Source organism: Microtetraspora malaysiensis (genome assembly GCF_001528665.1).
GTDB lineage: Bacteria > Actinomycetota > Actinomycetes > Streptosporangiales > Streptosporangiaceae > Microtetraspora_A > Microtetraspora_A malaysiensis.
The window spans coordinates 571,912-628,806 of sequence record NZ_BBYJ01000004.1 but is presented as its reverse complement, the minus strand read 5'-3'; the positions used below and the strand labels follow the sequence as shown (position 1 = coordinate 628,806).

The 56,895-nt window shown below is 69.3% G+C and carries 48 protein-coding genes (2 of these 48 cut by a window edge); 18 read left to right on the top strand and 30 right to left on the bottom strand.

Annotated features, from left to right (window positions below):
* The 4 genes from AWQ71_RS02710 to AWQ71_RS02695 form a co-directional block, all read right to left on the bottom strand.
* On the bottom strand, positions 1-1,450 hold the 5' portion of the coding sequence (locus AWQ71_RS02710) for an acetolactate synthase (protein ID WP_067125851.1). Its footprint begins 200 nt before the window's first position; only the first 1,450 of its 1,650 coding nucleotides appear in the window; it begins with the start codon at positions 1,448-1,450; its stop codon lies beyond the left edge, outside the window.
* Positions 1,451-1,596: 146 nt separating this feature from the next.
* Complete coding sequence (bioD, locus tag AWQ71_RS02705) at positions 1,597-2,319, bottom strand: dethiobiotin synthase (protein ID WP_067125847.1); 723 nt, start codon at positions 2,317-2,319, stop codon at positions 1,597-1,599.
* Positions 2,320-2,328: 9 nt separating this feature from the next.
* Positions 2,329-3,054: a GntR family transcriptional regulator gene (locus tag AWQ71_RS02700; RefSeq protein ID WP_066950686.1), complete on the bottom strand. Its 726-nt coding sequence runs from the start codon at positions 3,052-3,054 to the stop codon at positions 2,329-2,331.
* A gap of 46 nt (positions 3,055-3,100) precedes the next feature.
* Complete coding sequence (locus AWQ71_RS02695) at positions 3,101-4,252, bottom strand: 8-amino-7-oxononanoate synthase (RefSeq protein WP_067125844.1); 1,152 nt, start codon at positions 4,250-4,252, stop codon at positions 3,101-3,103.
* Positions 4,253-4,319: 67 nt separating this feature from the next.
* Between AWQ71_RS02695 and AWQ71_RS02690 the strand changes: the two genes are divergently transcribed.
* Positions 4,320-5,783, top strand: a complete 1,464-nt coding sequence (locus AWQ71_RS02690; RefSeq protein WP_067125840.1) for a sensor histidine kinase — start codon at positions 4,320-4,322, stop codon at positions 5,781-5,783.
* A gap of 120 nt (positions 5,784-5,903) precedes the next feature.
* Here the strand turns inward: AWQ71_RS02690 and AWQ71_RS02685 are convergent, their stop codons facing one another.
* Both AWQ71_RS02685 and AWQ71_RS02680 read right to left on the bottom strand, forming a co-directional pair.
* Positions 5,904-6,158, bottom strand: coding sequence for a WhiB family transcriptional regulator (locus AWQ71_RS02685; RefSeq protein WP_067125837.1), 255 nt, complete (start codon positions 6,156-6,158; stop codon positions 5,904-5,906).
* Between the two features lie 278 nt (positions 6,159-6,436).
* Positions 6,437-7,429 carry a diacylglycerol/lipid kinase family protein gene (locus tag AWQ71_RS02680; RefSeq protein ID WP_067125834.1) on the bottom strand — a complete coding sequence of 331 codons (993 nt, stop codon included), beginning with the start codon at positions 7,427-7,429 and terminating at the stop codon, positions 6,437-6,439.
* Between the two features lie 59 nt (positions 7,430-7,488).
* On the opposite strand from AWQ71_RS02680, the gene AWQ71_RS02675 reads away from it, so the two are divergent.
* Complete coding sequence (locus AWQ71_RS02675; protein ID WP_245658074.1) at positions 7,489-7,884, top strand: hypothetical protein; 396 nt, start codon at positions 7,489-7,491, stop codon at positions 7,882-7,884.
* Positions 7,885-7,913: 29 nt separating this feature from the next.
* Here the strand turns inward: AWQ71_RS02675 and AWQ71_RS02670 are convergent, their stop codons facing one another.
* The 3 genes from AWQ71_RS02670 to sodN form a co-directional block, all read right to left on the bottom strand.
* Positions 7,914-8,693, bottom strand: a complete 780-nt coding sequence (locus tag AWQ71_RS02670) for an RNA polymerase sigma factor SigF (protein ID WP_174550665.1) — start codon at positions 8,691-8,693, stop codon at positions 7,914-7,916.
* A gap of 17 nt (positions 8,694-8,710) precedes the next feature.
* A complete protein-coding gene (locus tag AWQ71_RS02665) occupies positions 8,711-9,136 on the bottom strand; it encodes an ATP-binding protein (protein ID WP_067125828.1) in 426 nt (141 codons plus the stop codon).
* A 199-nt stretch (positions 9,137-9,335) separates the two neighbouring features.
* The gene (sodN, locus tag AWQ71_RS02660; RefSeq protein WP_067125825.1) at positions 9,336-9,737 is read right to left on the bottom strand and encodes a superoxide dismutase, Ni; all 402 of its coding nucleotides are present in this window, start codon (positions 9,735-9,737) and stop codon (positions 9,336-9,338) included.
* Between the two features lie 81 nt (positions 9,738-9,818).
* On the opposite strand from sodN, the gene AWQ71_RS02655 reads away from it, so the two are divergent.
* The gene (locus AWQ71_RS02655; RefSeq protein ID WP_084258370.1) at positions 9,819-10,142 is read left to right on the top strand and encodes a S24 family peptidase; all 324 of its coding nucleotides are present in this window, start codon (positions 9,819-9,821) and stop codon (positions 10,140-10,142) included.
* Here AWQ71_RS02655 and AWQ71_RS02650 read toward each other — a convergent pair.
* Positions 10,088-10,642 (bottom strand): CGNR zinc finger domain-containing protein, encoded by a 555-nt coding sequence (locus tag AWQ71_RS02650; RefSeq protein WP_067126204.1) that lies wholly within the window; start codon positions 10,640-10,642, stop codon positions 10,088-10,090. The genes AWQ71_RS02655 and AWQ71_RS02650 overlap by 55 nt on opposite strands.
* 270 nt (positions 10,643-10,912) lie before the next feature.
* Between AWQ71_RS02650 and AWQ71_RS02645 the strand changes: the two genes are divergently transcribed.
* Positions 10,913-12,097 (top strand): NAD(P)-dependent malic enzyme, encoded by a 1,185-nt coding sequence (locus tag AWQ71_RS02645; RefSeq protein ID WP_067125822.1) that lies wholly within the window; start codon positions 10,913-10,915, stop codon positions 12,095-12,097.
* 83 nt (positions 12,098-12,180) lie between these two features.
* Here AWQ71_RS02645 and AWQ71_RS02640 read toward each other — a convergent pair whose 3' ends face one another.
* From AWQ71_RS02640 to AWQ71_RS02600, 9 genes are all read right to left on the bottom strand, one after another.
* Positions 12,181-13,281: a trypsin-like serine peptidase gene (locus tag AWQ71_RS02640; protein ID WP_067125819.1), complete on the bottom strand. Its 1,101-nt coding sequence runs from the start codon at positions 13,279-13,281 to the stop codon at positions 12,181-12,183.
* Between the two features lie 123 nt (positions 13,282-13,404).
* Entirely contained in the window at positions 13,405-14,616 is a 1,212-nt protein-coding gene (locus AWQ71_RS02635; protein WP_067125816.1) for a hypothetical protein, read from the bottom strand.
* Between the two features lie 888 nt (positions 14,617-15,504).
* The gene (locus AWQ71_RS02630) at positions 15,505-16,785 is read right to left on the bottom strand and encodes a trypsin-like serine peptidase (RefSeq protein WP_067125813.1); all 1,281 of its coding nucleotides are present in this window, start codon (positions 16,783-16,785) and stop codon (positions 15,505-15,507) included.
* 529 nt (positions 16,786-17,314) lie between these two features.
* Positions 17,315-18,553: a trypsin-like serine peptidase gene (locus AWQ71_RS02625; protein WP_067125811.1), complete on the bottom strand. Its 1,239-nt coding sequence runs from the start codon at positions 18,551-18,553 to the stop codon at positions 17,315-17,317.
* A gap of 1,034 nt (positions 18,554-19,587) precedes the next feature.
* The gene (locus tag AWQ71_RS02620) at positions 19,588-20,814 is read right to left on the bottom strand and encodes a trypsin-like serine peptidase (RefSeq protein WP_067125809.1); all 1,227 of its coding nucleotides are present in this window, start codon (positions 20,812-20,814) and stop codon (positions 19,588-19,590) included.
* Positions 20,815-21,376: 562 nt separating this feature from the next.
* On the bottom strand, positions 21,377-22,657 hold the full coding sequence (locus AWQ71_RS39765; RefSeq protein ID WP_084258366.1) for a trypsin-like serine peptidase: 1,281 nt from the start codon (positions 22,655-22,657) through the stop codon (positions 21,377-21,379).
* 612 nt (positions 22,658-23,269) lie between these two features.
* Positions 23,270-24,514, bottom strand: coding sequence for a trypsin-like serine peptidase (locus AWQ71_RS02610; protein ID WP_067125806.1), 1,245 nt, complete (start codon positions 24,512-24,514; stop codon positions 23,270-23,272).
* A 561-nt stretch (positions 24,515-25,075) separates the two neighbouring features.
* The gene (locus AWQ71_RS02605) at positions 25,076-26,248 is read right to left on the bottom strand and encodes a trypsin-like serine peptidase (RefSeq protein WP_067125802.1); all 1,173 of its coding nucleotides are present in this window, start codon (positions 26,246-26,248) and stop codon (positions 25,076-25,078) included.
* A gap of 611 nt (positions 26,249-26,859) precedes the next feature.
* Positions 26,860-27,957, bottom strand: a complete 1,098-nt coding sequence (locus AWQ71_RS02600; protein ID WP_067125799.1) for a trypsin-like serine peptidase — start codon at positions 27,955-27,957, stop codon at positions 26,860-26,862.
* Between the two features lie 203 nt (positions 27,958-28,160).
* Between AWQ71_RS02600 and AWQ71_RS02595 the strand changes: the two genes are divergently transcribed.
* Positions 28,161-28,616: an SSI family serine proteinase inhibitor gene (locus tag AWQ71_RS02595; protein WP_084258364.1), complete on the top strand. Its 456-nt coding sequence runs from the start codon at positions 28,161-28,163 to the stop codon at positions 28,614-28,616.
* A gap of 119 nt (positions 28,617-28,735) precedes the next feature.
* Positions 28,736-29,698 carry a zinc-binding dehydrogenase gene (locus AWQ71_RS02590; protein ID WP_067125796.1) on the top strand — a complete coding sequence of 321 codons (963 nt, stop codon included), beginning with the start codon at positions 28,736-28,738 and terminating at the stop codon, positions 29,696-29,698.
* A 251-nt stretch (positions 29,699-29,949) separates the two neighbouring features.
* Here the strand turns inward: AWQ71_RS02590 and AWQ71_RS02585 are convergent, their stop codons facing one another.
* The 6 genes from AWQ71_RS02585 to AWQ71_RS02565 form a co-directional block, all read right to left on the bottom strand.
* A complete protein-coding gene (locus AWQ71_RS02585; RefSeq protein ID WP_067126196.1) occupies positions 29,950-30,687 on the bottom strand; it encodes a PadR family transcriptional regulator in 738 nt (245 codons plus the stop codon).
* Positions 30,684-31,457 (bottom strand): DUF4097 family beta strand repeat-containing protein, encoded by a 774-nt coding sequence (locus AWQ71_RS02580; RefSeq protein WP_245658073.1) that lies wholly within the window; start codon positions 31,455-31,457, stop codon positions 30,684-30,686. Before AWQ71_RS02580 ends, AWQ71_RS02585 begins: the two co-directional genes overlap by 4 nt.
* Positions 31,458-31,691: 234 nt before the next feature.
* The gene (locus AWQ71_RS42505; protein ID WP_169806502.1) at positions 31,692-31,868 is read right to left on the bottom strand and encodes a DUF6104 family protein; all 177 of its coding nucleotides are present in this window, start codon (positions 31,866-31,868) and stop codon (positions 31,692-31,694) included.
* A gap of 98 nt (positions 31,869-31,966) precedes the next feature.
* Complete coding sequence (locus AWQ71_RS02575; RefSeq protein WP_067126191.1) at positions 31,967-35,620, bottom strand: multifunctional oxoglutarate decarboxylase/oxoglutarate dehydrogenase thiamine pyrophosphate-binding subunit/dihydrolipoyllysine-residue succinyltransferase subunit; 3,654 nt, start codon at positions 35,618-35,620, stop codon at positions 31,967-31,969.
* Positions 35,621-35,811: 191 nt separating this feature from the next.
* Positions 35,812-36,453: a B3/B4 domain-containing protein gene (locus tag AWQ71_RS02570; protein ID WP_067125791.1), complete on the bottom strand. Its 642-nt coding sequence runs from the start codon at positions 36,451-36,453 to the stop codon at positions 35,812-35,814.
* A 144-nt stretch (positions 36,454-36,597) separates the two neighbouring features.
* A complete protein-coding gene (locus AWQ71_RS02565) occupies positions 36,598-39,129 on the bottom strand; it encodes a glycoside hydrolase family 9 protein (protein WP_084258360.1) in 2,532 nt (843 codons plus the stop codon).
* Between the two features lie 195 nt (positions 39,130-39,324).
* Between AWQ71_RS02565 and AWQ71_RS02560 the strand changes: the two genes are divergently transcribed.
* Genes AWQ71_RS02560 through AWQ71_RS02550 form a run of 3 tightly spaced genes read left to right on the top strand, consistent with a single transcriptional unit; the run spans position 39,325 to position 42,301 of the window.
* The gene (locus AWQ71_RS02560; protein WP_067125785.1) at positions 39,325-39,894 is read left to right on the top strand and encodes a helix-turn-helix domain-containing protein; all 570 of its coding nucleotides are present in this window, start codon (positions 39,325-39,327) and stop codon (positions 39,892-39,894) included.
* A 4-nt stretch (positions 39,895-39,898) separates the two neighbouring features.
* Complete coding sequence (locus AWQ71_RS02555) at positions 39,899-41,188, top strand: MFS transporter (RefSeq protein ID WP_169806501.1); 1,290 nt, start codon at positions 39,899-39,901, stop codon at positions 41,186-41,188.
* Between the two features lie 45 nt (positions 41,189-41,233).
* Complete coding sequence (locus AWQ71_RS02550; RefSeq protein ID WP_245658072.1) at positions 41,234-42,301, top strand: MBL fold metallo-hydrolase; 1,068 nt, start codon at positions 41,234-41,236, stop codon at positions 42,299-42,301.
* A 48-nt stretch (positions 42,302-42,349) separates the two neighbouring features.
* Here AWQ71_RS02550 and AWQ71_RS02545 read toward each other — a convergent pair whose 3' ends face one another.
* On the bottom strand, positions 42,350-43,408 hold the full coding sequence (locus AWQ71_RS02545; protein ID WP_067125777.1) for an NAD(P)H-dependent amine dehydrogenase family protein: 1,059 nt from the start codon (positions 43,406-43,408) through the stop codon (positions 42,350-42,352).
* Positions 43,409-43,596: 188 nt separating this feature from the next.
* Here AWQ71_RS02545 and AWQ71_RS02540 point away from each other — a divergent pair, with 188 nt between their 5' ends.
* A complete protein-coding gene (locus AWQ71_RS02540; protein ID WP_067125775.1) occupies positions 43,597-44,493 on the top strand; it encodes an SDR family oxidoreductase in 897 nt (298 codons plus the stop codon).
* Between the two features lie 73 nt (positions 44,494-44,566).
* Here AWQ71_RS02540 and AWQ71_RS02535 read toward each other — a convergent pair whose 3' ends face one another.
* On the bottom strand, positions 44,567-45,046 hold the full coding sequence (locus AWQ71_RS02535) for a MarR family winged helix-turn-helix transcriptional regulator (RefSeq protein WP_067125773.1): 480 nt from the start codon (positions 45,044-45,046) through the stop codon (positions 44,567-44,569).
* Positions 45,047-45,189: 143 nt separating this feature from the next.
* On the opposite strand from AWQ71_RS02535, the gene AWQ71_RS02530 reads away from it, so the two are divergent.
* The 8 genes from AWQ71_RS02530 to AWQ71_RS02495 all read left to right on the top strand — a co-directional run bounded on the left by AWQ71_RS02530 (position 45,190) and on the right by AWQ71_RS02495 (position 55,200).
* On the top strand, positions 45,190-46,659 hold the full coding sequence (locus AWQ71_RS02530; RefSeq protein ID WP_067125771.1) for an MFS transporter: 1,470 nt from the start codon (positions 45,190-45,192) through the stop codon (positions 46,657-46,659).
* 29 nt (positions 46,660-46,688) lie between these two features.
* Positions 46,689-47,867 (top strand): cytochrome P450 family protein, encoded by a 1,179-nt coding sequence (locus AWQ71_RS02525; protein WP_067125769.1) that lies wholly within the window; start codon positions 46,689-46,691, stop codon positions 47,865-47,867.
* A 117-nt stretch (positions 47,868-47,984) separates the two neighbouring features.
* Positions 47,985-49,157 carry an ROK family transcriptional regulator gene (locus AWQ71_RS02520; RefSeq protein ID WP_067126189.1) on the top strand — a complete coding sequence of 391 codons (1,173 nt, stop codon included), beginning with the start codon at positions 47,985-47,987 and terminating at the stop codon, positions 49,155-49,157.
* A gap of 82 nt (positions 49,158-49,239) precedes the next feature.
* Positions 49,240-50,772, top strand: coding sequence for a sugar ABC transporter ATP-binding protein (locus AWQ71_RS02515; protein WP_067125767.1), 1,533 nt, complete (start codon positions 49,240-49,242; stop codon positions 50,770-50,772).
* Positions 50,765-51,751, top strand: coding sequence for an ABC transporter permease (locus tag AWQ71_RS02510; RefSeq protein WP_067125766.1), 987 nt, complete (start codon positions 50,765-50,767; stop codon positions 51,749-51,751). Before AWQ71_RS02515 ends, AWQ71_RS02510 begins: the two co-directional genes overlap by 8 nt.
* Positions 51,752-51,897: 146 nt before the next feature.
* Complete coding sequence (locus AWQ71_RS02505; RefSeq protein ID WP_067125765.1) at positions 51,898-52,962, top strand: substrate-binding domain-containing protein; 1,065 nt, start codon at positions 51,898-51,900, stop codon at positions 52,960-52,962.
* Positions 52,959-54,119, top strand: a complete 1,161-nt coding sequence (locus AWQ71_RS02500; protein ID WP_245658071.1) for a Gfo/Idh/MocA family protein — start codon at positions 52,959-52,961, stop codon at positions 54,117-54,119. The genes AWQ71_RS02505 and AWQ71_RS02500 overlap by 4 nt, the downstream gene beginning before the upstream one ends.
* Positions 54,120-54,192: 73 nt before the next feature.
* Entirely contained in the window at positions 54,193-55,200 is a 1,008-nt protein-coding gene (locus AWQ71_RS02495) for a sugar phosphate isomerase/epimerase family protein (RefSeq protein ID WP_067125763.1), read from the top strand.
* Between the two features lie 142 nt (positions 55,201-55,342).
* Here the strand turns inward: AWQ71_RS02495 and AWQ71_RS02490 are convergent, their stop codons facing one another.
* The 3 genes in view from AWQ71_RS02490 to AWQ71_RS02480 are tightly spaced (at most 46 nt apart) and all read right to left on the bottom strand, a layout consistent with a single transcriptional unit that may run on beyond the window.
* On the bottom strand, positions 55,343-56,428 hold the full coding sequence (locus AWQ71_RS02490) for a Zn-dependent alcohol dehydrogenase (protein WP_067125761.1): 1,086 nt from the start codon (positions 56,426-56,428) through the stop codon (positions 55,343-55,345).
* Between the two features lie 16 nt (positions 56,429-56,444).
* A complete protein-coding gene (locus AWQ71_RS02485) occupies positions 56,445-56,639 on the bottom strand; it encodes a ferredoxin (protein WP_067125758.1) in 195 nt (64 codons plus the stop codon).
* Positions 56,640-56,685: 46 nt separating this feature from the next.
* Positions 56,686-56,895, bottom strand: partial view of a pyridoxamine 5'-phosphate oxidase family protein gene (locus tag AWQ71_RS02480; protein WP_067125756.1) — the 3' end only. 267 nt of this gene lie beyond the right edge of the window; the window shows 210 of its 477 coding nt (coding positions 268-477); its start codon lies beyond the right edge, outside the window; the stop codon is at positions 56,686-56,688.

Here is a 56,895-nt window from a genome sequence, read left to right as displayed (position 1 = left end):
AGCCGTACAGAAGCTGCATGGGGTGCTTCTCCAGACCCCACATGCCGTTGTTGCCGCAGATCATGACGACCGGCAGCCGGTGCCGGACGAGCGTGTCCACGTCCATCAGGGAGAAGCCGGCCGCGCCGTCGCCGAGAAGCAGCGCGACCTGGGAGGAGGGGCGGGCGAGCCGGGCGGCGATCGAGTAGCCGAGGCCCGTGCCCAGACATCCGTACGGGCCGGGGTCGAGCCAGTTGCCCGGGTTGCGCGGTTCGACGTACTTGCCGGCGTAGGACACGAAGTCGCCGCCGTCGCCGATGACCACCGCGTCGTCCGCGAGGATCTTGCCGAGCTCGCCGTAGATGCGCATGGGGTGGATCGGGTCGGCGTCGGAGGCGAGCAGCTCGGCGTCCCCGGCGATCGCCGCGGCGGACGCCTCGGCCAGCGTGGCCACCCACGGCGCGTACGACTTCGGATCGACACCGGCGGTCGAGCAGGCCGCGGCGAGGCTCCAGAAGGTGAGGGAGAGGTCTCCGGCGGCGGATCCGGCCAGGCCGACGTGCGTGGCGAGCTGGGAGGCCGCGTCGGCGACGTGGACGACCTTGGCCAGGGGAGCGCCGTCCTTGCCGCCGAACCAGCCGTATCCGAGGCGGAAGTCGAGCGGCGTGCCGACCACGATGACCAGGTCGGCCTGGCCGAAGGCGCGCCCCCGGGCCCGGGTGACGAGCAGCTCGTGCCCGGCGGGGAGGATGCCCCGGCCCTGCCCGTTCGGGATGACCGGCAGGCGGTACTCCTCGGCGAAGTCGCGCGCGGCCTCCTCGGCGCGGTCCATCCACACGTCGGAGCCGAGGACCAGGACCGGCCGCTCGGCGGCGGCGATCAGCTTGGCGATGTCGGCGAGCGCGTCGGTGTCCGGCTCCAGCGGCGACGGGGAGAGCGTCTCGGTGTCCCGCGCAGGCGACGGCGCGAACAGGTGGTCCATGTAGAAGTCGACGAAGACCGGGCCGCGGTGCGGGGCGAGCGCCGTCCGGAAGGCCATCTCGACGTCCTGGCCGATCGTCTCGGCGCCGGAGCCGGTGAACGCGAGCTTGGAGATGGATTCGAACAGCGGCGGGTGGTCCATCTCCTGGAGCGCTCCGGAGCCCCAGCGGGACTGCGGCGCCCGGCCGCCCATGACGACGACGGGGGAACCGTTGAAGTGGGCCGTCGCCACGCCGGAGACGCCGTTGGTGATGCCGGGGCCCGCGGTCAGCACGGCGAGGCCGGGGCCCCGGGTGAGCCGGGCGGTCGCCTCGGCCGCGAAGACGGCGCTCTGCTCGTGCCGTACGTCCAGGATGCGCATGCCCTCATGCACCGCGCCGTCGTACAGGGGGAAGACGTGCCCCCCGGACAGCGTGAACATCGTCTCGACGCCGTAGGCCTTGGAAACGGCGACCGCGACGTCGCCCGCGTGCTTCGCTGCTGACTCCATGCCGGGAAACCTACCAGCCAGTCACATAGGGGGATAGATGAGTCGCCCCTGCCCGCTGGGCCGCGGATCTACACCTGAAACCGCGCTCTCCGCGGGCCTGGAACCCCCTTCGGCCGCCGTCTCCAGAATGCGAGGGACGGCCTACGTCACGGGGTGAGCCGGAGCGTCGATCGGAAGCGGGCCGGGTTGAACGTGCCGCCGAGAGTGGGGCCGAGCCCCGCCCTCGCCACGCGGGCGAACGCGGTGCGGTCGAGCGCGCCCGCGCCCTCGGGCAGCGCGCCGGCCAGCGGTCGCGCGGCGAGCATCTCCAGGTCGCCGATGTTGTGGCGCTCCGCGAGCCCCGGCTCGGCGGGCCAGCTTCCCACGACCACACCGGCCGGCTCGACGCCGCGGGCCGCCATCACCTCCAGCGTCAGGGCGGTGTGGTTCAGCGTGCCGAGTCCCGCCCGCGCGACCACGAGCACCGGGGCGTGCAGCAGGTGCGCCAGGTCCGGCAGCGTCCAGCCCTCGTCGTCGAAGCGGACGAGCAGGCCGCCCGCCCCCTCCACGATCACCAGCCGGTGCGACTCGGCGATCTCCCGGATCCGCTGGGCCGACTCCGTCAGGGAGACCGGCGGCAGGCCCGCCTCGCGCGCCGCGGCGGCAGGGGAGAGCGCCGCGGGGAAGCGGGCGAACTCGAACGTCGTCGTGACCCCCGAGAGCCGGATGACCTCGTCGAGGTCGCCCGGCTCGTCCGGCGCCACGCCGGTCTGCGCCGGCTTCACCACCGCCACCGCGACCCCGCGCTCCCGCGCCAGAACAGCCACGGCCGCGGTGACCACCGTCTTGCCCACCCCGGTGTCGGTGCCGGTGACGATGAGGATGCTCATCAGCCAACCCTAGGGGCTGGGCCTGCGCAGACGCGTGACGAACTTGTAGCGGTCGCCGCGGTAGAGCGACTGGGCGTACTCCACCGGGTGGCCGTCCGCGTCGAAGGCGTGCCGGGTGAGCAGGAGCATGGGCAGCCCCACGTCCACGCCGAGCACCTGGGCGTCGTACGGCGTGGCCAGGACGGTCTCGATGACCTCCTCGGCGTCGGTCAGCCGCACGTTGTAGGCGTTGTGCAGCGTCTCGTACAGCGACGAGTGGGCCTCCAGCTCCCGCCGCAGCCGCGGGAACCTGCGGGCGGACAGGTGCGTGGTGTCGATCGACATCGGCTCGCCGTTGGCGAGGCGCAGCCGGTGGATGCGCAGCACCCGGCCGCCCGGGTTGATCGCCAACCGCCGGCTGAGCTGCTCGTCGGCGGTGATGTAGCTGATGTCCAGGATCTTGGTGTCCGGTTCGAGGCCCACGGTGCGCAGGTCCCCGGTGTAGGAGGTGAGCTGGAGCACCTGGGCGACCTTGGGCTGGGCGACGAACGTGCCCTTGCCCTGGATGCGCAGCAGGCGTCCCTCCACCACCAGCTCCGACAGCGCCTGGCGCACGGTCGTCCGCGACGTCACGAACCGCACGGCGAGCGTGCGCTCGGGAGGCAGCGCGCTGCCCGGAGGCAGACTCTTGGTGAGTTCCAGGAGGCTCCGCTTGACGTCGTAGTACTTCGGGACTCTCGGCGCGTCCTCGGTCAGCTCGGTCACGATGCCTCCCTCACGACGTCATCGATGGTTCGCCGGCTCACTTGCCCACCTTCCGTTCGACCACGGCGGTGAGCGCCCGCCTGATCACCGCGAGGTCATCGGACCCCAGATTGGCCCGAGCGGTCAACCTCAAAGCCGACCTCCCGTGGGGCACCGATGGTGGGCGGAAGCATCCCACGCGCACGCCGAGTTCCGCACACAGGGTCGCCGCGGAGACCGCGTCGCCGGGCCGGCCGAGCACGATCGGGACCACGGCTGCGGCCGGGTCGGCGGTCTCCAGGCCGAGCTCACGCGCCACCGCGGCGAGCGTCCGCGCCATCGACGACGCGCGTTCCGGCAGCTCAGGCTGCTCCTCCAGGATCTCGACGGCCCGGAGCGCGGCGCCCACGCAGGCGGGGGCGAGCCCGGTGTCGAAGATGAACGACCGCCCCGTGTCGATCAGCGTCTCGACTACCTCGGGGGCGCCGAGCACCGCCCCGCCCTGAGATGCGAGCGACTTGGACAGCGTGACGGTTCTCACAATACGAGCATCCCTCGCGAGCCCCGCCGCGTATACCGCGCCCCGGCCGGATTCGCCCACCACGCCGAGCGAGTGCGCCTCGTCCACCAGGAGAAGAGCGCCGTGCCGGACGGCCGCCGCGTGCAGGGCGGAAAGCGGCGCGAGGTCGCCGTCCACGGAGAAGACGGCGTCGGTGACGACGACGGCATGCTCCTCGGCGCGCTCGCGCAGGGCCGCCTCCACGGCCGCCACGTCCCTGTGGGGGGTGACCACCACCCGGGCCCGGGACAGGCGGCAGGCGTCCACGATGGAGGCGTGGTTGCTCGCGTCGGACACCACCAGGCCGCCGCGGGCGAGCGCCGTCACGGCCGCCAGGTTCGCCAGATAGCCCGAGGAGAAGACGAGGGCGCGTGGAGCGCCGGCGAAGGCGGCGAGCCGGTCCTCCAGCTCCGCGTGCAGCCACGTCGAGCCCGTCACGAGCCGTGAGCCGGTCGAGCCGGTGCCCCACTCCTCCGTCGCGCGTACGGCCGCCTTGACCAGGCGGTCGTCCCGGGACAGGCCAAGATAGTCATTGGAAGCCAGGTCGATCAGACCGTCGTGGTCGGGGGTGCGCGGGCGCAGGGCGCGCCGCAGGCCCGCCGCCTCCCGGTCGGCGGAGGCCGCGCGCAGTCTGTCGAGTGGCCTACTCATGGGTGCATCTTTGCAGGTCGGGCGGGTGGATTCGCTTTCGGGCCGGTTCGGGACGCATGATGCAGAGGTGCCGACTCTCAGCGACAAGGTGTACCGCCGAACCACACTCGACGCCGCGGGCATCGAGTGGATGCGCTCTCTCGTCTCCGACTGGCAGTTGCTGGCCGACCTGTCGTTCGCGGACCTCATCCTGTGGATCCCGCGTAAAGAGGGAGCCGGCTGGGTGGCCGTCGCGCAGATGCGGCCGACCACCGGGCCCACCGTCTATCACGACGACATCGTCGGCATGGTCGTGGCCGAGGGGGAGCGCCCCCTGATCGACGTCGCCTGGAACGAGCACCGGATCTGCCGCGAGGGCGACCCGGACTGGTCCAGCGGGGTACCGGTCCGCGAGGAGACCATCCCCGTACGGCGCGGCCTCGACGGCGAGTTCATCGGCGTCATCCAGCGCTCGACCAACCTGTCCTCGGCCCGTACGCCGTCCCGGCTGGAACTGACCTATCTGCAGAGCGCCTCGGACATGGCCCAGATGGTGGCCGAGGGCAGGTTCCCGTTCCCGGAGGAGGAGCCGACCCTCGTCCGCTCGCCCCGGGTCGGCGACGGCCTGCTCCGGCTCGACCGGGCGGGCCGGGTGACGTACGCCTCGCCCAACGCGCTCTCGGCGTACCGGCGGCTCGGGCTGCAGGCGGACCTGGTCGGCGCGGAGCTGGGCCGCACCACGGCGGATCTCTGCTATTCGGACGAGCCGATCAACGAAGACCTGATGCACGTCGCGAGCGGCCGGGCCCCGAGGGAGACCGAGGTCGAGCGCGGCGGCATCGTCGTGCTGCTGCGGGCGATCCCGCTCGTGGTCGGCGGCGGCCGGATCGGGGCGCTGGTGCTGGTCCGCGACGTGACCGAGCTGCGCCGCCGCGAGCGCGAGCTGCTGACCAAGGACGCCACGATCCGCGAGATCCACCACCGGGTGAAGAACAACCTGCAGACGGTGGCGGCGCTGCTGCGGCTGCAGGCCCGCAGACTCGGCAACCCTGAGGGGCGCGAGGCGCTGGAGGAGGCGGTCAGGCGGGTCGGGTCGATCGCGATCGTGCACGAGATCCTGGCCCAGATGCCCGAGGAGATGGTCGAGTTCGACGACATCGCCGACCGGGTCGTCGCCATGACCGCCGAGGTCTCGGTGGCGCACGTGACGCCCAAGCGGATCGGCAGCTTCGGCGTGCTGCCGGCGGCGGTGGCGACGCCGATCGCGATGGTGCTCACCGAGCTGCTGCAGAACGCGGTGGAACACGGCTTCTCACACGCGAGCGGGAGCATCCAGGTGCTCGTGTCGCGGGACGCCGATCACCTGGAGGTGGTGGTGGCCGATGACGGAAAGGGCCTGCCCACCGATTTCGACCTGGAGGCGACGACGAGCCTTGGATTGCAGATCGTCCGCACACTCGTGGTCGGCGAGCTGTCCGGACGGTTGTCCATCGCGCCGCGCGACGGCGGCGGGACCGAAGTAATGATCAGCATTCCCGTACAAACGGGGTAAGGGCCGCGTCCTTCGGACGCGACCCTCGCCTTTCATGTGACCGAAACAACAGCGAAAAGAGAGCGCTGTTGTATTTGGCGCTATGCGAGATCTTCAGTGCGGGACCTCTGGGGGAGAAATTCAGACGTTCGCGCGGGCGCGGGCACGGGCCGTCCGGCGCTTGAGCGCGCGCCGCTCGTCCTCACTCATCCCACCCCAGACGCCGGCGTCCTGACCGGACTCCAGCGCCCACTTGAGGCACGACTCCATGACGGAGCACTGCCGGCATACCTGCTTCGCCTCTTCGATCTGCATGAGCGCGGGGCCGGTGTTGCCGATCGGGAAGAAAAGCTCGGGATCCACGTCACGGCAGGCAGCGCGGTGGCGCCAGTCCATGCGTTCCACTCCTTCGTAAGTGGAGCCTCCGCGGCTCCTGACCGTCAACTTTGTGAAGTCTTTCACTAACTGCTGCGAACTTGCTCCCGGAACACGGGTAGTTCGGGATGGGTTCGTTGATCGCCGGGGCCTCCAGGGAGCGGTGGCTTCCGGAAAGGTCCTACGTTCCGACGTCGCATTCAGCTTTTCAGGGACGCCAAGACCGCACAAGAGGTTTGGGAGAAGGTTTTGCCGGTTATGGCTGTCGGATTCGTCACACTATGACGGCATGTAACGGGCTAGACGAGGACTTGTAATGCGTCCGGGATAGACCGGAAAAGCACCCGTTCACGTTCTCCCAGGTAGTCCCCGTCCAACTGGAAGGCGACCGGACGGGAGGCGGAAAGGGTGAACTCCTCCTCGTCGTGAGCCTGGACCAGGTGCCGACCCGTCGGCAGGCCCGACCGCTCCCCGATGATCTGCCGTACCAGGCTGATGACCGTGCTCAACCGCATCTTCCGCAGCGCCAGCAGGTCCAGCCCCGTCTCGAACCCGGCCCACGGCGTCGGGTTGATCGGGAGGGACCCGGCGAAGGTCCACGGCGCGGTGTTGGACACGATCGCGATGAAGATCCGGCTCTGCGGCGCCTGCCGCGGACGCTCCAGCACCATGGCCGGACGGCGGCGATCGGTCAGGAAGTAGTGGTTGATCGCCGTCTTGACGTACAGGGCGGGCGTCGCCTTGCAGCCGGCACTCCGCAACCCCTCGACGGCCCGGACGACCTCGGCGTCGTACCCGAGCCCAGCGCAGAATGTGAAATAACGCGACCCGTGCGGGCCTGTCGGCGGCACTGCCCCCGCGTCGCCGTGTGAAACATCGTGGTCCCAGACGGCTTCGCCGAGGCCGATCGTGCGCCGGCGGCCGTCCCGCAGCGCTTCGAGGGCCGCTCCGGTCGCCTCGACCGGGTTGTTGGGCAGCCCGAGCGCCCGCGCGAACACGTTCGCGCTCCCTCCGGGGATCACGATCAGCGTGGGCCGCTCCGACGCCGGCGCGGAGGGCTGCCCGCGCAGCAGGCCGTTGGCCGCCTCATTGATGGTGCCGTCGCCGCCGAGCACGGCGACGGCGTCGAACCCCTTGGCGTGCGCCGTCCCCGCGATCATCGCCGCGTGCCCTCGGTAGCCGGTCTCCTCGACGGTCAGGTCCATGGCCGCGCCGAGCGCCCTCATCAGAACGTCACGCGTGCGATGGTTGGTCGAGGTCGCCTTGGGGTTGACGACAAGGAGAGCCCGCATGCCCTGAAGGGTAGAGCACGAACCATGCCCTACCGCCCAAGTTGTTAGTGTTGGCCGCTGTGAGCAGCCGACCCATGACCCTGACCGTCGCCTCCGCCGTCGTGGCCGTCGAGGGCCTCGTCTCCCTGATCCTCGGCGGCTACGTCGCCGTCGAGACGCTGATCGGGCAGCCGAGCGACATGACGACTTCCATCGCCGTCGCGGCCTTCGGGATCCTGGCCGGCCTCGGCCTGCTCTGGGTCGCCTGGGGGGTTCTCCAGGTGCTGCGCTGGAGCAGGGGGCCGGGCGTGCTCACCCAGATCTTCGCGTTGCCTGTGGCGATCACGTTGATCCAGTCCCAGCAGTACACCTACGGGGTGCCGCTGGTGCTGGCCGCTGTGATCGCCCTGGTGACGCTCCTCGCCCCGCCGTCCACGAAGGCGCTGATGGGCGAGGACGGACCGCACGCGTCCTGAGCCGGACGGGCCGGGGAGGAAGCCCCTCCCTAGTCCTCGGCGGTCAGGCCCTCGCGAAGCTGGGCGAGGGTCCGGGCGAGGAGACGGGACACGTGCATCTGCGAGATGCCGAGCTCCGTCGCGATCTGCGACTGCGTCATGTTCCCGAAGAAGCGCAGCAGCAGGATGCGCTTCTCCCGAGGAGGCAGCCGCTCCAGCAGCGGCTTGAGGGACTCGCGGTACTCGACGCCTTCCAGCGACTCGTCCACGATGCCGAGCGAGTCGGACACGGCGGGCGCGTCGTCGTCGCCGGAGTCGGGCGCGTCGAGGGAGACGGTGGAGTAGGCGTTGGCCGACTCCAGGCCCTCGAGGACCTCTTCCTCGGTCATCTGCAGGTGGGCCGCCAACTCGGCGACCGTGGGCGCGCGGCTCTCCCGCTGCGACAGCTCGCTGATCGCCTTGGTGAGCGACAGCTTGAGCTCCTGAAGCCGGCGCGGCACCCGGACCGCCCAGCCCTTGTCGCGGAAATGCCGCTTGATCTCTCCGACGATCGTGGGGGTCGCGTAGGTGGAGAACTCGACGCCGCGGCCCAGGTCGAAGCGGTCGATCGACTTGATCAGGCCGATCGTGGCGACCTGGGTGAGGTCGTCGAGCCACTCGCCCCTGTTGCGGAACCGGCGGGCGAGGTACTCCACCAGCGGGAGGTGGAGTTCGACGAGTTCGTCGCGGATGCGCTGACGCCTCGGATCGTCGGCCGGCAACTCGACGAGTTCCCCGAAGAGCGCGCGGGCACGCACGCGGTCGGGCACCGCCGAGTCGCCCGAGGCCATGGCACGCGTCCTCTCCGTCACGCCGGCCTCGCTGCGCCTCGGCGCTTACGCAGCACGATCGCCATGTGATCGGGGGAGTCGGAGATGGCGTCCACGTCGTCGGCGAGCGCGGTGAGCACCATCCAGGCGAAGTCGTCGCGCTTGGGAGTGGTCACTCCGACCGTGTTGACCTCGACCCGGACCGTCATCTCCTCTCCGGTGAGCTCGAACTCGGCGACCAGATCGGTGCCGGGCACAGCCTGCCGCAGGAGCATCGCGCAGGCCTCGTCCACCGCGATGCGGAGATCCTCGATCTGGTCGAGGGTGAAGTCCAGCCGGGCGGCCAGCCCGGCGGTAGCTGTACGCAGCACTGACAGATAGGCGCTCACGGCGGGCAGCCGGACACTCACAGCGTCGCGGATCCCGGCCAGATCCACCGCAGGCGTCTCGGTTTCCTCGGTCACGTTCCTCCTCGCCCCATATCGAGCCGGCGCACTGCCGCTCACTGCAACCTACCGCCACTCGACCACGTTTGCTCGGCTTGGACGCGCCGATTGTCGCGATCTTGGAGGTCGTCATGGGGGAATCTCACGGTTCGGACAGCCCGGAAAACACCGGACCCCGCGCGGTCATGGACCGAGCGGGGTCTGGACAGTTTCAGGCTCAGGCGGCCTTGGTCTCCCAGAAGATCTTCGCGATCTCGTCGATCTTGCCCAGGAGCTCGTCGGCCTTCGCCACGTCGACGGTGCCCTTCGCACCGGCGGCGCCCGCGAGCTTGGTGGCGTCCCAGAACAGCTGGTGAAGCTGGGGGTACTGCTCAAGGTGCGGCGGCTTGAAGTAGTCGGTCCACAGAACCCAGAGGTGGTGCTTGACCAACTCGGCGCGCTCTTCCTTGATCGTGAGCGCGCGGGCGCGGAACACCGGGTCCTCGTTGTCGGCGTACTTGGCCATGATGGCCTTGACCGACTCGGCCTCAATGCGGGCCTGGGCGGGGTCGTAAACACCGCACGGCAGGTCGCAGTGGGCGGACGCCTCGTGCTTGGGCCGCAGCAGTCGTGCGAGCATCGGAATCCTTCCTTAATGCTGTGACAGCACTGTCCAGGTACCGACCTTACTCGTCTTGGAAATCTACGTGTGGAGGGGGATGTGCTCACCACGGTCCGCGTCGTCGGTGACTCGATGCTGCCCGTTCTGCGTCCCGGGGACTGCCTGCTCGTACGGCGCGGCGCCGCCGTGCGGGAGGGCGACCTGGTGGTGGCGCGGCGGCCGCACGGCCTGATCGTCAAGCGCGCGTTCCGCCGCACCAGCGAGGGCTGGTGGCTCGAGAGCGACAACCAGAACGCGCCGGGACGGCGGGACAGCTGGGACTTCGGCGCGGTGCCGGAGTCCGACATCGTCGGACGGGTGGTGCTGCGCTACTGGCCGCGCGTCGCCTTCCGCCTCGCCGTGCCGCGCTTGCGCGCCCGGTAGTTCGCGACGTTGACGCGGTTGGCGCAGCGCTCCGAGCAGTAGCGGCGCGACCGGTTCGACGAGGTGTCCAGGTAGGCGTTGCGGCAGAGCGGCGCCTGGCAGATGCCGAGCCGGTCCATGCCGAGGCTGGTGACGACCGTCGCCAGGCCCATGACCGACCCCACGGCGAGGGTGTCGGCCACCCGTCCGCCCTCCGTCAGGTGCATGTGCCACGGTTGGTCGTCGTGGCCGGAGATCTGCGGGTGCACGGGATGACGGACGAGGAGGCCGTTCAGCCGCTCGACCGCGTCGGCCCCGTCGCCCCTCGCCGCGGACTCGAAGACGCCCGTCAGCTCCTCACGCAGCTCGCAGATGGCGTCGAGATCTCGGCGGTTGGCGCGCGCGGCGGCCTCTTTTCGGCCGGTTTCGGCGAGCAGTTCACGCAGGGAATCGAGGGATCTCAGCCGGTCGTGCTCGTTGACAAGGAGTACGGCGAGCTTGGCATATGAGGTGAAGTCCACGTGCGACCCACGGTTGTAAGTGATCAGACCGGACATCGAGTATTACATGCCGCGGCTACTGTTGCATACGCAATAAAACTGACACTTTGTTAACCCTCGCGCCTCGAGGGCCGCCATCTCATCATGTGGCACAATCAAACAACGGGTGACCCCCGTACCCCCCAAAGAGACGACCGTCAACGGCGACGGCCGCCGGGCGGCTACCGAAGCCCGGGCTGGACCGCTCTTGCGGCGTCTACCGAAGGAACTCCTCGTGACACTGGGGTCGCTGTGACTATTACTCCCGCTTCTCTGGAAGCTCTCGACGTCGATCCTGCGTTCGCCCTGCACCGCGGCGGCAAGCTCGAAGTCCGCTCCACCATCCCGGTCCGTGACGCTGACGATCTGTCCCTGGCGTACACGCCGGGCGTCGCCCGGGTCTGCACCGCCATCGCCGACAATCCCGAGCTGGTGAACGACTACACCTGGGTGTCGAACGTCGTCGCGGTGGTCTCCGACGGCACCGCGGTCCTCGGCCTCGGCGACATCGGCCCGGCCGCCGCGATGCCGGTGATGGAAGGCAAGGCGCTGCTGTTCAAGGAGTTCGCGGGCGTCGACGCCGTGCCGATCTGCCTCGACTGCACCGACGTGGACGCGCTGGTCGAGACCGTGGTCCGGCTCGCGCCCTCGTTCGGCGGCATCAACCTGGAGGACATCAGCGCCCCGCGCTGCTTCGAGGTCGAGGATCGGCTCCGCTCGCTGCTCGACATTCCGGTCTTCCACGATGACCAGCACGGCACGGCCATCGTCGCCCTCGCGGCGCTGCAGAACGCCGCCCGGCTGACCGGCCGCTCTCTGGGGGACCTGCGCGCGGTCATCGCGGGCGCCGGCGCCTCCGGCGTGGCGGTGACGCGCATCCTGCTGGGCGCGGGCATCGGCGATGTCGCGGTGGCGGACTCCAAGGGAGTGATCTACACCGGGCGGGACGGCCTCAACCCCGTCAAGGAGGCCCTGGCCAGGGACACGAACAAGGCCGGCTTCACCGGTTCCACCGAGGAGGCCCTCAGCGGCGCCGACGTTTTCATCGGCCTGTCGGGCTCCACGGTGACCGAGGAGGCCATCGTGTCGATGGCTTCGGACGCGATCGTCTTCGCGCTGTCGAACCCGACGCCGGAAGTCCACCCCGAGGTGGCCCGGCGGCACGCGCGCGTGGTCGCGACCGGCCGGTCCGACTTCCCGAACCAGATCAACAACGTGCTCGCCTTCCCGGGCGTGTTCCGCGGCGCCCTCGACGTCCGGGCCAGGACCATCACCGAGAACATGAAGGTGGCCGCCGCCACCGCACTGGCGGCCGTGGTCGGGGACGAGCTGTCCGAGGACTACGTGATCCCGTCACCGTTCGACCCCCGTGTCGCGCCCGCCGTGATCGCGGCCGTGGCCGAGCAGGCCCGGCTGGACGGCGTCGCCCGCCGCTGACATCGAAACGGGGGCCCGGCCATGTGGCCGGGCCCCCGTCTCATGTCCGTCGTTCCCAGGAGGGCGCGCGGAGGGTGGCCGCGTTACTTCGTCTCGGTGATCCCGATCGAGCCGTCCTTCTTGACCAGCGAGCCGGACCAGAGGGAGAAGCCGGCGCGGTACACGCTGTAGGTCTCACCGTCGAAGTAGGCCGAGGTGATCATGTCGCTGCGGTGGTTGCCGTCGGTGTCGCCACCGAGGCTGGTCACGCCGTTGATGTAGCCGAGGCGACGGTTGCTGTTGTACTTGAGGATCCAGGGGCCGCCGGAGGAGCCGCCGGTCATCGAGCACTTGAGGCCGATCTGCTCCTCGACCTTCACGCTGCTCTCGACGATGGGGTAGACGGGCTTGCCGTGGCACCACTTCATCTTCTGGCCGGTGAAGACGTAGTTGCCGTCGTCGTGCGGCGCGGCCGGGTAGCCGAAGGCGAAGACCGGCTGGCCGACCTTCTGGTTGTACGCGAAGCCCTGGCCGCCGGCGTTGGCGCCGAGCGGGCCGAGGTCGACGAACGCGTCCTTCTTGGCGTCGTACCCGATGCCGTTGTAGACCGTGACGAACGCGTAGTCGCGGTCGAGGTCCTCATAGACGTCGAAGTCGTAGTGCGTGAACGCCTGCTTGCCGACGTAGACACCCCACGGGGCCTTGCCGTCGTAGTAGCCGGGGACGAAGACCCACTTGCTCACGGTCTGCCGGTTGGTGTCGATGTCGTAGACGCAGTGGCCGGCGGTGGCGACCATGTTGCGGTACTGCGACTGGATCGCCGACGCGGAGCAGGCGTAGAGCTCGTCGTCGATGACGAAGAACGCGCGGCCCACGGTCTTGGGCAGGTTGACGTTCTTGGACTTGCCGGCGGCCTTCTTCTCGTCGCCGATCGCCGGCACGACGCCCGGCTTGCCGTCGGCGGCCGGTCCGCCGGTGGAGACGTGCTTCGGCACCCGCTTGTGCTCGGCGCCGTATGCCTTGGCGGCCTTGAGGTTGGTGCCGCCGTCGGTGGTCCAGAAGTCGATGATGTCCGCGGCGTTCGCGGGGGAGGCGAGCTTGGCCTTCGACACGGTGGATGCGGCCGTGGCGGGGGTGACCAGGGCAGCGGCCAGAAGGCCGGTGGCGGCGAGGCCGCCCAGGGGGAGAAGCAGCTGCTTCTGCATGAGGGTTCGCTCCTTGCGCTGATGAGGGCCGCTACTGCGCCCCTATCGTCAGTAAAGGGATGGTAAAAAACCTACAGCACCCATTTAGGGGCCCTCATGTCCCGATATATGCGGAGCGGTTTGTTACAGAATGTTGATCTCGTTCGCGCCGTCACGGAAGACGCCGCCGGGCACCGCGCCGGAGCGGACCTTCCGGGCCGCGACGTAGACGCTGAAGAGCTCGCTGTCGAAATAGGGCGACACGGCGGCGCCGCCGGACGTGGCGATGGCGACGCCGTTCAGATAACCCAGCCGTCCGGTCTTGCGGTAGCCGATCAGCCAGGACGAGCCATCGGTCGTCCGGGACGACTTCAGGCCGAGCAGAGCGTTCGCGTGGATGGACGGATCCTGGAGCCGGAACGTCGCGCCGCGCACCGGCGGCGCGGAGTGTCCGAGTATGACGGTCCTGCGGCCGATCTCCTGGTTGTAGGCGAGCCCCTGGCCACCGACGCCGTCCCCGAGCCGGCCGCCGTCGGCCAGCTTGATGACGCGTCCCGGGGTGCGCGAGGGCTGCGGCGCGAGGCCGTTGTGGACGGCGACGAAGGCGTAGTCGCGGTCGAGGTCCCGGTACGTCGCGAAGTCGTGGTGGGTGAACGCCTGCTTTCCGGCGTACACGCCGAAGGGGGCCGCGCCCGGCTGGTAGCCGGGGATGAAGATCCATTTCCGCATCGGCGCGCCGTCGGTCTCTGTGTCGAAGACGCAGTGCCCGGCGGTGGCGACGAGATTGCGGTGCGGGCCCTGGACCGAGGTGCCCGAGCACCAGTGGGGCTTGTCGTCGGATCCGACGAAGAAGACCCGGCCCGTGGTCCGGGGCAGGTTGACGTTCTTGGAGGCGGCGGTGCGGTTCCCGTCCTGTGCCGTCCGGTCCGGATCGGTCGTGTCCTGGGCCGGCTTGCCGCCGTCCGGTTTCGCGCCGGGGGGGTTCGCGCTGGGGGTCTTCCCGGCCGCGGTCTTTCCCTGCCCGGCCTTCTCCTGCCCGGCCTTCTCCTGCGCTGACCCGCTGTCGGCGGGCCGTACGCCGCCCGGTTTGCCGTCCGGAGCCGCGCCGTTCTCCGTCTGCCGCGCGCTCACCTTGAGGCGCAACGCGTACGGCGTCGCGGCCGCGAGGGCGCGGCCGTCGCCGCCGAGCCAGTACGCGACCACGGACGGGACCTGGGCCTCGGTGGCGAGGGGGCGGGTGGCGGCGATGTCGTACGCGTGCGCGGGCGCGGGCGCGCCGGAGGTGACGAGCGTGGCGGCGCAGAGCGCCCCGGCGGCGGCCGCCGTACGCGTGGCGGCCAGGACGACGCGCTTCACGGACGCTCCTCGCGCTCTCTGCGTGGACGCCCGCAGCGCCCTTTGCCTCGGTAAAGAGGAAGATTACCGCTCATTTGCCGTGGCATGGCACAAAATCTGACTGCGCGCCAGGCCCTGTGCTCAGGCGGTCGGAGCGTGCCGTACGAGATCGTGCCGGGCGCGCGACACGGGTCGCCCCGGTAATGGCCCGGGATGAAGACCCACTTGTCGAGGGTGGCCTTCCGGACCCGCGTAGTGGTCGGCGGCGGGGCCTTCCACCGACGACTTTCCGCTGACATAAGAGCGGATGGCGGTTGCGGTCGCGCGAGGCTGGAAGAGTTTCCACTTCAGTAAGGACCGGGGGCGGGCGGTAAGGCCCGTCGATGATGGTGGAAGATTTTCCGCCGGCAGTGCGTGGCGCCGTTGAACGAGGGCCGTTATTTCGCAGTTTCCTCGCTGAGGCGGTGGAGGTTTCGCCGCGAAGAATCGTCGGCGACGTAGCGGTTGTCGGCGCCGGCTCGCCGATGCTTCGACGAAATGACGTGAGCTCGTGGAAGAGGTGTGGAACGGGGCCGCCCTCCGATCCCACGACCGGCCTTTCGCCGAGATGTCCCTGCTGGCGCGGGCGTCCGACCCTCCGGTCGGGCCAGGCCCGGAGGAGCTTGAACAGCTCCTCGACACCCCTGCGGCTCGCTCACGGATATCGGCCCCGTCCGCGCGTGGGATGGCCGGGATAAAAGGCCGGGGGCGTCCTTTCCGCGTTTCCTGTGGCGCTTCTCGTGCTTTCCGGTGGAGGCGCCGCAGAAAAGGCGCAGGGCCCGGCTGGAGAGCCGGGCCCTGCGGGTGATGCGATTGTGAGAGCAGGGTTTGGACCCCTGTCTCGGATCGCCGTGTTTCCGCGAGCGGAAATTAGGCGATCGAGCCGGACCAGTTGTTCTTGGCCGCGTTGTAGACGCCGGCCAGCTCGCCGTCGAAGTACGGGGAGAAGCTGGTGTCGTAACGGTTGTTGCCGTCGGTGTCGGAGACGCCGATGGTCACACCGTTCAGGTAGCCCAGGCGGCGGCCGTTGTTGTAGTTCACCAGCCACGCGGAGCCGAGGGCGCCCTCACCGGTGAACGACGACTTGGTGCCGAGGAGCTCCTCGCCCTTGATGGCCGGAACCTGGACGGGGAAGGTCTTGCCGTAGGTCCACTTGAGCGTGTGGCCGGAGTAGGCGTGGTTGCCGTCCGGGTGCGAGCCGCTCGGGTAGCCGAACACGAAGACCGGCTTGCCGACCTTCTGGTTGTAGGCCAGACCCTGCCCACCGACGTTCGCACCCAGAGCACCCGCGTCCACGAACTTGAAGACGAAGTAGTGCTGGAACTCCTCGGTGCGGTTGCCGTTCTTGTTGAAGTCGTCGTAGTCCGGGCCGTACACGGTCGCAGTGTCACCGACGAAGGTGTCCCAACCGCGGTACTGGTCGTAGACGTCCTTGGTGACCTCCTGCCAGCCACCGATGTTCGCCCAGCCCGTGCCGCCGTTGTCCGACTTCTTCGGCACGTCGTTGCCGTGCGGCACGCCGTCGTGGGGCGTCTTGAGGCCGTTGTAGACCGTGACGAACGCGTAGTCGCGGTCGGCGTCCTCGTAGACGTCGAAGTCGTAGTGGGTGAAGGCCTGCTTGCCCACGTAGATGCCCCACGGGGTCTTGCCCTGGTAGTAACCCGGGACGAAGACCCAGTAGTCCATCGTGGCCTTGTTGGACACGGTGTCGTACACGCAGCTACCCGCGGTCGCGACCAGGTTCTTGTAGGCCGACTGCACGGAGGTGGCGGTGCACCAGTGGTTCTCGCCGTCGCCACCCTTGAAGAACACCTTGCCGGTGGTCTTGGGCAGGTTGACGTTCTTCGACTTCGAGACGGTCTTCTTCTCGTCGCCGATGGCCGGCACGATGCCGGGCTTGCTGTCGGCAGCCGGGCCGCCCTTGGAGACGTGCTTGGCGACGGCCTTGGTCTCGGTGTTGTACGGCGTGGCGCCCTTCAGGTTTGCCGAGTCCTCGGCGTACCAGTAGGCCACGATGTTCTTCGCCGCGATGCCGGTGGAGGCGAGCGGCTTGCTGGCGACGTCGCCGGCGGCCTGGGCGGGGGAGGTCAGGCCGGCTGCCAGCATGCCGGTGGCGGCGACGATACCGCCGAACGCGAGAGCGCGCTTCATGGGGGGAACTCCTTGGTCTGTCGTGGGGCGCCTCATGCGCCCCATGCGTCAGTAAAGGACTGCGGGAAAGATACAGCCGCGCTCTTCCGGCGTGGAAGCGACTTCAACCGGGTCATTCGCCGCCCACTCGGTGTAATCGTTCCGTTACCTTTCTGCGGAAGACGGTCTTTTGCCCGCCGGATGGCATATGGGCAGATCAAGAGCGAAGCGCTCGCTTTGGTGATGATGTGACGCCACGACCAGGGATCATGGACCGTGTGACCTAAATCACATCCTTTGGATGGCACCGAACCGACGTGTGGTCACGTCTAAGGGCCTCCGGAACGGCGAAGGCCCCGGGGCGGACGCCCCGGGGCCTTCAGTTGTCTGGAGCATACAGAGTGGGAAGGCGGCGCGCCCGCCGTTCCACTCACGCGTCTCCAGAGAAAGGCACAGGGCCCGGCTGAAAGCCGGACCCTGTGTGAGTCAAGCGGTTGGGGCAGGGTTTGGACCCCTGACCCGTGACCACCTGGTTCCCGCAGGCCGGGAACTAGGCGATCGAGCCGGACCAGTTGTTCTTGGCCGCGCTGTAGACGCCGTAGGTCTCGCCGTCGAAGTACGGGGAGAGGCTGGTGTCGATCCGCTTGTTGTTGTCACGGTCGGCCACCGCGATGGTGACACCGTTCAGGTAGCCGACGCGGCGGCCGTTGTTGTAGTTGAGCAGCCACGCGGAGCCGAGCGAGCCCTCGCCGGTGAAGGAGGACTTGACACCCTGCAGCTCCTCGCCCTTGATGGCCGGCGCGGTGGCTGCGAAGGTCTTGCCGTAGCTCCACTTGAGGGTCTTGCCGGAGAAGGCCTGGTTGCCGTCCGGGTGGGCGCCGCTCGGGTAGCCGAACACGAAGACCGGCTTGCCGATCTTCTGGTTGTAGGCCAGGCCCTGGCCACCGACGTTGTCGCCGAGGCGACCGGCGTCGGCGTACTTCCACACGAAGTAGACCGTGTTGCCGTTCTCGTCCTTGTCCTCGTAGTAGCCCTTGCCGTGGCGACGCTTCGAGGTGTCGGCCGCGACGTAGGCGTCGTACGTGGCCTTGTCGACCTGCTGGAAGCCCGCGTACTGCTTCCGCTCGTCGCGGGACATGCCCTTGAAGTCCTTGAAGCCACCGGCCGGGAACTTGAGGCCGTTGTAGACGGTCACGAACGCGTAGTCGCGGTCGCCGTCCTCGTAGACGTCGAAGTCGTAGTGGGTGTAGGCCTGCTTGCCCACGTAGATGCCCCACGGGGTCTTGCCCTGGTAGTAACCCGGGACGAAGACCCAGTAGTCCATCGTGGCCTTGTTGGACACGGTGTCGTACACGCAGTGACCCGCGGTCGCGACCAGGTTCTTGTACCCGGACTGGACCGAGGTCGCGGAGCACCAGTGCGGCTGGCCGTCAGCGCCGAGGAAGAACACCTTGCCGGTGGTCTTCGGGAGGTTCACGTTCTTCGACTTGGCGGCAGCCTTCTTCTCGTCGCCAATGGCCGGGACGACGCCGGGCTTGCTGTCCGCGGACGGACCGCCGGTCGAGACGTGCTTGGCCGAGACCTGGGTCTCGACGTTGTACGGCGTGGCCTGAACCAGGTTGGCGGCGTTCTCCGCTGCCCAGAACGCCACGATGTTCTGCGCGGCGATCTTGTTGGCGGCCAGCGGGGTGCTGGCGACGTCACCGGCGGCCTGAGCCGGGGCGGCCAGGCCGGCGGCCAGGAGGCCGGCGGTGGCGACGAGGCCACCGAATGCGAGGGTGCGCTTCATTTGGGGAACTCCTTGCGCTGTCGTGGGACGCCTCTTGCGCCCCATGCGTCAGTAAAGGGATGACCGGAAACATACCGGCGCGATCTTTCGTGGCGAAAGCCGTCGGGTTGCGGTGGATCGCTGCGAAAAGTGTGGAGATCTTTCCGTGACCTTATGTTCGAATCTGATCCAGAAGGTCGGGCGATCTTCATCTCCGCAGATCAACGCCGCATTCCGGGGCGAGATCGTCGCGGCGAAGTCGTTACATCGATAGACCCTGAAAAACCGCTGTGTGATGTAAAACACATTTCCGACATGGCACCAAAGTGGCCCCTCTCGCGTCTAACGCGCCCCCGAGGGTGCGACGCCTCCGGAGGCGGTTCGCCGGGTTCTCAGTCGAACGGGGCTCGTCGCGCACTGCCGGGGTGCTGTCGGGGCTCTGATTGTGATCAGCGGTCGCGGAAGGTGGCCTATTTGATGCTGTCCAAAACTGCGGGGAGGGAGGCGTCTCCGGTGGCGAATCGCCAGCGGGCGGGCTGCCCCGGCAACGATCGAGCCGGCTTTCGGAGGGTGGTGCCTCTCGTCCGCGCTGTCCGGAATGCCGCGGATTCCGGTCCTGAGACACCGCCCCCCGGCGGAGCCGCCGCTCCTGTCGAGGAGAACCACCAGGGCGTAGAGGAACGGACGGGACGCTCCTCGGCGGACAGAGACCGAGACCGAGACGGTGATCGCGAAGCGGTGCCATGGCAGTGGGGTTCAGGGGAGCTTGGCGAGACGGGCGAGTCGCAGTGCTTGGCCGCCGCTCGGTGGCGCGGTGCGCCGCTGATATCGCGGCCGCTCATGGGTGCGGCGGCAACTGCCGCGATGTAGTCGTGGCGACAGCGCGCGCGACCCTCCAAGGCGTGATCGCGGCGAACTGGACCCGGTCAGCATCGATGGCTTCCGGGCAAAACGAAAGGGCCCGGCTGGAGAGCCGGGCCCTTCGATGAAGCGAGGGTGGGAGCAGGGTTTGGACCCCTGCTCTCACGGGATCGCCGTGTTTCCGCAAGCGGAGACTAGGCGATCGAGCCGGACCAGAGGTTCTTGGCCGCGTTGTAGACGCCGGCCAGCTCGCCGTCGAAGTACGGGGAGAAGCTGGTGTCGTAACGGTTGTTGTTGTCGGTGTCGGAGACGCCGATGGTGACACCGTTCAGGTAGCCGATGCGGCGGCCGTTGTTGTAGTTCAGCAGCCACGCGGAGCCGAGGGCGCCCTCGCCGGTGAACGACGACTTGGTGCCGACGAGCTCCTCGCCCTTGATGGCCGGGGCCTGGACCGCGAAGGTCTTGCCGTAGGTCCACTTGAGGGTGTGGCCGGAGTAGGCCTGGTTGCCGTCCGGGTGCTGCCCGCTCGGGTAGCCGAACACGAAGACCGGCTTGCCGACCTTCTGGTTGTAGGCCAGGCCCTGCCCACCGACCGCGGCACCCAGGGCGCCGGCGTCCTCGAACTTCCAGACCTTGTACTTGCCGCTGCGGGAGATGTAGTGCGGGACGGTGCCCTTGCCGTCCTTGTCGTAGGCCTCGTAAGTGGCCTTGTCGACCTCGCGGAAGCCCGCGTACTTGTCGAGCTCCTCCCACTTCCGGTCCTGGATCATGCGGAAGACGTCCGACCAGCCGTTGGCCGGGAACTTGATGCCGTTGTAGACGGTGACGAACGCGTAGTTGCGGTCGGCGTCCTCGTAGACATCGAAGTCGTAGTGGGTGAAGGCCTGCTTGCCGACGTAGATGCCGTACGGGGTCTTGCCCTGGTAGTAGCCCGGGATGAAGACCCAGCGGTCCAGCGTGGCGGCGTTGGACTCGGTGTCGTAGACGCAGCTACCAGCGGTCGCGACCAGGTTCTTGTACTGCGACTGGACCGAGGTGGCGGTGCACCAGTGGGCCTGCTTGTCGGCGCCCATGAAGAACACCTTGCCCGTGGTCCGGGGCAGGTTGACGTTCTTCGACTTGCCGGCGGCCTTCTTCTCGTCGCCGATCGCCGGCACGATGCCCGGCTTGCTGTCCGGAGCCGGGCCGCCCTTGGAGATGTGCTTGGCGACGACCTTGGTCTCGGTGTTGTACGGCGTGGCGCCCTTCAGGGCCGCGGCGTTCTCAGCGAGCCAGAAGGCGGCGACGTTCTGTCCGGCGACGCCGTTGGTGGCCAGCGGGGCGCTGGCGACGTCACCGGCGGCCTGAGCCGGGGCGGCGAGGCCGGCGGCCAGGAGGCCGGCGGTGGCGACGAGGCCACCGAAGGCGAGAGTGCGCTTCATTTGGGGAACTCCTTGGGCTGTCGTGGGGCGCTTCTTGCGTCCCAGACGTCAGTAAAGGGATGGCCAAAACATACAGCGCGATCTCGTCGTGGAAACCCCCCAAGTCATCGCTTTGAGGCGACGCGGAACGGCGAGATCATCCCGTTACTTGGCTGACTCGACGAAAGCCGACTAGTCAGGTTTCGGACGCTCTCGTTTTCGCTGCTCTTTGCCCTGGCGTGAGACTGCGTCGCCCGGGTCTCCGTGAAGCGGCGCCGGAGCGTCCCGGAAATGCTGTGGTGTAGATCACAACTAGTCCGGGGCACCGTATCGACGCGAGTCGCGTCTAAGCCCGAACTTCGGTCGGCCTCTGTTGTCGTTCCGAATTTGAGTGATCACATAGTGCGAGGATTTGTGGCCGAGGGATGGCCCGCGTCATCGGTCCAGACAACGGAGCTGCTGGGCTGCCATTCCGGCGGGCTCATGCGGCCGGGGCCGAGGCGCGTCATCGTTCGTTTCCTGAAACGCCAGAAAGGCCCGGCTGGCGGCCGGGCCTTTCTGAACGAACTAACCGACAGGCTACTTAGCTGCGCGGCCGGGGCGACTCGCTCGCGTGCGGGATCGCCGGCGACTCGAACGGAATGGCGATCGAGCCGGACCAGAGGTTCTTGGCCGCGTTGTAGACGCCGTACAGCTCGCCGTCGAAGTACGGGGAGAAGCTGGTGTCGTAACGGTTGTTGCCGTCGGTGTCGGAGACGCCGATGGTCACACCGTTCAGGTAGCCCAGGCGGCGGCCGTTGTTGTAGTTCACCAGCCACGCGGAGCCGAGGGCGCCCTCACCGGTGAACGACGACTTGGTGCCGAGGAGCTCCTCGCCCTTGATGGCCGGAACCTGGACGGGGAAGGTCTTGCCGTAGGTCCACTTGAGCGTCTGGCCGGAGTAGGCCTGGTTGCCGTCCGGGTGCTGCCCGCTCGGGTAGCCGAACACGAAGACCGGCTTGCCGACCTTCTGGTTGTAGGCCAGGCCCTGCCCGCCGACGTTGGCACCCAGGGCGCCCGCGTCCACGAACTTCCACACGAAGTAGTGGGTCTTGCCGTCCTTGCCCGGCCGCTCCTTGAGGTAGCAGCGTCCGCGCTCCTTGGCGAGGTCGCGGTACATCTTCGGGAACTTCGAGTAGGTCTCGTAGGAGACCTCGTACCACTCGCCGGGCGCCTCGTCGGGTTCGGAGATGCCGTCGTGGCCCATCGTGAGACCGTTGTAGACCGTGACGAAGGCGTAGTCGCGGTCGCCGTCCTCGTAGACGTCGAAGTCGTAGTGGGTGAAGGCCTGCTTGCCCACGTAGATGCCCCACGGGGTCTTGCCCTGGTAGTAACCCGGGATGAAGACCCAGTTCTCCATGGTGGAGGCGTTCTTGCCGGTGTCGTAGACACAGTGTCCGGCGGTGGCGACCAGGTTCTTGTACGCGGACTGCACCGAGGTGGCCGTGCACCAGTGCGGCTGGCCGTCAGCACCATCGAAGAACACCTTGCCGGTGGTCTTGGGCAGGTTGACGTTCTTCGACTTGGCGGCGGCCTTCTTCTCGTCGCCGATCGCCGGCACGATGCCCGGCTTGCTGTCGGGAGCCGGGCCGCCCTTGGAGACGTGCTTGGCGACGACCTTGGTCTCGACGTTGTACGGGGTCGCGTTGATCAGGTTCGCGGCCTGGTTGTTGTACCAGTAGGCGATCGTGGACCACGCCGCGATGCCGTTGGTGGCCAGGGCGTCGGTCGCGACGTCGCCGGCGGCCTGGGCCGGGGCGGCGAGGCCCGCGGCCAGCAGGCCGGCGGTGGCGACGAGGCCACCGAAAGCCATAGTGCGCTTCATGGGGAAACTCCTTGGTCTGTCGTGGGGCACTTCTTGTGCCCCATACGTCAGGAAAGGGATGCCGAAAAGATAGCGCAGTCGGTCACCGTAAGAAAGACATAAAGAGGGCTTTCTGGGAGGTCTGCCAGCTTTTCTGTGGAAGTGACAACGCGAAAGAGTCTGTGTAGTCCGATCGCCACTGGGATGGTGGCGCGTTCCCGCAGGTGAGGGTATATGGAGGCGTTTCTTCCCGGCGTCGTCGTCTCTGTGTAAAGGTATTTGTCGGCCTGCGCCTGTAGGCTAAATCACAGGGTTATCCGTCCGTTGACAAAAAGTGAAAAGCACTGTCGTCGGGCGGCGTCGCTTTACTGCCCGGACGGGTTTACCCCGCAGCCCGGAAACTTTTGTAGAAATGACCGGCCATCGTGGCCGATGCCTCGGGCCCGCCGATTGGTGTTGACGGGTCTCGTTCGCCGAGTTCGGAAACGGGCGGTGTTTCAAAGACCCGTCACAAATTGGGGTTCAACAAAACGAAAAGGCCCGGCTGGAGAGCCGGGCCCTTCGATGAAGCGAGGGTGAGAGCAGGGTTTGGACCCCTGCTCTCGCGTATCGCCGTGTTTCCGCGAGCGGAGACTAGGCGATCGAGCCGGACCAGAGGTTCTTGGCCGCGTTGTAGACGCCGGCCAGCTCGCCGTCGAAGTACGGGGAGAAGCTGGTGTCGTAACGGTTGTTGTTGTCGGTGTCGGAGACGCCGATGGTGACACCGTTCAGGTAGCCGATGCGGCGGCCGTTGTTGTAGTTCAGCAGCCACGCGGAGCCGAGGGCGCCCTCGCCGGTGAACGACGACTTGGTGCCGACGAGCTCCTCGCCCTTGATGGCCGGGGCCTGGACCGCGAAGGTCTTGCCGTAGGTCCACTTGAGGGTGTGGCCGGAGTAGGCCTGGTTGCCGTCCGGGTGCTGCCCGCTCGGGTAGCCGAACACGAAGACCGGCTTGCCGACCTTCTGGTTGTAGGCCAGGCCCTGCCCGCCGACGTTCGCACCCAGGGCGCCCGCGTCCGCGAACTTCCACACGAAGTAGTGCTTCTTGCCCTGCTCGTCGCGAGCAACGCGACGGCCCCAGCCCCGCTTGTAGAAGTCGGCCTTCTTGTACGCCTCGAAGGTGGCCTCGTCGACCTCCTGGAGGCCGCCGTACGTCTTGAGCTCCTCGTACTTGCCGTCCTCGGCCAGGTCGCGGAGACCGGCGAAGCCGTCGTGGGGGAACTTGAGGCCGTTGTAGACGGTGACGAACGCGTAGTTGCGGTCGCCGTCCTCGTAGACGTCGAAGTCGTAGTGGGTGAAGGCCTGCTTGCCGACGTAGATGCCGTACGGGGTCTTGCCCTGGTAGTAACCCGGGATGAAGACCCAGTAGTCCAGCGTCTGAGCGTTGGACTCGGTGTCGTAGACGCAGCTACCAGCGGTCGCGACCAGGTTCTTGTACTGCGACTGAACCGAGGTCGCGGTGCACCAGTGGGCCTCCTTGTCGGCGCCGATGAAGAACACCTTGCCCGTGGTCCGGGGCAGGTTCACGTTCTTCGACTTGCCGGCGGCCTTCTTCTCGTCGCCGATCGCCGGCACGATGCCCGGCTTGCTGTCCGGAGCCGGGCCACCCTTGGAGATGTGCTTGGCGACGACCTTGGTCTCCGCGTTGTACGGCGTGGCGCCCTTCAGGGCGGCCATGTTCTCGGCGGCCCAGAAGGCCACGATGTTCTTCGCGGCGATGCCAGTGGCGGCCAGCGGGGCGCTGGCGACGTCGCCGGTCGCCTGAGCCGGGGCGGCGAGGCCGGCGGCCAGGAGGCCGGCGGTGGCGACGAGGCCACCGAAGGCGAGAGTGCGCTTCATTTGGGGAACTCCTTGGGCTGTCGTGGAACGCATCTTGCGCCCCATGCGTCAGTAAAGGGATGGAGGAACCATACATCCGGCCGAGTTCCCTTAAAACCGACATAAGTCGGCATTTCTCGGCGGGTTAGGTCACCTCACTGGTCGCGTCCCAGTCGGCCGTTCCGTGAACGAGGCGAGACCGTAGATGTCGCCGCAGCTAGATGATCCTTCGACTCTCTTTGCTGCGCCATGTCCGTCATTTCGACACTCCAGCGCTGCAAGTCTTCATGTGATGCAAATCACACAGGAGAGGCTCAGGTTGGGCCGTTCGTTCCGCCGTGTCTGACTTCGCCAGACAGGCTTGTCAATGCGTTGAGCTGCGGTGTTGTGAATTGGCACTGACATTCAGCTGTCATTCAGGCTCGCCCCGCCGCTCGATGGTGCCACGTCATTACAAATGTCGCAAAATGCCGCTAAACGGACAGCGACGCCGTGCGGTCGGGGGAGGTTTACCGGACAAATCTAGAAATTCCATGAAAAAGGGCCCGGCTTGGGAGCCGGGCCCTTCTCTCACGTCAGGTGTCAGGCGATGCTGCCGGACCAGACGTTCGCGGCGGCCTTGTAGATGCCGTAAAGCTCACCGTCGAAGTACGGCGAGACGCTGGTGTCGATCCGGTTGTTGCCGTCGGTGTCCGCGACACCGCTCGTGACGCCGTTCAGGTAGCCGATGCGGCGCGCGCTGCTGTAGTTGAACAGCCAGGCCGAGCCCGAGGAGCCCTCGCCGGTGAAGGAGGACTTCACGCCCACCAGCTCCTCGGCCTTCACCTCGGGCGCCTTGGCGGCGAACGTCTTGCCGTAGCTCCACTTGAGCGTCTTGCCGGAGTACGCGTAGTTGCCGTCCGGATGGGACCCGCTCGGGTAGCCGAAGACGTAGACGCTCTTGCCGAGCTTCTGGTTGTAGGCCAGGCCCTGGCCGCCGACGTTGTCGCCGAGGCGGCCGACGTCGGTGAACCTGACGACGTAGTACTTGCCGCCCTTCGACTTGCGGATGTACGGGCTGTACTTGTCGTAGGTGGCCTTGTTGACCTCCTGCCAGTTCCACTCCGCGGTGTCGAACCAGCTCGTGCCCGAGCCGGCCTTGAGGCCGTTGTAGACCGTCACGAACGCGTAGTCGCGGTCGCCGTCCTCGTACACGTCGAAGTCGTAGTGCGTGAACGCCTGCTTGCCGACATAGATGCCCCACGGCGCCTTGCCCTGGTAGTAGCCGGGGATGAAGACCCAGCGGTTCAGGGTGGCCTTGTTCGACACCGTGTCGTACACGCAGTGGCCGGCCGTGGCCACCAGGTTGCGGTACTTCGCCTGGAGGGACGTGGCCGAGCACCAGTGCGGCCGGCCGTCGGAGCCGGTGAAGAACACCTTGCCGGTGGTCTTGGGCAGGTTCACGTTCTTGGACGTGCCGGATCCGCCCTTGCCGATCGGCGAGACGAGGCCGGGCTTGCTGTCCGCGGAGGGGCCGCCCTTGGAGATGTGCTTCGCCACCACCTGGGTCTCGTACGGTGAGGCGTTGACCAGATTGGCGGCCTTCTGGTTCAGCCAGAAGGCGACAACGTTCTTGGCGGCCATCCCGCTGGCGGCCAGCGGGTCGGTAGCCGTGTCGCCAGCGGCCTGGGCGGGTGCCACGAGGGTGCTGCCGATGAGGCCGGCGGCGGCGAGCCCCCCGAGAGGGAGAACCAGGCGCTTGACTCGGGTGTTCATGGAGCTCCTTGCGCTGTCGATAGACGCGAGAACGTCACATCCGTCAGTAAAGGGATGGTCAAAACACTACATGCGAGATCTTGCGGTTCCCGGCCATGTTGTGGACGGTTTCTCCGGCGGAGGAGCCGTGACGTTTCCGTGATTTTCCGCAAGCGGTGTCACTTGCGAGATCATTTCGTGATGTATGTGCTGGTGATCGGCTGGTGACGATCCGAGGTTTCGCTCCTGGTCTCGAGATCGTTTCGCTCGGCTATGTGACATAAATCACACAAATCGCCCGGCACCGATCGTCTGAAGATCACGTCTAACTTGCCCCAGAAAGGAAGGAATTCCTAGCCCGAGGGGTGGCTCTTCGCAACTTCCGGGAACGGTCCCCGCGTCGTACGCCCGCCCCGCGCCACGGGTTGTCTGGCGCGGGCTCATGGTCGGGCGTGTTCACGCGGCGCCGCGCGGCCGCTGATTGCGATGGACGCGCAGCGGCAGAGGGGTGCGCACGGGAACGCCCCCGCGTACTGGCTGACGCCGGTGCTGCGGGGGCGAAACGGAGTGGCGGCGGAGAAAGTTCCCGTGGGGCCGCCGGCCGCCCCATCAGGGCGGCGCGGCGGGAGGCGTCAGGAGGTGGCCTGGCGCGCGGCTTGGAGGTAGACGCGCTGGGCGATCGCGTTGAAGTACGGCGTGGAGACGGCGTCGACCTTCCCGTCCCCGTTCAGGTTCCAGGTCAGGCTGGTCACACCGTTGATCCAGCCGGTGTGCTTGACGCTGTCGTAGCCGATCACCCAGGGGCCGCCGCTGGCCCCGGACGTGAAGCCGCAGCCGGCCAGCCGTACGCCGTGTTCGAGCTGCCAGGTGGGCGCGCTGACCGTCTTCTTCTCGGTCGCGTTCGAGCAGGTCTTGAGCTCCTGCCCGTTGTACGGCCGGCTGCCGTCCGGGTGGGCGCCCGCGGGGTAGCCGAACACCCGGACATTCAGGCCGGAGCCCTTGTTCCAGGCGAAGCGGAACGCCCCCACCCGGTCCTCAAGGGCGCCCACAGAGACCGAGCGATACTTCATCTTGCCCGCCTCGGTGTACGGCTGCCAGGTGAAGCCCGGATAGACGGTGACGAACGCGTAATCTCGGTCGAAGTCGCCCTGCCCCTGGAAGTCCTGGTGCATGTAGAGCGTGTGCCCGACGAAGATGCCCGCGCTCGTCGCTCCGTTGGCGTACGACGGGATGAAGATCCAGTTCTCGACCGGCTTGTCCCGCGCGAGGGAGTAGGTGCAATGCCCCGCTGTCGCGACCAGGTTCTTGTACGCCGAATGCACCGCCGACGCGGAGCACCAGTACTCCTTGTCGTCGACCTTGAAGAAGACCTTCCCCACCATGGGCGGGGCGTCGGGCGCGGGGGCGATGGCCGGGGCGCGGAGGGGGGTCGACGCCTTGCCCATCTCCGCCGCCGACGTGGTGGCCGAGGCCGTGGGGGACGGCTTGGTCTTCGGCTCGTAGCTGCTCGCCCGCTTCAGCCGATCCGGGCTCCAGTACGACGCGACCTTGAGCATGTCCGCCTGCGTGGCGGCCAGGGCGTAGGAGCTGACATCACCCTTCAGGGACTTCGGTGGCACCGACGCGGCCACCGCGGCGGCGGGTGTGGCGGGCACCGGGACGGAGAGCACGGCGACCGCGCTCGCCGCGGCGAGGCCGCCGACGAGGCCGGATGTGAGTCGCCGAAACACTTTCTGCCCTTCTTCTTGGGTGGTAAGGGGTGATTTTTCCAGATCAGCATAGAGCACGCGAAGCTTCGTGACCTGGTTGTTATGAAACTGATGGAACCGATGATAATCGCGGGACGTCAGATTTCGCCGGCGGCGCGGAGTGGGCGCTTGATCCGAGGGGGTCGGCCGGACAGGCTGTCGTCAGCCGAATCCGGGGGATTGACATGAGGCCACTTCTCGCACTTCTCGCCTTCACGGCTGTCGCGATCAGCCCTGCGGGCGCCGCCGTCGCCGCCACCGTCCCACCTCCGTGGGGGCCGGACGTCAACGCCGACGTACCGGTCACCAGGGTCCACCCTATGAAGGCGCGGACCAAAGCGTTGGTGGTGACCGTGGCCAAGGGGCAGGCCGGGACGCCGCCCCAGCGCTACGCGTTGCTGAACTGCTCCTTCGCGCGCGGCACGCACCCGGCGCCCGGAGGGGCGTGCCCGGCGCTGGAGAAGGTCGGTGGGGATCCCGCCAAGCTCCAGCCCGATCCGGCCGTCGCGTGTCCGATGATCTTCGACCCGGTCACGGTGACGGCTTACGGGATCTGGAACGACGCCTACGTCAGGTTCGAGCGCACGTACGGCAACTCCTGCCAGCTCCGCGCGACGACAGGTGTCGTCTTCGCCTTCTGAGCGAGCCGCCGTGCGTGAAAGGGGTCCGGCACCGCCCGCCGGGCCCCTTTGCCGTGTCCGGGGCCGACCCCGTCCGGGGCATACGCGATCTTGATAGGTGAACGGAGTAATGTTCGGGCATGTTCGCCGTAACCGCCACGCAGACCGATCCTGACAACCCTCTCAAGGGGCTGACGCTCGGTGAGCGCCCTGATCCCACGGTCCCCGACGGCTGGACCACGGTCACCGTCAAGGCCGCGGCCCTCAACCACCACGACCTGTGGACGCTCAAGGGCGTCGGCGTCCGCCAGGACCGTCTGCCCATCATCCTCGGCTGCGACGCCTCGGGACTGGACGAGAACGGCAACGAGGTCATCGTCCACTCGGTGATCGGGACTCCGGTGAACGGGGACGAGACGCTCGACCCCCGGCGCTCGCTGCTCTCAGAGGTTCACGACGGCACCTTCGCCGAGAAGGTGGCCGTCCCGAAGCGGAACCTCGTGCCCAAGCCGGCCGCGATCTCCTTCGAGGAGGCCGCCTGTCTGCCCACCGCTTGGCTGACGGCCTACCGGATGCTGTTCGACAAGGCCGCGCTGGAGCCGGGGTCGACGGTGCTGGTCCAGGGGGCGGGCGGAGGGGTGGCGACCGCGCTCATCGCGTTGGGACGCGCCGGCGGCTTCCGGATCTGGGCCACGAGCCGCTCGGAGGAGAAGCGGGCGCGGGCCCTCGAACTCGGCGCGGACCAGGTCTTCGAGAGCGGGGCCAGGTTGCCCGAGCGGGTCGACGCGGTCATGGAGAGTGTCGGCGCGGCGACGTGGGACCACTCGCTCAGCTCGCTGCGGCCCGGCGGCCGGATCGTGATCTGCGGCGCGACCAGCGGCCTGGTCGCGCCCACGCAGCTCGCCCAGGTCTTCTTCCTGCAGCGCTCCATCATCGGCTCCACCATGGGGACGAGGGAGCAGCTCGCCAGGCTGGCCGTCTTCCTGGAGCAGACCGGCGTCCGCCCGATCATCGACCGCGTGCTCCCGCTCACGCAGGCGGAGGAGGGGTTCGCCGCCATGCACGAGGGCGACGTCTTCGGAAAGATCGTCTTCACCGTGTGATCGCTCGGTCCGCGCTCGGCCCAGGTGAGATCCGCCCAAACGTGATCCGCCGGGCGAGGAGGGGCGTTCCCGAGGGGGCGGCACGGCGCGATCAGGTCGCGTGTGGCCGCTCTCGGGGACGCCCTGTTCCCGTTCCCCGGTGTGCGGAGAGCCGGAAGGGGGAGCGGCGTAGCCGCTCACCTGAACGCTGAGCAGGCCCGGTGGGGGGTGTGCGGGCAGGAACGGGTTGCGCCAGCCGTACATGGCGGTGCTCAGGAGCGGAGCGTGTCGCGGATGCGGGCGGCGGCCTCGTCCAGGATCGTCCGGCACTCGTCGAGGGCCTGCTCGCTGATCCCTTCCTGATGAGCCTCACGCTGGACCTGTGCGACGAACTCGGCCAGCATCTGCCCGAACTCGGCGTCCGCCCGGCCGTGGGACGGGGGCGGACCCGCCAGGGACCAGGTTTCCGCCCAGATGCGGTCCCATTCACGCTGCCAGCGTTCGGCCTCGGCGCGCCACTGCTGCGTGTGGCGCTTCCACTCCTCCTTCTGCTGCTGGCGCTGACGCTTCCATTCGTCCTTCTGCTCACGCCAGGCGTCGCGGGTCTCCCGCCTGCCGGTCTGGTTGATGTCCTTGGCCATCTGGGTCAGCTCGTGCCGCAGCGAGCGGACCGTCTGGCGGACGTCCTCCTTCACCTCGCGGGCGATGTCCTGCACCGAGGCGGTGATCTCCTGCTCCAGCTCGGCCAGCTCGTCGAGGCGGTTGTTCAGCTCCGCCCGGCCCTTGTCGGTGAGCGTGAAGACCTTCTTGCCGTCCACCACCTCGTGGGTGACCAGGCCCTCCTCCTCCAGCCGGGCGAGCCGGGGGTAGATCGTGCCCGGAGACGGCGAGTACACCCCGAGGAACCGGTCCTGGAGCAGCCGGATCACCTCGTAGCCGTGCTTGGGGCTCTCTTCGAGCAGCTTGAGCAGGTACAGCCGAAGTCGGCCATGCCCGAACACGGGACTCATGCCCACTCTCCGTTCCGATGGTTCGCGGATTCCTTGCTGAGCAGCGTGACGTCGCCGGAGACCGTGGTCGCCGTGATCGAGGCCATGCCGCCGCCGATCCGTCCGGTGAGCGTCTTCGCTCCCGGCCGGTTGTTGCTCTCCAGGTGCGGGAACGCCGCGTGGAGGTCGCCGGAGGCGGAACGCAGCGCCACGTCGGTGTCCACCGACTGCGGGAGCCGTACGACGATGTCGCCGGACACGCTGTTGAGCGTGATGTGGCCGGTCGGGGTGAGTTCGAGGTCGGCGGTGATCCGGCCGGAGACCGTGTTGGCGCGCAGCCGGTGCGGCCTTCCGTTGGCGACGGTCAGCTCGCCCGAGACGCTGGTGAACGAGAGGTCGCCGGCGAGGCCGCGGCTCTCCACCGAGCCCGACATCGTCTCGGCGCTCACATCGCCGGTCACGCCGTCCAGGACGATCTCGCCGGAGACGCTCTTGACGTTGGTACGTCCCTCGAAGCCGGCCACGACCGCGGACGCCGAGATCACGCCGACCTGCACCGGGCAGTCCTTCGGCACGGTCAGCGTGGCGACGGTGACCCGCTTCCCGGGGCGCAGCCAGCCGAGGACGCCGTCCCAGGTGAGGTCCTTGTACGCCACCGTGAGCCGGCCGTCCTCGTCGTGCGTGACCACGAGGGGTGGGGTGCCGGTGTCGCTGACCTCCAGCGTCGGCGGGCCGTCACTGGCGAGCACAGTCAGTTGCCCGGCCACGATGCGCACGCTCAACTGTGACACGGGCCCGAATGTGAGCTGCCCGGGTTTCTCGATCATCCAGTGGGACATGGCCCGCCCTTTCGACGTGATGTTTCGCCGCCCCCGTGGGATCGGCGACCAACCCTCACAAGACACGATATGTCGTGTCTGCCGAAAGTCAAGATGTATCGCGTCTTGTCGCCTTCGCCGGAGCTGGATCCTTACGTGAAATGCGTCCCGTCCCGCGGCCCGGCCGGCCGGGCCGCGGGGGGCGTCCTATTCGTCCTCGTCGTCGAGGCGGGCGAGCCAGGTGGCCAGCCGCTCGATCGGGGTCTCGAACTCCGGATTGAGATCGACGAACTCGCGTAGCCGCTCCGCGAGCCAGCGGACGCTGACCTCCTCGTCGCCGCGCCGGTCGGCCAGCTCTTCGATGCCCCTGTCGGTGAAGTACATGTACCTCGCTCCTGATCGTCTCCATAAAGGGGAAGTCCCCCGCGGACCGGCCGTGGGGGACTTCTCTCGGGATGCCGTGGGCCCGGAGGCCCGGACGACTAGCCGAAGATCTCCTTGGCGATCGCCGCCAGCTCGGCGTCGTGCGCCGAGTGGGAGCCGGTCGCCGGCGACGAGTTCGCCGGACGGGAGACCCGGCGCAGCTTCCGGCCGTCGAGCAGCTCGGGCCGCTCGGTCAACTTCAGCGTGAGGTACGGCCACGGGCCCATGTTGACCGGCTCGTCCTGCGCCCAGATCAGCTCGGCGCTGCCGGAGTAGCGCGCCAGCTCCGCCTTCAGCGGGTTCTCCGGGAACGGGAAGAGCCGCTCGATGCGGACGATCGCGACGTCGGTCCGGCCGGACTTCTCCCGCGCGTTGACCAGGTCGTAGTAGACCTTGCCGGAGCACAGGACCACCCGGGTGACCGCCGCCGGATCCACCGTCGTGTCGCCGATGACCGGCCGGAACGAGCCTGTGGTGAACTCCGACGTCGCCGAGGCCGCGCCCTTGTGCCGCAGCAGCGACTTGGGCGTGAACACGATCAGCGGCCTGCGCCGGTTGGACAGGACCTGCCAGCGCAGCAGGTGGAAGTAGTTCGCCGAGGTGGTCGGCTGGGCGACAGTCATGTTGTCCAGCGCGCACATCTGGAGGTAGCGCTCGATCCGGGCCGAGGAGTGGTCCGGACCCTGGCCCTCGTAACCGTGCGGCAGCAGCAGCACGACCGACGACCGCTGGCCCCACTTCTGCTCACCGGACGAGATGAACTCGTCGATGATCGACTGGGCGCCGTTGGCGAAGTCGCCGAACTGGGCCTCCCAGCAGACCAGGGCGTCGGGGCGCACCACGCTGTAGCCGTACTCGAAGCCCATCGCGGCGAACTCGCTCAGCAGCGAGTCGTACACGTAGAACTTCGTGGTGCCGTGGTTGAACGTCTTCAGCGGGGTGTGGTCCTCGCCGGTGACCCGGTCGACCAGGACGGCGTGCCGCTGGCCGAACGTGCCGCGGCGGGAGTCCTGCCCGACGAGACGGACGGGGTGGCCGTCGATCAGCAGGCCGCCGATGGCGAGCGCCTCGCCGGTCGCCCAGTCGATGGCGTCGTCGGTGATCATCGTGCCGCGGCGCTGCAGGATCGGCGTCAGACGCGGGTGGACCGTGAAGCCCTCGGGCAGGTTCAGCTGGGTCTCGATGACCCGCTTGACCGTCTCCTCGGAGATCGCCGTCTCGGTGTCCTCGTGCGACCACGGGATCACCTCGTCCGCCGGCGGCTTGACGACCGCGCCCGGCTCCAGCGGCTTCTTGGCCGCCTCGCGGGTCTCGGTGAACGCCCGCTCGAGCTGGTCCTGGTAGTCGCGCAGCGCCTGCTCGGCCTCTTCGACCGTGATGTCGCCGCGGCCGATCAGGGCCTCGGTGTAGAGCTTGCGGGTGGACCGCTTGGCGTCGATCAGGTCGTACATCAGCGGCTGGGTGAACGAGGGGTTGTCCGTCTCGTTGTGACCGCGGCGCCGGTAGCAGACCATGTCGATGACGACGTCCTTGCGGAACGTCTGGCGGTACTCGTACGCGAGCTCGCCGACCCGGACCACGGCCTCGGGGTCGTCGCCGTTGACGTGGAAGATCGGCGCCTGGATCATCCGGGCGACGTCGGTGGCGTAGACCGAGGACCGCGAGCTGGCCGGGCTGGTGGTGAAGCCGACCTGGTTGTTGACCACGATGTGGACGGTGCCGCCGGTGCGGTAGCCGCGGAGCTGCGACAGGTGCAGCGTCTCGGCGACCACACCCTGGCCGGCGAACGCCGCGTCGCCGTGCACGAGCACCGGCAGGACGGTGAAGCCCTCCTCGCCGCGCTCCAGCAGGTCCTGCTTGGCGCGGACGACGCCTTCGAGGACCGGGTCGACCGCCTCCAGGTGCGACGGGTTGGCCACCACCGAGGCGGTGATCGTGCTGCCGTCGGGGGCGACGAAGTCGCCGGTCGCGCCGAGGTGGTACTTCACGTCGCCCGAGCCGTGCGCGCTGCGCGGGTCGATGTTGCCCTCGAACTCGCCGAACACCTGGGCGTAGGACTTGCCCACGATGTTGGCCAGCACGTTGAGGCGGCCGCGGTGGGCCATGCCGATGACGACCTCGTCCAGGCCCTCGGCCGACGCGGCGCTGATCACCGAGTCGAGCAGCGGGATCAGGGACTCGCCACCCTCAAGGGAGAACCGCTTCTGGCCGACGTACTTGGTCTGCAGGAAGGTCTCGAACGCCTCGGCAGTGTTGAGCCGGCGCAGGATGTGCAGCTGCTCGTCGCGGTTCGCCTTGGCGTGCGGCTTCTCGATCCGCGCCTGGATCCAGGCCCGCTCCTCGGGGTCCTGGATGTGCATGTACTCGATGCCGACGGTGCGACAGTAGGTGTCGCGCAGCACGCCGAGGACGTCGCGCAGCTGCATCAGCGGCTTGCCGCCGAAGCCGCCGGTGGCGAACTCGCGCTCCAGGTCCCACAGCGTCAGGCCGTGCGACTTGATGTCGAGGTCGGGGTGCTTGCGCTGGCGGTACTCCAGCGGGTCGGTGGCCGCCATGAGGTGGCCGCGCACCCGGTACGCGTGGATGAGCTCCAGGACGCGGGCGGACTTCGCCACGTCGTCGTCGTGGGTGGCGGAGATGTCCTTGACCCAGCGGACCGGCTCGTACGGGATCTGCAGCGACTCGAAGATGTCGTCGTAGAAGCCGTTCTCGCCGAGCAGCAGCTGGTGGATCCGGCGCAGGAAGTCACCCGACTGGGCACCCTGGATGATCCGGTGGTCGTACGTCGAGGTCAGCGTCATGACCTTGCTGATCGCCAGGCGGTTCAGCGTGTCGACCGAGGCGCCCTGGTACTCCGCCGGGTACTCCATCGCGCCGACGCCGATGATCGTGCCCTGGCCGGGCATCAGACGCGGCACGGAGTGGACCGTGCCGATCGTGCCGGGGTTCGTCAGGGAGATCGTGGTGCCCTGGAAGTCGTCCACGCCGAGCTTGCCGGAGCGCGCCTTGCGTACGACCTCCTCGTACGCGACCCAGAACTGGCGGAAGTCGAGCGTCTCGGCCGTCTTGATCGACGGGACGAGGAGCTGGCGGGTGCCGTCGGCCTTCTGCACGTCGATGGCGAGGCCGAGACCCACGTGCTCGGGCTTGACGAGGACCGGCTTGCCGTCGACCTCGGCGTAGGAGTAGTTCATCTCCGGCATCGACTGCAGCGCCCGCACGATGGCGTAGCCGATCACGTGGGTGAAGGAGATCTTGCCGCCACGCCCGCGCTGGAGGTGGTTGTTGATAACGATGCGGTTGTCGATCAGCAGCTTCGCCGGGACGGCGCGCACGCTCGTCGCCGTCGGGATCGCGAGCGACGACTCCATGTTGAGCGCCGTGCGAGCCGCGGCACCGCGCAGCTTCTCCTCGGCGGCTCCGGCCGGGACGGGCGCCGGAGCGGCCGCCTTCCTCTCCGGCTTCTCAGCCCTGACCGGCGGCGCGGTGGGCGCCTTCGCGGGGGAGGGAGCTGGGGTGGGAGGAGCGGCAACGGCGGTGGCGCCGGCGGCCGCGGGGGCCTTACCGGTTCCGTTGTAATCAGCGAAGAAGTGCCACCACGCCTTGTCCACTGACTCGGGATCCTGCAAGTACTTCTGGTACAACTCGTCGACAAGCCACTCGTTTTGCCCAAAGCTTGCCAGCGGGTTAGTCCGCGACGACTCAGACGACACGGCGGAAATCGCCCTCTTCCGCAGATCGGCGTTGATGATAGAGAACTCGTCCAAGGCTACTCGCCCGGGACAGGGGGTGCGCCCGTCCGGTCGCAGGTCCCGGCCTATCCTCCCAGGACTGACCAAACAGGTCACGCCCGGGTAGCCCATCTGGGTGATGAGCCGATGCTTACCGTATGGTCATATCGGTGTTACCGGACCAGGCGGGACACGATCCGAACACCGGGAGTGATCTCCTCCAGCCGGGCCGTCAGCTCGTCTCCGGCGGCCGCCAGCTCGTCCAGCGAGAGCGGCTCCAGGCGTTCGAGGAGGAACAGGGCGTCCACGGTGTCCTCCGTGATGCGGGTCCGGACGCACTGCCGCCAGTTCCACCTGCGGCAGGTGACGCCCTCGTCGTCCCGCCAGACGACCTCGCCGATGCCCGGGTCGCCGAGAGCCTCGTCGGACGGCTCGTCGCCCGCGGCCCGGACCAGGCGCGCCGCGCCCCGGTAGTGGGCGAGGTCCTCGCCGCCGATCGGCAGGCCGTGCCGTACGGACACGGCGTTGTAGGCGTCGACCACCAGGTTGATCTCGGGGAGCGGCATCCGCCGGATCAGCGCGTCCACCGAGGGGCGGGTGCGCTGCGGCTTGGCGCCGAACGCCCGGTAGGCCGTACGCCACGCCTCGATCTTCGGGTCGTCGAGCTCGGGCGCCGCCTCCGCCGCCGCGTCCAGCCAGCCGCGCGACCGCTCGTCACTGGGGCCGTTGCCCAGGCCGTACGCGCAGACGGTCAGGACGGCGAAGTCCGGCCGCAGCTCGCGGACCGCCTCATCCACCCGGATTGCCTCGATCATGCGGTACAGCCTACGTGCCACGGGGCATCCCACCCGTCGTGGCATAGCGGAATCGATTGCTCGCGAAGCGTGACATGTCTTGGTCTGTTTCCGGCGCTGGTACGGCCGCCGCCCCGCGGACGGGGCGACGGCCGGGCCGGGGGATCAGGCGCAGGCGGCGCCGTTCAGGGTGAACAGGTCGGGGACGGGGTTGGCGCCGGGGGCGGCGACGCCGTTGAAGCCGAACGTCACCGACTGGCCGGGGCGGATCTTCCTGTTGTGGGACTCGCCGGCGGCGGTGACGGTCGCGCCGCTCTGGGAGACGACGGCGCTCCACTCGTGGGCGATCGTCTGACCGCCGAGGAAGGACCACTTGAGCGACCAGTCGTCGATCGTCTCGGCGCCGGTGTTCTTGATCGTGACCTGGGTGGTGAAGCCCTGCGGCCACGATCCGTGGATCGTGTAGTCCACCTTGCACGTGGGCGGGGCCGGCGGGGCGCCGTCGCCCTGGTCGGCGACGAACGCCGAGATCCACGCGAGGGGCGCGTTCCAGTTGATCGTCAGCTCGTTGGTGGACCAGGCCTCGATGTCGTCGATGTAGCAGAACTGCGGCTCGCAGCCCTTCAGCTTCGCCTGCGCGACCGGGTCCTGGACGCCGGAGTTGGGGCCTCCGGCGAGCGTCCCGGGCGGCGGGTTCGGCAGGTCGGCGTTGAGCGAGTGGGCGTACCACCGGCTGTGCTGGTTCTTCGAGGCGACCTCGCCGTAGCCGGTGACGTACGACTGGTTGAGGGCGTTGCGGCCGAGGAGGTAGTCGACGCCCCGCAGCACGCCGTCCCGGTATGCGAGGTCGCCGGTGATGTCGTACGCCGCCGCGATGACGATCATGTTGTTGAGGACCAGGGCGTTGGATCCCCAGTCGTAGGTCGGCGGGTTGTACGGCATGCCGTACGGGTGCGCGTTCTGGATGGCGAGGTACTTCTCCGCGCCGGCGACGACGGATCGGCGGACGTCGGCGCGGCCGGGCAGGTCGTTGGGCACGGTCGCGAGGTCGAGGCGGCCCAGCTGGGCGGTGTGGCCCCAGTCGAAGCCGCGTTCGCCCCAGATGTCGGCGGTGTGATGGGGCGAGGCGAGGACGAAGTCCCGGAAGTCCTTCTCACCGGTGGTGATGTAGAGCTCGGCCGCGGCCCAGTAGAACTCGTCGCTGACGTCGGGGTCGTCGTAGGTGCCGCCGCCGACGCCGTCGGAGGGCGAGGCGAGGATGCCGGGGTGGGCCGTGGCGGCGGCCCACGCCTTCTTCGCCGCGCTCAGGTTGCGCGCCGCGAACGCGGTGTCGTACGGCGCGAAGACCCGGGCGGCCTGGGCGGCGGTGGCGGCGAGGTTGAGCGTGGCCGCGGTGGACACGGGGTGGAGCTCCCGCTTCTGCGGGTCGAGGTGCGGCAGCAGCGGCAGGCCGGTCCAGTTCTCGTCGTGGATCTTGTGGTGGACCATGCCGTCGGGGCGTTGCATCTTCAGCAGGAACTCCTGCTCCCAGCGGGCCTCATCGAGGATGTCGGGCACCGCGTCGCCGCTCTCGGGGATGTCGAGGCCGCCGACGGGCGCGGCGGCGGGCGCGTTCTTCGTACGCTCGAACTCGCCCATGAGCTGGGCGACCGAGATGCCGCCGTTGACGACGTACTTGCCGTGGTCGCCCGCGTCGTACCAGCCGCCGGAGACGTCCAGGGTGTAGTCGCAGACGCCCGGCCGGCACGGCACGGCGGTGTCGCCCCGGTTGGGGGAGACGCCCGCGTGCCCGGCGGGCCTGCCGTACCCGGGGCGCAGTGCGTCGTCGATCGCGATCCCGCTGCGCTGCGTGTAGTAGAACTTCAGCGCGTCGCGCTTCAGCTTCCGGTACGCGTCGCCGCCGATGTCGAACGGACGGCTGGTCTCGCCGTCCGCGCTCAGCGTGTAGCCCTCGCCGGCCGTGCGGTACGCGCCGAAGTCGATGGTGTGGACGTTCTGGCCGGAGCTGCCGTCGACGCCGCGCGGGGTGGTGCGGCCCTCGGCCACGGTGGCGCCGTGCGCGTCCTTGAGCCGCCAGGGGAGCGCCTCGGTCGCCTCGGTGACGAGGGTGGCGTTCTTCGGCCCCTCGGGCAGGTAGGCGACCTGGTTCACCCGGACGCGCGGCCCGGTGTCCGGGGTGTAGACCTCGGGCTCCGCGCCGCCCGTGAGTGACACGTCGTCCAGGCAGAACCGCCAGGGTTCGGCGCTGCCGCCGAGCTGGAAGGCGACCTGCCCGTTCGGGAGGTCCACCGGCGAGGTGAACGTGTAGGCGTACGCGTTGCCCGAGACGCTCAGCTCGGGGTTGGCGGCGAGGTACTGCGTGTACGGATCGACGGGGAGCTGGACCAGCGCCTTGACGACCTTGCCGGGGGTGGCGGAGGCGAAGAAGCCGAAGGCGTAGGTCTCGTCCTTGACCAGCGGGATGTCGTTGATCCCGATGATCGCGTCCCATGGGTTGACGGTGCCGCCGGGGACGTCGGCGCACAGGCGTCCGCCGTCGAGCTCGAACGTGAGGTTATCGGTGTGCCACCAGGGCTCGGTCGTGGTGTCGAAGGTGCCGTTGGGGATCTGCTCGGGGCCGTCGGCGCGCGCGGGGACGCCGGCGAGGCAGGTCGCGGCCAGCGCCGCCGCGGCGAGGATGCTGAGTCGTCTGATCACGGGGGATCCTTGGGGGGAGTGTGGGAGCGCTCCCAATGGAAGCGCCTCGATGGTCGCCCGGCCTCTCCCGCTCCGTCAACGATCAGCGGCCGGGGCTCGTGCGATGAGCCGCTCCGCGCCTGGACGGCCGTGAAAGTTTCACAAATCGCAAAGATATATTTGCAAAGTTCTCTTTGTGATGTTAGATGCTGAAGCATGAACGACTCCTTCCATGTCACCGATCCACGGGCGCTCAAGGCCGTGGCCCACCCGCTGCGCGTCCGCCTCCTCGGCGCGTTGCGGAGTCAAGGGCCCGCCACGGCCACCGAGCTGGCCGCCATGTTCGGCGAGAGCTCCGGCTCGACCAGCTATCACCTGCGCCAGCTCGCCAAGTACGGCTTCGTCGAGGAGGACAGCGAGCAGCGCGACCGGCGCGAGCGCCGCTGGCGGGCGGTTCACGCGTACACGTCGTGGAGCAACCTCGAACTGGCCGGCACGCCCGAGGGGCGCGAGGCGGTCTCCTTCATGCGCCGCAGGCAGCTTGAGCTGCTCAGGTCCACCGTCGAGTCGTTCGACCGGGAGAGCGCGTCCTTCGGCCCGGAGTGGATCGAGGCGGCCGGCATGTCCGACGACATCGCGCGGCTCACGCCCGCCTCGGTCACGATGCTCTACGAGCGGGTCTCCGCCATGGTCCAGGAGCTTGAGGAGCGCGACAAGGACGCGCCCGACACCGAGCGCGTGGCCGTGTTCGTCAGCGCCCACCCGGTGCGCGGCTATGTGGGGTGACGTGGTGAGCGCGGCGAGCGCGCGGCGGCGGTACGCCCTCGTCCAGTTCCTGATGTGGCTGCCGCCGGGGCTCATGATGGCGCCGATGGTGCTGCTGATGTCCGCCAGGGGGCTCGACCTGGGCGAGATCGGCCTGGTGGGTGCGGTGTACTCCGTCACCATCGTGGTGCTGGAGCTGCCGACCGGCGGGCTCGCCGACGTCGTGGGGCGCCGTACGGTGCTCGCGGTCGGCACCGGCTTCAGCGCGGTCGGCCTCGTCGTGATGGCCCTGGCCGACTCCGTGTGGCTGTTCTTCGTGGCCTCGCTGTTCAAGGGCGTCGCGCGGGCGCTGTCCAGCGGCCCCGCCCAGGCCTGGTACGTCGACGCGCTGCACGCGGCCGAGGGGCCGGACGCCGATCTCAAGCCCGGCCTCGCTGTGGGGTCCGCCGCGAGTTCGACGGCCCTGCTCGGCGGGGTGCTCGCGGGCGGTCTCGTGCCGCTGGTGCTGCCCGGCGACGAGGTGCTGCGGCTCTCGGTCCCGGTGTGGTGCGGCGCGGTCGCGGCGGCCGCCGCGCTCGTCGCGGTCGTCGTCGCGATGCCGGAGCCGCGGCGGTCGGCGTCGATCGGTGGGACGGTCCGATCGCGGTTCGGCGAGATCCTCGCGGACGTCCCGCTGACGATCCGGGACGGCCTCCACATGGCGGTGCGCGACCGGGGCCTGGCCCGGCTGCTGCTGGTCTCGGCGGCGGGCGGGATGATGCTGGCCGCCATCGAGACGCTGACGCCGGTGCGGCTGGCCGAGCTCACCGGCCGGCTGGAGTCGGGGAGCACGGTCTACGCGTTCGTGGCCGCCGTCGGCTTCGCCGCGAACGCCGTCGGGAGCTCGGTCGCCCCGCTCGTGGCCCGGCTCCTCCGCACGTCCACCCGCGCCGCGGTCGCCGCGATCGCGGTGGCCGCCGCGTCGCTCGGCGGGCTGGCGGCGTCGGTCGCGCTGTCCGGCACGGCGGGCGTCGTCGCGGCGGGCGTGGCGTACTTCCTCGTCTTCGCGGCGCTCTCCGTCGAGGAGCTGGTCCGCGGCGAGCTGATCCATCTGCGGGTGGAGTCGGCCCGGCGCGCCACGGTGATGTCCGTGGACTCCCTCCAGCTCCAGTTCGGCGGCCTGCTGATCACGCTCGGGCTGGGCCCGCTGACCACCGGCCTCGGCATCGGCGGCACCTGGGCGGCCGTGGCCGTCCTGATCCTCGTCTCGTCCCTCCTGTTCGTACGGCTCCCGGCCCGTCGGACGGCCCCCGTACCCGCCCCGACTAGAACTTGATTCGGTAGCCGGGGCAGAATCGTTCCGGCGAAAGGGGCAGTGCCGATGAGCAAGCCGATGGTGACCGCGGCGAACGAGCAGCAGCGTGCGGCCTGGAACGGAGGGGCGCTGCCCGAAGTGGAGCGGGTGCGGCCCGGACTCTGGTCGATCCCGGTGCCGATCCCGATCAACCCGCTGCGGTACGTCCTGGTGTACGCGATGGAGTTGCCGGACGGCGTCGCGGTCATCGACGCGGGGTGGAACACCGACGAGGCGTACGAGGCGCTCTCCGCCGGCCTCGGCGTGGCGGGATACGCGGTCACCGACATCAAGGCCGTGCTGGTGACGCACATCCACCCGGACCACTACGGCCTCGCGGGACGGCTCCGGGAGGCGTCCGGCGCGTGGATCGGGCTGCACCCCGAGGACGCCCGGCTGGTGCACGACCGCTACGACGAGCCGGGCATCAAGGAGCTCGCGGACCGGGGGCGCGAGCTGCTGCTCCGCTGCGGCGTGCCGGACCTGACGGCCCAGGAGCTCGCCGGGGCGTCGATGATGATGCGCAGCTACGTCTCGACGGCCGTGCCGGACCGGCTGATTGAGGACGGCGAGCGCCTCGACCTGCCCGGCTGGAACCTGAAGGCCCTCTGGACGCCCGGTCACTCGCCGGGCCACCTGTGCTTCGTCGAGGCCGACCGCAAGCTGCTCTTCTCCGGCGACCATGTGCTTCCCCGCATCACGCCGCACGTGGCCGTCCACCCGCAGTCGGCGGCCAACCCGCTGGCGGACTACCTCGACTCGCTGCGGAGCGTCGGCAAGCTGGACGTGGACGAGGTGCTGCCCGCCCACGAGTACCGCTTCCTGGAACTGTCGGAGCGGGTGGACTACGTGATCGGCCACCACGAGGAGCGGCTCGCCGAGGTCGCGGCCGTGCTCAAGGCGGCGGACGGCGTGACCTGCTGGGAGCTGGCCACCCGCCTCACCTGGTCGCGGCCGTGGGAGACGATTCCGCTGTTCATGCGGCGCTCCGCGACCAACGAGACCCTCGCCCACCTGGTGTGGCTGGAGGTCAGGGGCCTGGCGACCCGGGTCGCGGGCGAGCCCGACGTATGGCTTTTCGCGGAAAACCAGTAGGGGCCACGGACCTCGGCCGGTCGGTCACTTCGCCGGAACGACGCCCCGTCAGGCGAGCCGTACGGTGCCGCGTCCGACGGTGAGCGGCAGGTCGAGGACCGTGCGGATGCCCGGCGGCGCGGCGCACACGGAGGCGATCGAGTTGACGGCGTGCGCCGCCGCCCCGGCCAGGCCGTGCTCCACCTCGTCGATCGCCACCGCCATCGAGGGACGGCCCTGGATGTGGACGGCGAAGCCCGGCGGGGCCCACCGCGACACCCGAGTGGCGTCCGCCTTGTAGACGCACTCGACGGTCATGAGGGGCCGTCCCCTGACCAGGCCGCTGAAGACCCACCGGGACGCGCAGACCGTGCCCGGCCGCACCACCCCCGCGGCGATCTCGAACTCGTCGGCGGCCAGGTCGTACTCGTCGCTCTCCTCGACGTCGTCGAGGTCGACGCCGAGCGCGTGCGCGACGAGCTGCACGCTCTCGGAGAACAGCGCCCGCTGGAACGCCCGGAACGGCCGGACGGTCGCGGCGTAGTCCTTCGGCTCGCGGGTGAACCCGATCAGGTCCGTGACGATCTGGCGGGACGGATGGCCCCGGTAGTCGGACGACTCGCGCACGTAGATGTGGTCGATGCGGCCGGACAGCCCGCTCAGCGCGAGCGGCAGCAGGTCGCTCATGAACCCGGGGTTGATGCCGGTGCCGTGCAGCGACGTCCCGCCGTGCGCGCACGCCGTCTCCAGCCGCTCGACCAGGCGCGGGCCGTGCGCGCGGGGGTAGACGAATCCGGCGGTGGTGATGACGTTCTTGCCGGAGGACAGCAGGGCGCAGACGGCCTCCACGTCGCTCGCCGGATCACCACCGAAGTAGGCGGCGGGGAGCGGCATGTGCAGCACGCAGTCGGCGTCGAGCGCGAGGATCTCGTCGACGTCGTCGGTGCACCGGACCCCGGTGGCGCCGAGGCCCACCAGTTCCCCCGCGTCGACCCCGACCTTGTCCGGGTCGTAGACGAGGACCCCGGCCAGCTCGAAGTCCGACCTGTTGATCACATCGCGGAGCGCGTACCCCCCGACTGCGCCGGTGGCCCACTGGACCACGCGCAGCGGTGGAGATGAGGGCATCGGGGGCCTCCCGTCAGGTGTGCCGTCGCTTTCACCCATGCCCGTGCGGGATCAAGGACTATAGCAGAAATTTACTGAGTCGATCACTATCTGCAAAGGCAGATTGTCGTCTGATGTCCCTTACGGGAGGGGGAGTTATTGTTTGCACGGGCACCAGAATGTTGTTCTCTTCGGAAGGGCGGGACGGGATGTCCGATCTCAGGTTCGACGGGAAGGTCGCCATCGTCACCGGCGCGGGCCACGGGCTCGGCCGCTCGCACGCGCTCCTGCTCGCCGAGCGGGGCGCGAAGGTCGTCGTGAACGACCTCGGCGGCGCGCTCGACGGCAGCGGCGCCTCGACCGGCCCGGCCGCGGAGGTCGTCGAGCTGATCACCAAGAACGGCGGCGAGGCGGTCGTGAACGCGGACAGCGTCGCCACCCCGGAGGGCGCCCAGGCCATCGTGCAGGCGGCACGCGACGCCTTCGGCCGGATCGACGTCGTCGTCAACAACGCCGGCATCCTGCGCGACAAGTCCTTCGGGAAGATGGGCGTCGAGGACTTCGACGCGGTCATCGCCGTCCACGTGCGCGGGGCGTTCCTGGTGAGCCGGGCCGCGTTCCCGCACATGAAGGAGCAGGGGTACGGCCGTATCGTCAACACCTCTTCGCCGGCGGGGCTGTTCGGCAACTTCGGCCAGGCCAACTACTCCACCGCGAAGATGGGGCTGGTCGGCCTGACCAAGACGCTCGGCATCGAGGGCGCCCGCGCCAACATCAAGGCCAACGCGATCGCGCCGATCGCCTGGACGCGGATGACCGAGACACTGCTCCCGGCCGAGTTCGAGGCCAAGTTCACCCCGGAGCGGATCAGCCCGCTGGTCGCCTACCTCGCGCACGAGAGCTGCGAGACCAGCGGAGAGGTGTTCTCCGTCGGCGGCGGCCGGGTCGCCCGCATCTTCGTCGCCGAGGGCCCCGGATGGCGGGACGACGCGATCACCCCCGAGGCGGTGCGCGACAACTGGGAGGCCGTCATGGCCGAGGAGCCGTACCTCCGGCCCACCACCCTCGGACAGCAGGGCGGCGCATCGATGCAGGCGATGCTGTAACCCCGGCCTTCGCCGGATCTCCTCCCGTATCGGAAAGCTGTAACCCCGGCCCTGGCCGGATCTTCTCGCGCGCTCAGTCGCCGGCCGACTTGAGGCGGTGGATCTCGGCGGCGGTGCTGCGCTCGGCCGCTCTGACGAAGCGCAGCACCGCGGCGAGTTCTTCGTCGGTGTAGCCGCTCACGTCATCTCGCGTCCGTTCGATCAGCCCCGCGTAGGCGGCCCGCACTCTGTCGAGGCCTTCCTTGGTGGGCTCGATGAGGATCCGCCTGCGGTCGCCAGGAGCCGGCACGCGGCGCACGCAGCCGGCGGCGACCAGCCGATCGATCATGCGCGTGGCCGAGCCCGTGGTGATGTTGACCCGCTTGGCCAGTGCTCCCGGTGTCGTGGGGCCCTGCTGGTCCAGCACGTACAGGCATTGCACATCGGTGTCGGAGACGCCCAGGCTGGCCGCCACGACGTTGTTGAGCTGGACCACCAGGATCGCCCAGCTGGGCACCGCGGCCGTGATGAGCTCGTCGAGTAGTGCGCGTCTGTCCTGGTCGGACCCCGTCATCGTGGCTGTACCCCACTCAATTCGCTGCCCTGTGCAGTAATCCCGTGCTAGCGTTTGCTGCATAGAGCAGTAGTCGGCATCGCTACTGCTGTTCTGTGCAGCAATGATATCGCATTCGTCCGATCCTGGAGTGCAGGCTCAGCGTGATCACCACTTCGTCCCGCCGCAACAGCGGCGCCACTCCCGCCCCCCTGTCCGGACGGGCCGCGGCCGTCGTCCTGGCCGCGGTCCTCATCGCCTCCTTCATGGAGCTGCTCGACGCCACGATCGTCAGCGTGGCTGCCCCCCAGATCGCCGCGGACCTGGGCGCCGGCGAGGCTGCCCTGCAGTGGACGCTCGCCGGGTACACCCTCGCCGTCGGAGCGGGTCTGATCACCGGCGGCCGCGTCGGCGACCAGTTCGGACGCCGACGGGTGTTCCTCCTGGGGCTGGGCGGGTTCATGCTGGCGTCGGCCGGCTGCGGGCTGGCGCCGACATCCGGCGCGCTCATCGGCATGCGCGTCGCGCAGGGTCTGGCCGGCGGGCTGATGATCCCGCAGGTGTTCGGCGTGATCCGCGCCTCGTTCGCGCCGGAGGCGCGGGGCAAGGCACTCGGCGTCTACGGCGCCGTGCTGGGCCTGGCCTCCGTGGCCGGTCCGCTGCTCGGCGGGGTCCTGACCGAAGCCGACCTGCTGGGCCTGGGCTGGCGGGCGGTCTTCTGGGTTAACGTGCCGATCGCGATCATCGGGCTGATCATCGGGATCCGCTTCCTGCCCGAGTCCACAGCGGCGGGCGGCGCCCGTCTGGATCTGCCCGGCGCGATGCTCGCCGCGGCTGCCTCGGTGCTTTTGCTCCTGCCCTTGGTGCAGGGCCGCGAATGGGGCTGGCCCTGGTGGGGGTTCGCCATCCTCGCCTCCGCGATCTTCGTCGCCGCCCTGTTCCTCCTGCGTGAACGGCGGCTCGCCGCACGTGGCGGTCAGCCCATCCTCGACCCCGCCCTGCTGCGCGTGCGCGCCTTCGCCGGCGGCCTGTCGGTGAGCCTGCTGTTCTTCGGGGCGATCGGCTCCTTCTTCCTCCTGTTGTCCCTCTACCTGCAACTCGGCACCGGCCGCACCGCGCTCGAGACCGGCCTGGTGATCCTTCCGTACGCCGTCGGCTCGATCGTCACCTCGGGCGTCGGCGCCCAGCTCGCGCACCGCGCCGGCCGCGCCCTGATCGTCTCCGGCGCCCTGGTCCTGGCCGCGTCCCAGGTCGTCCTGCTGCTGCTCGTCCGCGGCGGCGCCGCTCCCTCCTTCTGGGCCCTCGCCGCACCGCTGTTCCTCGGCGGTCTGGGACTGGGACTCACCGCCCCGTCCCTGATCAACGTCGTCCTCGCCGGCGTGCCGGGTAAGGACGCCGGCGCCGCGGGCGGCGTTCTCACCACCGTCACCCAGCTCGGCAACGCGCTCGGCGTCGCCGCCCTCGGTGCCGTGTTCTTCGCCCGGGTCGAAGGCTCCTTCACCGGCGCAGCCACCCCCCTCGCCGCCTACGGGGATGGCCTGGCCGCGATCCTGCCGTGGCAGATCGCCTGCTACGTCGTCGCGGCCGCCCTGATGTTCCTCCTCCCCGCTCGCGCGCACGCGCCGCACGCATGACCGCGAGATCCACCGCTGAGGGAGAGCCGATGACCGCCGCGCCCGATGCCGCCATCGACCCGTTCGCGATCACCACCCGCGGGCTCACCGAGCCGCATCCCGGCCGCGCCGCCATGCGCGCGGCGGGTCCCATCGTCCGGGCCCAGGCCCCGGCCGGCGGCCCGGTGTGGATCATCACCGATGACGTGCTCGCCCGGGAGGCCCTCGTCCATCCCCGCATCGTCAAGGACCCCGCTTTCGCCCCTGCCGACTGGGAGCCGCGCCTCGCGGGGCTCGAACCGGCCGCCGCCGTCCAGCCGTCACTCACGACTTTCGACGGCCCGGCACACACCCGCCTGCGCCAGGCGCACGCCCCGCTGTTCACCGCCCGGCGCATGAGTGGCTACGCCGAGAGGGTCGCCGCGATCGCCCGCTCCCTGCTGGCCGGCGTGGCCGGCGAGACCGGCGAGACCGGCGAGGCCGGCGAGGCGGTGGATCTGACGGCGGACTTCACCACCCGGTTCCCGCTTACCGTGATCTGCGACCTGCTCGGCGTCCCGCTCGACCGCGTCGATCAGGCCATCGCCGCCTGCCGCCGCATGTACAGCGGTAACCCCGAGGAGGTCGGCATGGCGATGGCCGCCTTCGCCGATCTGGCCGCCGCCGCGCTGGAGGAGGGCCGCCACGGCCTCGCCGTCAAGCTCCGCGACCGGGTCCCCGGCGAGATCACTCGATCGCAACTTCACTACCTGCTCTTCACCCTGATCTACGCCGGGCAGCTGACCACCGACCCGTCGCTGGGCTTCCTGCTCGCACGTTTCTTCGGGGAAGACCACGCCGTGGCGGACGGGACCGCGGTCGAGGACCTCGTCCGCGACACGCTGCGCGAACACGCGCCGGCGCCCTTCACCCTCTGGCGCTTCACGTCAGCCGAGATCGACCTCGCCGGGCTGAGGCTCCCCGCCCGCTCTCCGATTCTCATCGACATCCAGGGCATCAACACCGACCCCCGGCGCTCGATCGGCCCAGACCTCACCTTCGGCGCGGGCCCCCACTACTGCACCGGCGCGCACTTGGCCCAGGTGCAGCTGCGCGTCGTCGTGGACGTGATCCGGGCCGACTTCCCTCACGCGAGGCTTGCCGTGCCGTACGCCGAGCTCCTTCAGGCCGACTTCGGCGGCATTCAGGGGAGCAGGCTGACCACCCTTCCGGTGCGCCTGCGCGGCTGAGACTTTTGCAGATTTCGACGAAAGTTATGCGGCCTACGTAGAAAAGGTCTTCACAGTTCCGCAGAAGAGGGGTAAGTTCGCGCCATCTCACTCCGATGCGGAGGCTTCGTGAAGCGCATGCGGCCAGAGAACGCGCACCAGGCGATGTTGTTGCGGCTCCTGCGGGAGGGCGGACGGTCCCGGGCAGAGCTGGGCGATGTGGTGGACCTGTCCAGGTCCAAGCTGAACGTTGAGCTCGACCGGCTGATCGAGCTGGGCCTCGTCGAGCCGGACGGGCTCGCCGAGTCACGCGGCGGCCGGCGGTCCGGCAAGGTACGGCTGTCGCGGCAGACGCGATTCGCCGGGATCGACATCGGCGCGACGTCGGTCGACGTCGCGGTCACCGACGGTGAGCTGAACGTCCTCGGGCATCTGAGCGAGCCGTGCGACATCCGGGAGGGCCCGGCCGTCGTGCTCGATCGGGCGGTCACCCTGCTGGGCAAGCTCCGAGAGCAGGGCCTGTACAGCCAGCTCCACGGCGCGGGCATCGGCCTGCCGGGCCCGGTCAGCTTCCCCGAGGGCGTCCCCGTCGTCCCGCCGATCATGCCGGGCTGGGACCGCTACCCGGTCAGGGAGGCGGTCAGCGAGGAGCTCGGCTGCCCGGCCCTGGTGGACAACGACGTCAACATCATGGCGCTCGGCGAGCTGCACGCCGGGCTGGCCCGGCAGGTCGGCGACTTCCTGCTCGTCAAGATCGGCACCGGCGTCGGCTGCGGCATCGTGGTCGACGGCAAGATCTACCGCGGCGTCTCCGGCAGCGCCGGCGACATCGGCCACATCAGGGTGGACGACGACGGCCCGATCTGCGCCTGCGGCAACTCCGGCTGCCTGGAGGCGTACTTCGGCGGCGCGGCGCTCGCCCGGGAGGCGACGGCCGTCGCACGGTCGGGCGGCTCGCCGTACCTGGCGGAGCGGCTCGCGGCGGCCGGGGAGCTGACCGCGCAGGACGTGGCGGTCGCGGCGGCGCAGGGGGACGCCGCGGCGATCCAGATCATCCGCGACGGCGGGCGGCGGGTCGGCCAGGTGCTCGCCAGCCTGGTCAGCTTCTTCAACCCGGGGCTCGTCATCATCGCCGGAGGCGTGGCCCGGCTCGGGCACGTGCTGCTCGCGGAGATCAGGAGCGTCGTCTACCGCAGGTCGCTGCCGCTGGCGACCGGCAACCTGCCCATCGTGCTCTCCGAGCTCGGCGACGCCGCCGGGATCGTCGGCGCGACCCGGCTCATCAGCGATCACGTCTACTCGGCCGGTTAACCGGCCGTCCCTTCCCATCGCCGACTCCCGACGAACGCGCACCGCGTACGCGTAACGCCCCACCGCAGCAACTGGAGGCACCATGCCGGCGTCACCCCCCGACACGGCACCCCTGCTCACCATGCGGGGAATCGTCAAGCGGTTCCCCGGCGTACGAGCCCTGGACGGCGTCGACCTCGAAGTCAGGGCGGGCGAGGTGCACTGCCTGCTCGGCCAGAACGGGGCGGGCAAGTCCACGCTCATCAAGATCCTCTCCGGCGCGCACCAGCCCGACGAGGGCGAGGTCCTGCTGGGCGGCGAGTCCGTACGGCTGGCCACCCCGACGGCGGCCATGCGGCAGGGCATCGCGACCATCTACCAGGAGCTCGACCTGGTGGACGGGCTCTCGGTCGCCGAGAACATCCTGCTCGGCCACGAGCGGGCGTCGTTCGGGTTCACCCGGCGCGGCGAGAGCAACCGGATCGCCGCAGACCTGCTGCGGCGGCTCGGACACGGCGAGATCCCGCCCGGAACCGAGGTGGGACGGCTGCCCCCGGCCGCCAAGCAGATCGTCAGCATGGCCCGCGCGCTCTCGCACGACGCCCGCCTGATCGTCATGGACGAGCCGTCCGCCGCGCTCTCGCACGACGAGGTGGCCAACCTCTTCCGGATCATCCGCGAGATCACCGCCCAGGGTGTGGCCGTGGTCTACATCTCGCACCGGCTGGAGGAGATCCGCGAGATCGGCGACCGGGTCACCGTGCTCAAGGACGGCCGCACGGTCGCGGTGGGGCTGCCCGCCACGACCCCCACCGGCCGGATCGTCTCGCTGATGACCGGCCGTGACGTCGAGTACGTCTTCCCGCCGCGCCCGGCGCCCTCCGGAGAGCGGCCCGAGGTGCTGCGGGTGGAGGGGCTGACCGTGCCCGGGGTCTTCTCCGACGTCTCCTTCTCGGTCCGTGCCGGAGAGATTGTCGGGCTGGCCGGGCTGGTCGGGTCCGGCCGCTCCGAGATCCTGGAGGCCGTGTACGGCGCCCGCCGCGCGTCCGGCCGGGTCCTGCTCGACGGCCGCGCCGTGCCGCCGGGCCGGACGGCCGCGTCCGTACGGCTCGGCATGGGCCTCGCGCCGGAGGAGCGCAAGGCGCAGGCCCTGCTGCTCGACCAGAGCGTCACCCGCAACATCACGCTCGCCGGGCTCGGCCGGTACGCGCGGGCCGGCTGGGTGGACCGGCGCCGTGAGGCGGCCGAGGCGGCCCGGCTGGCCGAGGCCCTCGACATCCGGCCGCCCGATCCGCGCCGGCCGGTGAAGACGCTCTCCGGCGGCAACCAGCAGAAGGCCGTGCTGGCCCGCTGGCTCGTCGAGCCACGCAGGCTGCTGCTGCTCGACGAGCCGACCCGCGGTGTGGACGTGGGCGCCCGCGCCGAGCTGTACGCCGTCATCCGGCGGTTGGCCGACGAGGGCGTGGCGGTCCTGCTGGTGTCCAGCGAGGTGCCCGAGGTGCTCGGGCTCGCGGACCGGGTGCTGGTCGTCCGCGAGGGCCGGATCGTCCACGAGGCCCCCGCCGTGGAGCTCGATGAGCACCGCGTCCTCGACCTGGTCATGGTTTCGACGAACGAGGAGTCCCGCGTTGACTGAGGCGACCCCGACAAACGTGGCGAGAAGGCCCTTCCTGGGGAGGATCGGGGAGGTACCGCATGTCGGCCTCGTCGCCGCGCTCGTCCTCCTGGCGATCGTCGGGCTGGCGACCCGGCCGGAGAACTTCGCCACCTCCTCCAACCTGGTGAGCATCCTCGCGCTCGCCTCGACCATCGGCGTGATCACGGTCGGCATGACGTTCGTGATCATCGGAGGCGGCATCGACCTGTCCGTCGGAGCGGTCATGGCGCTCTCCTCCGTCTGGGCCACCACCCTGGCCACCCAGTCGTACGGCCCGGCGGTCATGATCCTTTGCGCGGTCCTGGTGGGGACGGGGGCCGGGCTGGTGAACGGCTTCCTCATCGCCTACGGCCGGATGGTGCCGTTCATCGCCACCCTCGCGATGCTGGTGGCGGCCCGGGGACTGGCCCAGCGCATGTCCGGCCAGCGGACCCAGCTGGTGCAGCAGGCCAACACCGCGATCGTCGAACTGTCCACCACCCGGGTGCTCGGGCTGCCGCTGCTGGTCTACGTCTTCGCCCTGGTGGTGGCGCTCGGCTGGATCCTGCTCAACCGGACCACCTTCGGCCGCCGGACGTACGCCGTGGGCGGCAACCCCGAGGCGGCCCGGCTGGCCGGCATCGACGTCCGGCGGCACACGATGCTGCTGTACGGGCTGTCCGGCCTGTGCTGCGGGATCGCGGCCGTCCTCATCATGGCCAGGACGACCACCGGATCCTCCACGCACGGCGACCTCTACGAGCTGGACGCCATCGCCGCCGTGATCATCGGCGGCACCCTGCTCAGCGGAGGCCGGGGGACCATCATCGGCTCGATCCTGGGCCTCCTGATCTTCACCGTGATCACCAACCTGTTCATCCTGAACGGGCTCAACACCAGCGACCAGCTCATCGCGAAAGGCCTGATCATCGTCGTCGCCGTGCTGATGCAGCGGCGCGGCGCGCTCACCGGCACCTGACCCCCTCACTTCCGACAGCGTCCAGGGCCGGGAGCGACGACTCGCGGCCCCGGCCCGGCACGCCCTCGATCACCTCTTCTTCAGCCAGCCATTCGCCCACCCCCCAAGGGCGAGCCGCCCTGGGGCTCCACGAACAAGGAGATTCGATGACCCAGACCCCTGGTCGCCGGGGATTCCTCCTCGGCGGTGCCGTACTCGGCGCGGGAGCGCTCGTCTCCGCCTGCACCAGCAACGAGCCGGCCGCGCAGCCCAGCGCGGCGGCGGCCGCGGCGACGACCGAAGCCGCCGCGGGCGGCAACGACCAGCCCGGCACCCAGGTGACGATCGGTTTCTCCGCGCCCGCCGCCGACCACGGCTGGATCGCGGCCATCGCCAAGAACGCCGAGGCCGCCGCCAAGCAGTACTCCGACGTGGTGTTCAAGCCGGTCGAGCCGACCAACGACATCAACCAGCAGATCTCCGCCGTGGAGTCCCTGATCCAGGCGAAGGTCGACGTCCTGGTGCTGCTGCCGAACGACGGCCAGCAGCTCAACCAGGTCGCCCGGCAGGCCATGGACGCCGGCATCCCGGTCGTCAACCTCGACCGGGTCTTCCCCGACAAGCTGTCGTACCGGACCTGGATCGGCGGCGACAACTACGGCATGGGCGTCGCGGCCGGGCACTACATCGGCAAGACGCTCAAGGAGAAGGGGGTGTCCAATCCGGTGATCGTCGAGATCCAGGGCATCGCCACGCTGCCGCTCACGCAGGACCGCAGCAAGGGCTTCGCCGACGCGCTCAAGAGCTACGGCTTCAGCGTCACGGCCAAGCAGGACGCCCAGTTCACCGTCGAGTCCGGCACCGAGGTCGCGGCGAACCTGCTGCAGGCGCACAAGAAGATCGACGCGATCTGGAACCACGACGACGACCAGGGCATCGGCGTCCTGGCGGCGATCAAGGAGGCGGGTCGCAGCGAGTTCATCATGGTGGGCGGCGCGGGCTCGGCGAACGCCATGCGGGAGATCCAGTCCGGCTCCGGCGTGCTGGCCGCCACGGTGACCTACAGCCCGACGATGGCCTCGTCCGCGATCAAGCTGGCCCGGCTCATCGCCCAGGGCAAGGGCATGTCCGACCTGACGGAGAACCAGGTCCCGCAGTCGATCACCCTCGCCTCCGAGACCGTCACCAAGGACAACGTCGCGACCTACCTCCCGCTGGGGTTCGAATCGTGAAGCCGCTGATCGGGGTGGGCCTGGTGGGATACGCGTTCATGGGACGCGCGCACTCCCAGGCCTGGCGGAACGTAACCGCCTTCTTCGACCTGCCGGTGACGCCGTCGATGGCGGTGCTCGCCGGCCGGTCTCGGGAACGCGCCGCGGCGGCCGCGGCCGAGCTGGGCTGGGCCGCGGTCGAGACGGATTGGCGCGAGCTGGTCCGGCGCGACGACGTGCAGGTCGTGGACATCTGCACGCCCGGCGACTCGCACGCGGAGATCGCGATCGCCGCGCTGGAGGCGGGCAAACACGTGATCTGCGAGAAGCCGCTCGCCAACACCGTGGCCGAGGCCGAGGCGATGGCCGCGGCGGCGTCGGAGGCGGCGGCGCGCGGCGTGCGCAGCATGGTCGCCTTCAACTACCGCCGGGTGCCCGCCCTCGCGCTGGCCAGGAGGTTCGTCGCCGAGGGGCGGCTGGGCGAGATCCGGCACGTCCGTGCCCAGTACCTCCAGGACTGGATCGTCGATCCGGAGTTCCCGCTGGTGTGGCGGCTGCGCAAGGAGCAGGCCGGCTCGGGGGCCCTCGGGGACATCGGCGCGCACATCGTGGACGCCGCCCAGTTCGTGACCGGCCAGATGCTGACCGGCGTCTCGGCCATCACCGAGACGTTCGTCAAGGAACGCCCGCTGGCCGAGGACGCCGACGGGCTCTCGGGCGGGAGCCGTACGGGTGGGCGCGGGAAGGTGACCGTCGACGACGCGGCCCTGTTCATCGGCAGGTTCGACGGCGGCGCTCTGGGGTCGTTCGAGGCCACCCGCTTCGCCACCGGGCGCAAGAACGCCCTCCGGCTGGAGGTCAACGGCTCCCTGGGCAGCCTGGCGTTCGACTTCGAGGCCATGAACGAGCTGTGGTTCCACGACGAGACCGAGTCCGACGCCGGGTTCCGGCGGATCCTCGTCACCGAGCCCGGTCACCCGTACCTGGAGGCGTGGTGGCCGCCGGGGCACGGCCTGGGCTACGAGCACACCTTCACGCACGAGGTGCGCGACTTCCTCGCGGCCGTGGCCGCCGGGACCGACCCGTCGCCCTCATTCCAGGACGGCCTGCGGGTGCAGCGGGTGCTGGCCGCCGTCGAGGAGAGCGCGGCCAACGAGTCGCGCTGGACACCGCTGTAACCACCCCGACATCCCTTGAAGTTTCCCTACATCACGTGACATCACATGAAATCCCGTATTGGGAGGAACGAAGATGACGCGACCGATCACGTTGTTCACCGGGCAATGGGCCGACCTCCCCTTCGAGGAGGTGTGCCGGCTCGCCGCCGAATGGGGATACGACGGCCTGGAGATCGCCTGCTGGGGCGACCACTTCGAGGTGGACAAGGCCCTCTCCGACGACACGTACGTGGACCGGAAACGGGAGGTCCTCGCCAAGCACAACCTCGGCGTGTGGGCCGTCTCCAACCACCTCGTCGGGCAGGCCGTCTGCGACCACCCGATCGACGAGCGGCACAGGGGCATCCTGCCCGCGCGCGTGTGGGGCGACGGAGAGCCGGAGGAGGTGCGGCGGCGCGCGGCCGAGGAGATGAAGGACACAGCGCGGGCCGCGGCCAAGCTTGGTGTCCCCACGGTGGTCGGCTTCACCGGTTCGTCCATCTGGCACACCGTGGCGATGTTCCCGCCCGTCCCGCCGTCGATGATCGAGGCGGGCTACCGGGACTTCGCCGACCGGTGGAACCCCGTCCTGGACGTCTTCGACGAGGTGGGCGTGCGCTTCGCGCTCGAGGTGCACCCCAGCGAGATCGCGTACGACTACCACACGACCGTGCGGACGCTGGAGGCCGTCGGCCGCCGCCCGGCGTTCGGGCTGAACTGGGACCCCTCCCACATGGTGTGGCAGCAGGTCGACCCGGCGGGGTTCATCCTCGACTTCGCCGACCGGATCTACCACGTCGACTGCAAGGACACCAAGGTCCGGGTGGGCGACGGCCGCCGCGGCCGGCTGTCGTCCCATCTGCCCTGGGCCGACCTCCGGCGCGGCTGGGACTTCGTCTCGACCGGGCGGGGCGACGTGCCGTGGGAGGAGTGCTTCCGCGCGCTGAACGCCATCGGCTACGACGGCCCGGTCTCGATCGAGTGGGAGGACGCCGGCATGGACCGCCTCGCCGGGGCTCCCGAGTCCCTGGAGTACATCCGGCGGCTGAACGCCATCACCCCGCCGGAGGCGTCCTTCGACGCCGCGTTCTCCTCCGAGTGACCCCTGCTCGGTGAGTGGCCGCCGGGTTCGTTCCGGCGGCCCGGGACCTGCCCGTCGTCCTGGTCCGCCACCGAGTGCGCCCGCGGCGCCGTAAGGCCCGTCCGGCACCACCGGGTGCCGGACGGGCCTCGATCGCCGGCGTTCAGTCCATGACCACGATCTGGCGCAGGACCTCGCCGCTCTTGAGCGCCGCGACGGCGTCGTTGAGGTCGGACAGCTTGATCCTGGAACTGATCATGCTCTCCAGGTCGAGCTTGCCCGCCTTGTAGAGACCGGCGAAGAACGGGAAGTCGTGGCGCACGTCCGAGCCGCCGTAGAGCGAGCTGAGGACGTTCTTGCCCTCGAAGAGCAGGTTGAAGGCGGTCAGCGGCACCGTGTCGTCCATGGCGCCCGCGCCGACGATCACCACGTCGCCGCCGCGCCGGGTGGCCTGCCAGGCGGTCATGATCGCCGCCGACTTGCCGACCACCTCGAAGCCGTAGTCGAAGCCCTGGCCGCCGGTCAGCGTGCCGAGCGCGTCCATGAGCTGGTCCGGCGTGATCGCGTGCGTGGCACCGACCTTCTTCGCCAGCTCGTGCTTGGACTCGAGCGGGTCGATCGCGAGGATCGTGCTCGCCCCCGACAGCCGGGCGCCCTGGATCACCGAGAGGCCCACGCCGCCGCAGCCGACGACCGCGACGGTGGAGCCCGGCCGCACCTTGGCCGTGTTGATCGCCGCGCCGACGCCGGTGGTGATGCCGCAGCCGATCAGCGCGGCCGCCTCGTACGGCACCTCGGGATCGACCTTGATCGCACCCTGCCAGGGGACGACGATCTCCTCGGCCCAGGTGCCGCAGCCGGCCATGCCGAACGCCGGGGTGTCGCCGCCGTACCGGAAGCGCGCGTCCGTGAAGCTCTTCATCACGAACGTCATGCAGAGATGCGGCTGGCCGCCGATGCAGTGGGCGCAGTCGCCGCAGGCGGGCGTCCAGTTGATGATCACGTGGTCGCCCGGCTGGACCGAGGTCACGTGGTCGCCCACCTCGACGACCTCGCCCGCGCCCTCGTGCCCGGGGATCACAGGCAGCGGCATGGGCAGTACGCCGGAGAGCACCGACAGGTCGGAGTGGCACACGCCGGTCGCCTTGATCTTCACGCGGACGTCCGTGGGGCCGACCGGGGCGAGCGTGAAGTCGTCACGGATGTCCAGCTTGTCGTCGCCGACCGCGTGCAGCAGAGCTCCGCGCATTTGACCTCCTGGGGGGTTACTCGTCTTCGAGCGATAGGGCGGCTTTGGGACAGGAACGGACCGCGTGCCGTACGCGGGCGAGCATCTCCGCGGGCGGCTCGGGTAGCACGACGAGCAGCCGGTCGTCGTCGTCGAGTTCGAAGACCTCGGGGGCCAGCCCGGTGCACACCGCGTTGGCCTCGCACACCAGCTCGTCGACTTTGACCTTCAATGGATCTCCTTGGACGGGGGCCGCTGTTCCGGGGGGCGGGGAGGGATCACCCGGAGCCTTGGCCCGGGACCGCGGCGAGTTTCCGGTGATCCCAGGAGACCACCCGGGTCGGCTCGACGATGTAGCCGACGCGCTTGCGCCCGGTCTGCTCGACGTACGCCCGGAGCGGCTCGACGTCGTCCATCCGGGTCATCCGCCGGGTGACCTCCATCCCGATGCCGAGGACGCCCGCCGGGTCGTCGACCCGCCGGGCCAC

What these genes read in the sequence shown, in the direction of transcription:
- AWQ71_RS02595 (WP_084258364.1), top strand. Translation starts at nt 28,161, where the DNA reads ATGAGGCCACTTCTCGCACTTCTCGCCTTCACGGCTGTCGCGATCAGC.
- AWQ71_RS02550 (WP_245658072.1), top strand. Translation starts at nt 41,234, where the DNA reads ATGAGCAAGCCGATGGTGACCGCGGCGAACGAGCAGCAGCGTGCGGCC.
- AWQ71_RS02670 (WP_174550665.1), bottom strand. Translation starts at nt 8,693, where the DNA reads ATGGCCTCGGGCGACTCGGCGGTGCCCGACCGCGTGCGTGCCCGCGCG.
- AWQ71_RS02590 (WP_067125796.1), top strand. Translation starts at nt 28,736, where the DNA reads ATGTTCGCCGTAACCGCCACGCAGACCGATCCTGACAACCCTCTCAAG.
- AWQ71_RS39765 (WP_084258366.1), bottom strand. Translation starts at nt 22,657, where the DNA reads ATGAAGCGCACTATGGCTTTCGGTGGCCTCGTCGCCACCGCCGGCCTG.
- AWQ71_RS42505 (WP_169806502.1), bottom strand. Translation starts at nt 31,868, where the DNA reads ATGTACTTCACCGACAGGGGCATCGAAGAGCTGGCCGACCGGCGCGGC.
- AWQ71_RS02515 (WP_067125767.1), top strand. Translation starts at nt 49,240, where the DNA reads ATGCCGGCGTCACCCCCCGACACGGCACCCCTGCTCACCATGCGGGGA.
- AWQ71_RS02545 (WP_067125777.1), bottom strand. Translation starts at nt 43,408, where the DNA reads ATGCCCTCATCTCCACCGCTGCGCGTGGTCCAGTGGGCCACCGGCGCA.
- AWQ71_RS02630 (WP_067125813.1), bottom strand. Translation starts at nt 16,785, where the DNA reads ATGAAGCGCGCTCTCGCGTTCGGCGGTATCGTCGCCGCCACCGGCATG.
- AWQ71_RS02560 (WP_067125785.1), top strand. Translation starts at nt 39,325, where the DNA reads ATGAACGACTCCTTCCATGTCACCGATCCACGGGCGCTCAAGGCCGTG.
- sodN (WP_067125825.1), bottom strand. Translation starts at nt 9,737, where the DNA reads ATGCTCGCACGACTGCTGCGGCCCAAGCACGAGGCGTCCGCCCACTGC.
- AWQ71_RS02620 (WP_067125809.1), bottom strand. Translation starts at nt 20,814, where the DNA reads ATGAAGCGCACTCTCGCCTTCGGTGGCCTCGTCGCCACCGCCGGCCTC.
- AWQ71_RS02520 (WP_067126189.1), top strand. Translation starts at nt 47,985, where the DNA reads ATGCGGCCAGAGAACGCGCACCAGGCGATGTTGTTGCGGCTCCTGCGG.
- AWQ71_RS02490 (WP_067125761.1), bottom strand. Translation starts at nt 56,428, where the DNA reads ATGCGCGGAGCTCTGCTGCACGCGGTCGGCGACGACAAGCTGGACATC.
- AWQ71_RS02625 (WP_067125811.1), bottom strand. Translation starts at nt 18,553, where the DNA reads ATGAAGCGCACCCTCGCATTCGGTGGCCTCGTCGCCACCGCCGGCCTC.
- AWQ71_RS02540 (WP_067125775.1), top strand. Translation starts at nt 43,597, where the DNA reads ATGTCCGATCTCAGGTTCGACGGGAAGGTCGCCATCGTCACCGGCGCG.
- AWQ71_RS02695 (WP_067125844.1), bottom strand. Translation starts at nt 4,252, where the DNA reads ATGAGTAGGCCACTCGACAGACTGCGCGCGGCCTCCGCCGACCGGGAG.
- AWQ71_RS02640 (WP_067125819.1), bottom strand. Translation starts at nt 13,281, where the DNA reads ATGCAGAAGCAGCTGCTTCTCCCCCTGGGCGGCCTCGCCGCCACCGGC.
- AWQ71_RS02680 (WP_067125834.1), bottom strand. Translation starts at nt 7,429, where the DNA reads ATGCGGGCTCTCCTTGTCGTCAACCCCAAGGCGACCTCGACCAACCAT.
- AWQ71_RS02570 (WP_067125791.1), bottom strand. Translation starts at nt 36,453, where the DNA reads ATGATCGAGGCAATCCGGGTGGATGAGGCGGTCCGCGAGCTGCGGCCG.
- bioD (WP_067125847.1), bottom strand. Translation starts at nt 2,319, where the DNA reads ATGAGCATCCTCATCGTCACCGGCACCGACACCGGGGTGGGCAAGACG.
- AWQ71_RS02525 (WP_067125769.1), top strand. Translation starts at nt 46,689, where the DNA reads ATGACCGCCGCGCCCGATGCCGCCATCGACCCGTTCGCGATCACCACC.
- AWQ71_RS02495 (WP_067125763.1), top strand. Translation starts at nt 54,193, where the DNA reads ATGACGCGACCGATCACGTTGTTCACCGGGCAATGGGCCGACCTCCCC.
- AWQ71_RS02605 (WP_067125802.1), bottom strand. Translation starts at nt 26,248, where the DNA reads ATGAACACCCGAGTCAAGCGCCTGGTTCTCCCTCTCGGGGGGCTCGCC.
- AWQ71_RS02535 (WP_067125773.1), bottom strand. Translation starts at nt 45,046, where the DNA reads ATGACGGGGTCCGACCAGGACAGACGCGCACTACTCGACGAGCTCATC.
- AWQ71_RS02610 (WP_067125806.1), bottom strand. Translation starts at nt 24,514, where the DNA reads ATGAAGCGCACTCTCGCCTTCGGTGGCCTCGTCGCCACCGCCGGCCTC.
- AWQ71_RS02585 (WP_067126196.1), bottom strand. Translation starts at nt 30,687, where the DNA reads ATGAGTCCCGTGTTCGGGCATGGCCGACTTCGGCTGTACCTGCTCAAG.
- AWQ71_RS02505 (WP_067125765.1), top strand. Translation starts at nt 51,898, where the DNA reads ATGACCCAGACCCCTGGTCGCCGGGGATTCCTCCTCGGCGGTGCCGTA.
- AWQ71_RS02685 (WP_067125837.1), bottom strand. Translation starts at nt 6,158, where the DNA reads ATGGACTGGCGCCACCGCGCTGCCTGCCGTGACGTGGATCCCGAGCTT.